This is a genomic window from Pseudomonas sp. 14P_5.3_Bac1 (assembly GCF_025466135.1).
GTDB lineage: Bacteria > Pseudomonadota > Gammaproteobacteria > Pseudomonadales > Pseudomonadaceae > Aquipseudomonas.
In genome coordinates this window covers 113,430-169,391 of the sequence record NZ_JANLOF010000007.1, presented here as the reverse complement: position 1 = coordinate 169,391, position 55,962 = coordinate 113,430, and the positions used below count along the sequence as shown (strand labels likewise).

The 55,962-nt window shown below is 60.4% G+C and carries 53 protein-coding genes and 2 pseudogenes (2 of these 55 running past the window's edge); 25 read left to right on the top strand and 30 right to left on the bottom strand.

Annotated elements, in window-relative coordinates; translation table 11 throughout:
* The 4 genes in view from NTD89_RS01870 to NTD89_RS01855 are tightly spaced (each overlapping or abutting the next) and all read left to right on the top strand, a layout consistent with a single transcriptional unit that may run on beyond the window.
* Positions 1-55: the end of a PepSY domain-containing protein gene (locus NTD89_RS01870; protein WP_145163346.1), read on the top strand. It extends 248 nt beyond the left edge of the window; 55 of the gene's 303 nt are visible here — the last part of the coding sequence; its start codon lies off the left edge, out of view; the stop codon is at positions 53-55.
* Complete coding sequence (locus NTD89_RS01865; protein ID WP_262206262.1) at positions 55-369, top strand: PepSY domain-containing protein; 315 nt, start codon at positions 55-57, stop codon at positions 367-369. Before NTD89_RS01870 ends, NTD89_RS01865 begins: the two co-directional genes overlap by 1 nt.
* Positions 369-1,037: a response regulator transcription factor gene (locus tag NTD89_RS01860; protein ID WP_106580083.1), complete on the top strand. Its 669-nt coding sequence runs from the start codon at positions 369-371 to the stop codon at positions 1,035-1,037. Before NTD89_RS01865 ends, NTD89_RS01860 begins: the two co-directional genes overlap by 1 nt.
* Positions 1,034-2,353 (top strand): sensor histidine kinase, encoded by a 1,320-nt coding sequence (locus NTD89_RS01855; protein WP_262206261.1) that lies wholly within the window; start codon positions 1,034-1,036, stop codon positions 2,351-2,353. Before NTD89_RS01860 ends, NTD89_RS01855 begins: the two co-directional genes overlap by 4 nt.
* A 148-nt stretch (positions 2,354-2,501) precedes the next feature.
* On the opposite strand, the gene NTD89_RS29445 is transcribed toward NTD89_RS01855, so the two are convergent.
* Both NTD89_RS29445 and NTD89_RS29440 read right to left on the bottom strand, forming a co-directional pair.
* The gene (locus tag NTD89_RS29445) at positions 2,502-3,257 is read right to left on the bottom strand and encodes a methyl-accepting chemotaxis protein (protein ID WP_370004744.1); all 756 of its coding nucleotides are present in this window, start codon (positions 3,255-3,257) and stop codon (positions 2,502-2,504) included.
* Positions 3,258-3,359: 102 nt separating this feature from the next.
* A pseudogene (locus NTD89_RS29440) lies at positions 3,360-3,506 on the bottom strand (HAMP domain-containing protein); the annotation flags it as partial.
* Positions 3,507-4,894: 1,388 nt separating this feature from the next.
* Between NTD89_RS29440 and NTD89_RS01845 the strand changes: the two are divergent.
* From NTD89_RS01845 to NTD89_RS29430, 3 genes and pseudogenes are all read left to right on the top strand, one after another.
* Positions 4,895-6,214 carry a Na+/H+ antiporter family protein gene (locus tag NTD89_RS01845; protein ID WP_164487975.1) on the top strand — a complete coding sequence of 440 codons (1,320 nt, stop codon included), beginning with the start codon at positions 4,895-4,897 and terminating at the stop codon, positions 6,212-6,214.
* Positions 6,215-6,316: 102 nt separating this feature from the next.
* A pseudogene (locus NTD89_RS29435) lies at positions 6,317-7,138 on the top strand (cache domain-containing protein); the annotation flags it as partial.
* 36 nt (positions 7,139-7,174) lie between these two features.
* The gene (locus tag NTD89_RS29430) at positions 7,175-7,996 is read left to right on the top strand and encodes a methyl-accepting chemotaxis protein (protein ID WP_406991760.1); all 822 of its coding nucleotides are present in this window, start codon (positions 7,175-7,177) and stop codon (positions 7,994-7,996) included.
* Between the two features lie 174 nt (positions 7,997-8,170).
* Here NTD89_RS29430 and yegQ read toward each other — a convergent pair whose 3' ends face one another.
* Entirely contained in the window at positions 8,171-9,484 is a 1,314-nt protein-coding gene (gene yegQ / locus NTD89_RS01835) for a tRNA 5-hydroxyuridine modification protein YegQ (protein ID WP_262206257.1), read from the bottom strand.
* A 351-nt stretch (positions 9,485-9,835) separates the two neighbouring features.
* On the opposite strand from yegQ, the gene NTD89_RS01830 reads away from it, so the two are divergent.
* Positions 9,836-10,903, top strand: a complete 1,068-nt coding sequence (locus NTD89_RS01830) for an AI-2E family transporter (RefSeq protein WP_145163361.1) — start codon at positions 9,836-9,838, stop codon at positions 10,901-10,903.
* A gap of 19 nt (positions 10,904-10,922) precedes the next feature.
* On the opposite strand, the gene NTD89_RS01825 is transcribed toward NTD89_RS01830, so the two are convergent.
* The 3 genes from NTD89_RS01825 to NTD89_RS01815 all read right to left on the bottom strand — a co-directional run bounded on the left by NTD89_RS01825 (position 10,923) and on the right by NTD89_RS01815 (position 11,979).
* Positions 10,923-11,105, bottom strand: coding sequence for a hypothetical protein (locus NTD89_RS01825; RefSeq protein ID WP_106580093.1), 183 nt, complete (start codon positions 11,103-11,105; stop codon positions 10,923-10,925).
* Between the two features lie 91 nt (positions 11,106-11,196).
* A complete protein-coding gene (locus tag NTD89_RS01820; RefSeq protein WP_145163363.1) occupies positions 11,197-11,391 on the bottom strand; it encodes a hypothetical protein in 195 nt (64 codons plus the stop codon).
* Between the two features lie 234 nt (positions 11,392-11,625).
* The gene (locus NTD89_RS01815) at positions 11,626-11,979 is read right to left on the bottom strand and encodes a hypothetical protein (protein ID WP_053255424.1); all 354 of its coding nucleotides are present in this window, start codon (positions 11,977-11,979) and stop codon (positions 11,626-11,628) included.
* Between the two features lie 156 nt (positions 11,980-12,135).
* Between NTD89_RS01815 and NTD89_RS01810 the strand changes: the two genes are divergently transcribed.
* Positions 12,136-12,954, top strand: a complete 819-nt coding sequence (locus NTD89_RS01810) for a shikimate 5-dehydrogenase (RefSeq protein WP_145163365.1) — start codon at positions 12,136-12,138, stop codon at positions 12,952-12,954.
* Positions 12,955-13,072: 118 nt separating this feature from the next.
* Here the strand turns inward: NTD89_RS01810 and NTD89_RS01805 are convergent, their stop codons facing one another.
* On the bottom strand, positions 13,073-13,723 hold the full coding sequence (locus tag NTD89_RS01805) for a YceH family protein (RefSeq protein ID WP_145163367.1): 651 nt from the start codon (positions 13,721-13,723) through the stop codon (positions 13,073-13,075).
* 125 nt (positions 13,724-13,848) lie between these two features.
* Between NTD89_RS01805 and NTD89_RS01800 the strand changes: the two genes are divergently transcribed.
* Positions 13,849-14,358 (top strand): DUF1993 family protein, encoded by a 510-nt coding sequence (locus NTD89_RS01800; RefSeq protein WP_053255427.1) that lies wholly within the window; start codon positions 13,849-13,851, stop codon positions 14,356-14,358.
* Positions 14,359-14,421: 63 nt separating this feature from the next.
* Here NTD89_RS01800 and sstT read toward each other — a convergent pair whose 3' ends face one another.
* Positions 14,422-15,642, bottom strand: coding sequence for a serine/threonine transporter SstT (gene sstT, locus NTD89_RS01795; protein ID WP_262206255.1), 1,221 nt, complete (start codon positions 15,640-15,642; stop codon positions 14,422-14,424).
* Between the two features lie 239 nt (positions 15,643-15,881).
* Between sstT and NTD89_RS01790 the strand changes: the two genes are divergently transcribed.
* Positions 15,882-17,039, top strand: a complete 1,158-nt coding sequence (locus NTD89_RS01790; RefSeq protein WP_262206253.1) for an MFS transporter — start codon at positions 15,882-15,884, stop codon at positions 17,037-17,039.
* 4 nt (positions 17,040-17,043) lie between these two features.
* On the opposite strand, the gene nhaR is transcribed toward NTD89_RS01790, so the two are convergent.
* Positions 17,044-17,946: a transcriptional activator NhaR gene (gene nhaR / locus NTD89_RS01785; RefSeq protein ID WP_262206252.1), complete on the bottom strand. Its 903-nt coding sequence runs from the start codon at positions 17,944-17,946 to the stop codon at positions 17,044-17,046.
* Between the two features lie 134 nt (positions 17,947-18,080).
* On the opposite strand from nhaR, the gene NTD89_RS01780 reads away from it, so the two are divergent.
* The 4 genes from NTD89_RS01780 (at position 18,081) to mnmH (ending at position 21,342) form a co-directional block, all read left to right on the top strand.
* Entirely contained in the window at positions 18,081-18,332 is a 252-nt protein-coding gene (locus NTD89_RS01780; protein WP_262206251.1) for a hypothetical protein, read from the top strand.
* A 27-nt stretch (positions 18,333-18,359) separates the two neighbouring features.
* Positions 18,360-19,109, top strand: a complete 750-nt coding sequence (locus NTD89_RS01775) for a TerC family protein (RefSeq protein WP_106580101.1) — start codon at positions 18,360-18,362, stop codon at positions 19,107-19,109.
* A 95-nt stretch (positions 19,110-19,204) separates the two neighbouring features.
* A complete protein-coding gene (gene selD / locus NTD89_RS01770) occupies positions 19,205-20,239 on the top strand; it encodes a selenide, water dikinase SelD (RefSeq protein WP_262206250.1) in 1,035 nt (344 codons plus the stop codon).
* Entirely contained in the window at positions 20,239-21,342 is a 1,104-nt protein-coding gene (gene mnmH, locus NTD89_RS01765) for a tRNA 2-selenouridine(34) synthase MnmH (protein ID WP_262206249.1), read from the top strand. Before selD ends, mnmH begins: the two co-directional genes overlap by 1 nt.
* A 129-nt stretch (positions 21,343-21,471) precedes the next feature.
* On the opposite strand, the gene NTD89_RS01760 is transcribed toward mnmH, so the two are convergent.
* Positions 21,472-22,527, bottom strand: coding sequence for a permease (locus NTD89_RS01760; protein WP_145163381.1), 1,056 nt, complete (start codon positions 22,525-22,527; stop codon positions 21,472-21,474).
* 58 nt (positions 22,528-22,585) lie between these two features.
* Positions 22,586-23,287: a histidine phosphatase family protein gene (locus tag NTD89_RS01755; RefSeq protein ID WP_145163383.1), complete on the bottom strand. Its 702-nt coding sequence runs from the start codon at positions 23,285-23,287 to the stop codon at positions 22,586-22,588.
* A gap of 251 nt (positions 23,288-23,538) precedes the next feature.
* Between NTD89_RS01755 and NTD89_RS01750 the strand changes: the two genes are divergently transcribed.
* The 3 genes from NTD89_RS01750 (at position 23,539) to hemB (ending at position 26,188) form a co-directional block, all read left to right on the top strand.
* Positions 23,539-24,237, top strand: coding sequence for a glutathione S-transferase N-terminal domain-containing protein (locus tag NTD89_RS01750; RefSeq protein ID WP_242200913.1), 699 nt, complete (start codon positions 23,539-23,541; stop codon positions 24,235-24,237).
* Between the two features lie 17 nt (positions 24,238-24,254).
* Positions 24,255-25,097, top strand: a complete 843-nt coding sequence (locus tag NTD89_RS01745) for a PhzF family phenazine biosynthesis protein (RefSeq protein WP_262206248.1) — start codon at positions 24,255-24,257, stop codon at positions 25,095-25,097.
* Positions 25,098-25,213: 116 nt separating this feature from the next.
* Entirely contained in the window at positions 25,214-26,188 is a 975-nt protein-coding gene (gene hemB / locus NTD89_RS01740) for a porphobilinogen synthase (RefSeq protein WP_262206247.1), read from the top strand.
* Between the two features lie 134 nt (positions 26,189-26,322).
* On the opposite strand, the gene NTD89_RS01735 is transcribed toward hemB, so the two are convergent.
* From NTD89_RS01735 to NTD89_RS01725, 3 genes are all read right to left on the bottom strand, one after another.
* Positions 26,323-26,637 (bottom strand): contact-dependent growth inhibition system immunity protein, encoded by a 315-nt coding sequence (locus NTD89_RS01735; protein ID WP_262206246.1) that lies wholly within the window; start codon positions 26,635-26,637, stop codon positions 26,323-26,325.
* Complete coding sequence (locus NTD89_RS01730) at positions 26,634-31,307, bottom strand: RHS repeat-associated core domain-containing protein (RefSeq protein ID WP_262206245.1); 4,674 nt, start codon at positions 31,305-31,307, stop codon at positions 26,634-26,636. The genes NTD89_RS01735 and NTD89_RS01730 overlap by 4 nt, the downstream gene beginning before the upstream one ends.
* A gap of 184 nt (positions 31,308-31,491) precedes the next feature.
* Positions 31,492-32,106, bottom strand: a complete 615-nt coding sequence (locus tag NTD89_RS01725) for a LysE family translocator (protein ID WP_262206243.1) — start codon at positions 32,104-32,106, stop codon at positions 31,492-31,494.
* Between the two features lie 146 nt (positions 32,107-32,252).
* Here NTD89_RS01725 and NTD89_RS01720 point away from each other — a divergent pair, with 146 nt between their 5' ends.
* Positions 32,253-33,338 (top strand): DUF1615 domain-containing protein, encoded by a 1,086-nt coding sequence (locus NTD89_RS01720; protein WP_145163397.1) that lies wholly within the window; start codon positions 32,253-32,255, stop codon positions 33,336-33,338.
* A 222-nt stretch (positions 33,339-33,560) separates the two neighbouring features.
* On the opposite strand, the gene NTD89_RS01715 is transcribed toward NTD89_RS01720, so the two are convergent.
* Genes NTD89_RS01715 through NTD89_RS01705 form a run of 3 tightly spaced genes read right to left on the bottom strand, consistent with a single transcriptional unit; the run spans position 33,561 to position 36,143 of the window.
* The gene (locus NTD89_RS01715) at positions 33,561-34,742 is read right to left on the bottom strand and encodes an acetyl-CoA C-acetyltransferase (RefSeq protein ID WP_262206242.1); all 1,182 of its coding nucleotides are present in this window, start codon (positions 34,740-34,742) and stop codon (positions 33,561-33,563) included.
* A gap of 11 nt (positions 34,743-34,753) precedes the next feature.
* Entirely contained in the window at positions 34,754-35,413 is a 660-nt protein-coding gene (locus NTD89_RS01710; protein ID WP_017135011.1) for a CoA transferase subunit B, read from the bottom strand.
* A 31-nt stretch (positions 35,414-35,444) separates the two neighbouring features.
* Positions 35,445-36,143 carry a CoA transferase subunit A gene (locus NTD89_RS01705; RefSeq protein WP_058425579.1) on the bottom strand — a complete coding sequence of 233 codons (699 nt, stop codon included), beginning with the start codon at positions 36,141-36,143 and terminating at the stop codon, positions 35,445-35,447.
* A gap of 188 nt (positions 36,144-36,331) precedes the next feature.
* Between NTD89_RS01705 and NTD89_RS01700 the strand changes: the two genes are divergently transcribed.
* Positions 36,332-37,234, top strand: coding sequence for a LysR family transcriptional regulator (locus NTD89_RS01700; protein WP_145163403.1), 903 nt, complete (start codon positions 36,332-36,334; stop codon positions 37,232-37,234).
* Between the two features lie 122 nt (positions 37,235-37,356).
* Here the strand turns inward: NTD89_RS01700 and NTD89_RS01695 are convergent, their stop codons facing one another.
* The 6 genes from NTD89_RS01695 to NTD89_RS01670 all read right to left on the bottom strand — a co-directional run bounded on the left by NTD89_RS01695 (position 37,357) and on the right by NTD89_RS01670 (position 45,272).
* Entirely contained in the window at positions 37,357-37,686 is a 330-nt protein-coding gene (locus tag NTD89_RS01695) for a hypothetical protein (RefSeq protein WP_106579931.1), read from the bottom strand.
* Between the two features lie 610 nt (positions 37,687-38,296).
* Complete coding sequence (locus NTD89_RS01690) at positions 38,297-39,145, bottom strand: NAD-dependent protein deacetylase (protein ID WP_262206240.1); 849 nt, start codon at positions 39,143-39,145, stop codon at positions 38,297-38,299.
* Between the two features lie 8 nt (positions 39,146-39,153).
* Positions 39,154-39,594, bottom strand: coding sequence for a CBS domain-containing protein (locus NTD89_RS01685; protein WP_262206239.1), 441 nt, complete (start codon positions 39,592-39,594; stop codon positions 39,154-39,156).
* Positions 39,595-39,726: 132 nt separating this feature from the next.
* Positions 39,727-41,676, bottom strand: a complete 1,950-nt coding sequence (locus NTD89_RS01680; protein ID WP_262206238.1) for a DNA topoisomerase III — start codon at positions 41,674-41,676, stop codon at positions 39,727-39,729.
* A gap of 224 nt (positions 41,677-41,900) precedes the next feature.
* Complete coding sequence (locus tag NTD89_RS01675) at positions 41,901-43,523, bottom strand: MFS transporter (protein ID WP_262206237.1); 1,623 nt, start codon at positions 43,521-43,523, stop codon at positions 41,901-41,903.
* 102 nt (positions 43,524-43,625) lie between these two features.
* Positions 43,626-45,272 (bottom strand): GMC family oxidoreductase, encoded by a 1,647-nt coding sequence (locus NTD89_RS01670; protein ID WP_262206236.1) that lies wholly within the window; start codon positions 45,270-45,272, stop codon positions 43,626-43,628.
* Between the two features lie 155 nt (positions 45,273-45,427).
* On the opposite strand from NTD89_RS01670, the gene NTD89_RS01665 reads away from it, so the two are divergent.
* Positions 45,428-46,321 (top strand): LysR family transcriptional regulator, encoded by an 894-nt coding sequence (locus NTD89_RS01665; RefSeq protein ID WP_145163415.1) that lies wholly within the window; start codon positions 45,428-45,430, stop codon positions 46,319-46,321.
* A gap of 179 nt (positions 46,322-46,500) precedes the next feature.
* On the opposite strand, the gene NTD89_RS01660 is transcribed toward NTD89_RS01665, so the two are convergent.
* The 4 genes from NTD89_RS01660 to NTD89_RS01645 form a co-directional block, all read right to left on the bottom strand.
* The gene (locus NTD89_RS01660; protein WP_262206235.1) at positions 46,501-48,360 is read right to left on the bottom strand and encodes a DUF3857 domain-containing transglutaminase family protein; all 1,860 of its coding nucleotides are present in this window, start codon (positions 48,358-48,360) and stop codon (positions 46,501-46,503) included.
* Positions 48,361-48,507: 147 nt separating this feature from the next.
* On the bottom strand, positions 48,508-49,608 hold the full coding sequence (locus NTD89_RS01655; protein ID WP_262206234.1) for a DNA alkylation repair protein: 1,101 nt from the start codon (positions 49,606-49,608) through the stop codon (positions 48,508-48,510).
* A 16-nt stretch (positions 49,609-49,624) separates the two neighbouring features.
* Positions 49,625-50,971, bottom strand: coding sequence for a glutamine synthetase family protein (locus NTD89_RS01650; RefSeq protein ID WP_262206233.1), 1,347 nt, complete (start codon positions 50,969-50,971; stop codon positions 49,625-49,627).
* 11 nt (positions 50,972-50,982) lie between these two features.
* Entirely contained in the window at positions 50,983-51,540 is a 558-nt protein-coding gene (locus NTD89_RS01645) for a helix-turn-helix domain-containing protein (protein WP_242200801.1), read from the bottom strand.
* Between NTD89_RS01645 and NTD89_RS01640 the strand changes: the two genes are divergently transcribed.
* From NTD89_RS01640 to NTD89_RS01630, 3 genes are all read left to right on the top strand, one after another.
* Positions 51,539-51,946, top strand: a complete 408-nt coding sequence (locus NTD89_RS01640) for a nuclear transport factor 2 family protein (RefSeq protein WP_262206232.1) — start codon at positions 51,539-51,541, stop codon at positions 51,944-51,946. The genes NTD89_RS01645 and NTD89_RS01640 overlap by 2 nt on opposite strands.
* Before the next feature lie 90 nt (positions 51,947-52,036).
* Complete coding sequence (locus tag NTD89_RS01635; RefSeq protein WP_106579940.1) at positions 52,037-52,345, top strand: RcnB family protein; 309 nt, start codon at positions 52,037-52,039, stop codon at positions 52,343-52,345.
* A 76-nt stretch (positions 52,346-52,421) separates the two neighbouring features.
* Positions 52,422-53,615 (top strand): MFS transporter, encoded by a 1,194-nt coding sequence (locus NTD89_RS01630; RefSeq protein WP_262206231.1) that lies wholly within the window; start codon positions 52,422-52,424, stop codon positions 53,613-53,615.
* On the opposite strand, the gene NTD89_RS01625 is transcribed toward NTD89_RS01630, so the two are convergent.
* The 3 genes from NTD89_RS01625 to NTD89_RS01615 all read right to left on the bottom strand — a co-directional run bounded on the left by NTD89_RS01625 (position 53,578) and on the right by NTD89_RS01615 (position 55,744).
* A complete protein-coding gene (locus NTD89_RS01625; RefSeq protein ID WP_145163427.1) occupies positions 53,578-53,850 on the bottom strand; it encodes a DUF1652 domain-containing protein in 273 nt (90 codons plus the stop codon). The two genes, NTD89_RS01630 and NTD89_RS01625, sit on opposite strands and share 38 nt — an antisense overlap.
* 14 nt (positions 53,851-53,864) lie before the next feature.
* A complete protein-coding gene (locus tag NTD89_RS01620; protein WP_242200796.1) occupies positions 53,865-54,116 on the bottom strand; it encodes a CsbD family protein in 252 nt (83 codons plus the stop codon).
* A 131-nt stretch (positions 54,117-54,247) separates the two neighbouring features.
* Positions 54,248-55,744, bottom strand: coding sequence for a PAS domain S-box protein (locus NTD89_RS01615; RefSeq protein ID WP_145163431.1), 1,497 nt, complete (start codon positions 55,742-55,744; stop codon positions 54,248-54,250).
* 172 nt (positions 55,745-55,916) lie between these two features.
* Between NTD89_RS01615 and NTD89_RS01610 the strand changes: the two genes are divergently transcribed.
* Positions 55,917-55,962: the beginning of a hypothetical protein gene (locus tag NTD89_RS01610; protein WP_106579945.1), read on the top strand. It continues 923 nt past the right edge of the window; only the first 46 of its 969 coding nucleotides appear in the window; it begins with the start codon at positions 55,917-55,919; its stop codon lies beyond the right edge, outside the window.

The following is a 55,962-nucleotide window of genomic DNA, read 5'->3' as shown; positions in this document are numbered from 1 at the left end:
AGTCGAATTGGACGCGCTCAGCGGGCACGTGCTCAAGAATCATCAGGAAACGTAATGAAGGTATATCGACGCGCCAGCGGTTTGATGGTGCTGGCGCTCCTGGCTTTTTGTTCCAGCCTGGCGGCCCGCGACCTCAACCAGGATGAAGCCTTGGCTCTGCGCCAGCAGGGCGTGATCCTGCCGCTGGAGCAACTGTTGCAACAGGCCATGTCGCGCTACCCCGGCTCTCGGTTGCTGGAAGCCGAGCTTGAAAAAAAACACGGCCAATATGCTTATGAGGTGGAGCTGGTGACCACCGAAGGCGTGGTGCGCGAGATCAAGCTGGATGCCACCACCGGCGTGCTGCTCAAAGATAAGGAAGACGACTGATGCGCCTGCTTCTGGTGGAAGACAACGTTCCCTTGGCCGATGAACTGCTGGCCGGCCTGCAGCGCCAGGGCTATGCCGTCGACTGGCTGGCCGATGGTCGCGATGCCGCCTATCAGGGCCGCAGCGAACCCTATGACCTGATCATTCTCGACCTGGGCTTGCCCGGCCTGCCGGGGTTGGACGTGTTGGCGCAATGGCGCGCAGCCGCCCTGGCCACGCCAGTGCTGGTTCTCACCGCGCGCGACTCCTGGGCCGAACGCATCGAAGGGCTCAAGGCCGGTGCCGACGATTACCTGAGCAAACCCTTTCACCCCGAAGAACTGCACTTGCGTGTCCAGGCGTTGTTGCGCCGCTCCCATGGCCACGCCAACCAGCCCACCTTGCAAGCCGCCGGGTTGCACCTGGATGAAGGCCGCCAGTGTGTACTGCGCGACGGCGAAGAAATCCAGCTGACCGCCGCCGAATTTCGCCTGCTGCGCTACTTCATGCTGCACCCGGAACAGATCCTGTCGAAAAGCCACTTGGCCGAGCATCTTTATGACGGCGAGACCGAGCGCGACTCCAACGTGCTGGAAGTTCACGTCAACCACCTGCGTCGCAAGCTGGGCCGTAGCGTGATTGAGACCCGGCGCGGCCAGGGTTACCGCTTTGGCGCCAGCCCTGCATGAGGTCGATTCAGCGGCGCCTGAGCCTGGGGCTGATCAGCGTGATGGTGATCGTCGGCGTGGTGTTGGCGCAAACCAGCCTGTGGTTGTTCGAGGCCGGCTTGCAGCGCTACCTGGAAGCGGGCTTGCGCAACGACAGCGAAAACCTGCTGGTGGCGCTGGTGCGCGGGCCGAACGGTGTGCAACTGGATGAACAACGTTTGTCGCCGGCCTATCAACGGCCGTTTTCCGGGCATTATTTCCGTATCGATTTTGCCGACATTCACTGGCGTTCCCGTTCGTTGTGGGACCAGGAGTTGCCCCGGCTGCCGGAAGCCGGGCTCAAGGGCAACCTGCAGCTGGGCCCGGAAGGCCAGCAACTGCTGGTGTTGCGCGCGGACTACAAGCGTTTTGGCCAGTCGATTTCCATCAGCGTGGCCCAGGACTACACGCCGGTGCGGGAAAGTTTCCGTCTGATGCGTCAGATCGGCCTGGTGATGGGCCTTGCGGCATTGCTGCTGGTGCTGGTCCTGCAACGGGTCACGGTGCGCCGCGCCTTGCGCCCGCTGGAAACCGCCCGCGAACAGATCGCTCAACTGCAACAAGGCCAGCGCTCACAACTCGACACTCAAGTGCCGCTGGAACTGGAACCACTGGTGGCGCAGATCAACCACCTGCTGGCTCACACCGAAGACAGCCTCAAGCGCTCGCGCAACGCGTTGGGCAACTTGGGACATGCGCTGAAAACACCGTTGGCCGTGCTTTTAAGCGTGGCTTCCAGTGAACAGCTCAAGGCCCATCCCCAACTGGGCAAGCTCTTGCGCGAACAGCTGGAGCAAGTGCAGCAACGCCTGAATCGCGAACTCAACCGCGCACGCCTTGCCGGTGAAACCTTGCCGGGTGCCTTGTTCGACTGCGAAAAGGAACTGCCGGGCCTGCTCGCCACATTGAACATGATCCACGGTGAACACCTGGACTTGAGTTACCACGTCACGCCCGGCCTGCAATTGCCCTGGGACCGCGAAGACCTGCTGGAACTGCTCGGCAACCTGCTGGACAACGCCTGCAAATGGGCGGATGCGGAAATACGCTTGAGCATCAGCGAAACGCCGCACAGCTATTTGCTGGCAGTGGAAGACGACGGCCCCGGCATTCCACAGAGCCAGCGCGATCAGGTGTTCAGCCGGGGCACGCGCCTGGATGAGCAGATCGACGGCCATGGTTTGGGGCTGGGGATTGTGCGCGATATCGTCGAGGTGTGGGGCGGGGTGTTGCAGTTGCAGGAGAGTGAGCTGGGTGGCTTGAAAGTGCTGATCGAATTGCCCAAACGCCAGGCCTGATACACCACAAAATATAAAAATGTGGGAGCGGGCTTGCTCGCGAAGGCGGTGTGTCAGCCGACAAATGCGGCAACTGACACACTGCATTCGCGGGCAAGCCCGCTCCCACATTTGGATCTCCACAAGGGTCAGGGTTTGTGCAGGTCAGTTACACCCGAAACTGATCCATCAACCCCTGCTGCTGATTCGCCAGGCTGTTCAATGCTTGGCTCACCCGCGCCGATTCATTTGCCTGCTCCGACAGCGACTCGGTCACGTCCCGGATCGTCGCCACGTTGCTGTTGATCTCCTCGGCCACCGCGCTTTGCTCTTCGGCGGCGCTGGCGATTTGCAGGTTCATGTCGCTGATCACCGTGACAGCCTCGCCAATCTGGCGCAGGGCGGTGACCGCCTGGCCGACCTGCTCGACACTGCCCTGGGCCTGGCGATAGCTGTTGCCCATGGAGCCGACCACATCGGTGGTGCCGTTTTGCAGCAGTTCGATCACCACGCGGGTTTCTTCCACCGATTCCTGGGTGCGCCGTGCCAGGTTGCGTACTTCGTCGGCGACCACGGCAAATCCACGGCCGGCCTCACCCGCACGGGCGGCTTCGATGGCGGCGTTGAGTGCCAGCAGGTTGGTTTGTTCGGCAATGCCTCGAATCACTTCCAGCACCGAACCGATTTTCTCGCTATTGGCCGCCAAGCCTTCGACCTGAGCCATGGCGGTGCTCATGTCCGCCGCCAGGTGCCCGATGTTGGTGGTGGTGCGGTCGATCACGGTCAAGCCTTCGCGGGTGGCCTGGTCGGCGTCGCGCGCGGCTTGTGCGGCTTGGGCGGCGCTGCGGGCCACGTCCTGGGCGGTGGCGCTCATTTCGTGGGAGGCGGTGGCCACCTGATCCACCTGGCGGTATTGCTGTTCCATGCCGGCGCTGGTCTCAGTGGCAATTGCGGCGGACTGGTCGGCCGTGCCGCGGGCGTCCTGCACTGAGCGTTTGACCTGGGCAATGATCGGTTGCAGTTTGTCGAGGAAGCGGTTGAACCAGCCGGCCAGTTGGCCCAGTTCATCCTGCTTGTCGTAGGCCAGGCGACGGGTCAGGTCGCCTTCGCCGCTGGCGATGTCTTCCAGCATGCGCGCCACGCCAAGGATCGGCCGGGTCACGCTGCGTGCCATCAGCCACACCAGAATCAAGCCGACCACGGCGGCGAGCAGGCCCAGGCTCAGTTCCAGCAGGGTGCCGCGGGTGTTGTCGGCATCCAGTTGCGCCTTGAGCGCTTCGGCGGGGCCCACCAGGACTTTTTCCGGCACATCCAGCAACACACCCCATGGCTTGCCGCCGGGAATCGGTGCGAACGGCGCCAATACCTTGAGTTGATGGTTGTTGCGCACGCTGCGGATTTGCGTGCTGGCCGCCAGCGCGTTGATCAATTGCGCGCCGCTGGCCGTGTCGACTTTATCCAGGCGCTGGCTGAGTTTGCTCGCATCCGGGCTGTAGCCTGCGAGCAAACCGGTGGGGCTGAGGATGCTGACTTGCGTCTGGCCGTCATACAGCTTCTGGCTGGCCTGCTGGCTCACGGCCTGCAGGCTGTTGAGGTTGATGTCCACCGACAGCGAGGCGATGACTTTGCCGTTGACCATCAGCGGAAACACGATGCTGGTCATCAGCACGTTTTGCCCGTCGATCACATAAAAGTACGGCTCGATCACGCAAGGTTTCAGGGTGGTGCGCGGGCAGGTGAACCAGGCGTTGGCTTTCTCGCCGCTGGGGCCGACGCTGGTGTCGGACATGTCGCTTTCGGGCAGTGACATGGAGGTCAATTTGCCTGGCGTCGGTTGAGACCAGTACAGGGCAAAACGGCCTTTGTCATTGCTGCCCAGTTCCGCCTGATTGGCGAACAGCTCATCCTTGCCGTCCAGCGCATTGGCTTCAAACACCAGCGACAACCCGAGCAGGTCCGGGTTGGCCTGCAGCGCGGCCTTGACCTGGCGGGTCAAGTCTTCGCGGGTGTCGAAGGCGTCGAGGAAGCGTTTTTCCGCCTGTTCGCGCAAAAACAGTACCTGACGGGCAAAACCATGGCCGTACTGGTAGGCGTCCATGAATTGCTGGCGAATGCCCAGCGCCTGCACTTCACCCTGGGCCTCGATGCGCGCCTGGGCGGACTCGTCGAGCATCTGCATGCTCGAGGCTTTGACCTGCTGCGAGCTGTGCTCCATGCGATACAGCGACAGACCCACCAGCAGGGTCACGATCCCCAGCAGGCACAGGCCGGCGAGCAGGGTGATTTTCCATTGAATGGACAGCTGTCTGAGGAACATCGAGGAGCATCCTTAACCTGAAAACACAGAGAGCCTCTGTATCGGCCGCTTTTGATGCTTCTTTATTATTTAAACGTTCAATTGAGCGCTGAAAACGACGCCGTTTTTTGACATGCGCGCCCGCCTGCTGCAAAGTGCGCGCCCTCTAATAAGACCTCTTCAAGCCTGCACGCTGGCAGCCAACCCCATGGCCGCCCGGGCGCGGGTATGCCTGTTTTTTATGTTTCTGTCTTGAGGTAATCATGATTAACGCAGTCATCGCCGCGGTCGGCACCATGCTGGTGCTCAGCTTGTCCCGCGTGCATGTGGTCATCGCCATCATCGTCGGCGCCCTGGTGGGTGGCTTGACCGGTGGCCTGGGCATCGAAGCCACGCTCAAGGCCTTCAATGGCGGCTTGGGCGGCGGGGCGACCGTGGCGTTGTCTTACGCCTTGCTCGGCGCTTTCGCGGTGGCGATTGCCAAGTCCGGCCTGGCCCATGCACTGGCAGACAAGGCGCTGATGCTGGTCGATCGTCAGGAAGCCACCGGCGGCAGCCACGTCAAATGGTTGCTGATCGGTCTGTTGTGGGTCGTGGCGATTGCTTCGCAGAACATCCTGCCGATCCACATCGCGTTTATTCCGCTGCTGGTGCCGCCGCTGTTGTACGTGCTGACCAAGCTGCAATTGGACCGCCGCCTGATCGCCTGTGTGATGACCTTCGGCCTGATCACGCCGTATATGTTCCTGCCGGTGGGTTTCGGCAACATCTTCCTCAACCAGATCCTGCTGGCCAACGTGGCCAAGAGCGGCGTCGACATCAGCCAGGTCAACGTCACCCACGCCATGGGCTTGCCAGCGCTGGGCATGGTGGTTGGCCTGCTGGTGGCAGTGTTTGTCAGCTATCGCAAAAAGCGCGTGTACGACCTGGAAAAAATCGAGCGCGTCGAGCAAGTGGCCGTGCAGTACAACCCGCTGACCCTGTTGGTGGCCGGGCTGGCGATTGCCTCGGCGTTCATCATTCAGCTGTGGCTGGACTCGATGATCATTGGCGCCCTGGCCGGGTTCCTGATCTTTTCGGTGTCGGGCATCGTGCGCTGGCGCGAAACCGACGACCTGTTCACCGAAGGCATGAAGATGATGGCCATGATCGGCTTCATCATGATCGCCTCCTCGGGGTTTGCCGAAGTGCTCAAGGCCACGGGTGACGTGCGTTCGCTGGTAGAAACCTCGGCGGCGTTCATCGGCCATAGCCGTGGGGTGGGCGCGTTGCTGATGTTGCTGGTGGGGCTGCTGGTGACCATGGGCATCGGCTCGTCGTTTTCCACGGTGCCGATCCTCGCCGCGATTTTTGTACCTTTGTGTGTGCAACTGGGCTTCAGCCCGTTGGCGATTGTGTGCATCGTCGGCACCGCAGGCGCACTGGGCGATGCGGGCTCGCCGGCTTCGGACTCGACCCTCGGCCCGACTTCCGGCCTGAACATCGACGGCCAGCACCACCATATCTGGGACACCGTGGTGCCGACGTTCCTGCACTACAACATCCCGTTGCTGGCATTCGGCTGGCTCGCTGCGATGACCCTTTGATGATTTGAAACACCTCCCGCGCCACGGGTATCCAGTGGCCTACAGATCCGTTGCAATTGGCCGATAGCCTCTCCAGGTCGCCACTAATAAGAGAGAAAAGCCATGCGTCTGAGTCTGAAGGCCAAAGTCCTGTCCCTCGCCGTCGTGCCGGTGTTGCTGTTTGCCGTGGTCATCAGCCTGACCACCGTGTGGATCCTTCAGGGCCAGGCACACAACGAGGTGGATGAAACCCGCCAGCGCCTGCTCAACGACGCCAAGGCCACTCTGCAAAGTTATGTCGAGGTGGCCATGACCACCATCAAACCGCTCTACGACGCCGCCGCCCCTGGCGACACCGCCGCGCGGGCCGAGGTGGTCAAGTTGCTGTCCAACACCCGCTACGGCAAGGACGGCTACTTCTTCGGCTACGACTCCGAGACCATCCGCCTGTTCAAGGGCAACAGCCCCGACGGCGTGGGCAAGAGCTTCAAGGACAACCGCGACCCCAACGGCGTCTACGTCAACCGCGACCTGGTCAAGGTCGGCAAGGACGGCACCCACTACCTGCAATACAGCTCGACCCAGCCGGGGCAGACCGAGTTGGTGCCCAAGCTTGGCTACACCGAATACCTGCCCAAATGGGACATGGTGATTGGCACCTCGGTCAACCTCGACGGCATCGAAGCCCAGGTGGCCGTGGTTGAGGCCAAGGTTGAGAAACGCATGGAAGGCGTGTTGCTGAGCATCCTCGGTGTGGCCGTGGTGGTGTTGCTGGTGATTGCCGCCGTGGGCATGGTGACCGCCAATACCATCCTGCGGCCGTTGAACTTGATGAAAGCCAACCTCGACGATATCGCGGCGGGCGAGGGCGACTTGACCCGCCGCCTGGCCATCACCAGCCAGGATGAACTGGGCGATCTGGCGGGTGCGTTCAACCGCTTTGTCGACAAGATCCACGGCCTGGTGCGCCAGATCACCGAGATGACCTCGCAACTCACCGGGTTGGTCGGGCAGGTGTCCGAGCAAGCCCAGCGCTCGGAAACCGCGATGGAGCGCCAGCGTCACGAAACGGACCAAGTGGCCACCGCCATTAATCAGATGTCCTCCGCCGCCCATGAAGTCGCACGCAGCGCTCAGGGCGCCGCCGTCGCCGCGCAACAGACCGACGCCGAGGGCCAGGCCGCCAAGCGCGTGGTGGACGGCAGCATCGCGCAGATTCATGCGCTGGTGAATGACATCCGCAGCAGTGGCGTGTCCCTCGACAGCTTGCAACAGGACGTGTCGTCGATTGTCAGCGTGCTGGGCGTGATCCGTTCGATCGCCGAACAGACCAACCTGCTGGCGCTCAACGCCGCCATCGAAGCCGCGCGGGCAGGCGAGGCCGGGCGTGGTTTTGCAGTGGTTGCCGATGAAGTGCGAGCGTTGGCCAGCCGCACTCAAACCAGCACCCAGGAAATCCAGGGCATGATCGACCGCCTGCAAAAAGGTACCGAAGCCGCCGTGGACGCGATGCGCCGTTCCAGCGATGCCGGCGACGGCACCTCGGCCCAGGCCAACCAGGCCGGCGCCTCACTGGACACCATGGCGCAGCTGATCGGCACCATCAACTCGATGAACGCGCAGATTGCCAGCGCCGCCGAAGAGCAAACTGCCGTGGCCGAAGAGATCAACCGCAGCGTGCATCAGATCGCCGTGGCGGTCGACAGTGTGGCCGATGAAACCCAACTGGGCGCCCAGACCTCTCGCAGCCTGGCGGATTTGGGCCAGCGCCTGGGGCAGTTGGTCGGTCAGTTCAGGATCTGATCTTTCATGGGTTTCACCTATGTTTAACTGACGTACATACGAATATACCTCTCACACGCGGGGCCGCCGCCACGGTGATCGATGGCGTGTGCCGGGACGTCAGCCAAGCGTTTAGGCGATGGTTATCCGATGTTCACCAAAGGCCGCTGGATGCGTATTCTGCGCGGCGACGCGTTAGAGGTCGCGCATCAGCAGGCCGAAACGCAGGTCCATTGCGGCCGGGAGCGGCACGTACACGGTGTGCCCGTCGCCCGGCGCGACCTCAATGGCTTCACCCTTGGCGTTGTGCAGCACGGCCAGGTCGAAGTGAAAATTCCCGGCGGGCGTCATCAATTCCAGATGATTGCCCACGGCAAAGCGGTTCTTCACCTTGACCTCGGCCAGCTCGCCACGGCGCTCGCCGGTCAACTCCCCGACAAACTGCTGACGTTCCGACACCGAGCTGCCGTGCTGGTAATTCTGGTACTCGTCATGCACGTGGCGGCGCAGGAAACCTTCGGTGTAGCCGCGCTGGGCGAGTGATTCCAAATTGGTCATCAGCTGCCGGTCAAAGGCGCGACCGGCCACCGCATCGTCGATGGCCTGGCGATACACCTGGGTGGTGCGTGCGCAGTAGAAGTGCGATTTGGTGCGGCCTTCAATCTTCAGCGAATGCACGCCCATGTGGGTCAGGCGCTCCACGTGCTGCACCGCGCGCAGGTCCTTGGCGTTCATGATGTACGTGCCGTGTTCATCCTCGAACGCGGGCATTTGCTCATCCGGGCGATTAGCTTCCTGCAGCAGGAACACTTGATCAGTGGGCGCGCCGATGCCCAGGGTTGGCTGACACGTTTGGACGATGTCGCCCGTGGCGTTTTCCACCGCCGGCGTGGCCTGGTACTTCCAGCGACACGCATTGGTGCAGGTGCCTTGGTTGGCGTCGCGCTTGTTCAGGTAGCCCGACAGCAGGCAGCGTCCGGAATAGGCCATGCACAGGGCGCCGTGCACGAACACTTCCAGCTCCATGGTCGGCACGTGTTGGCGGATTTCGTCGATCTCTTCCAGTGACAGCTCGCGCGACAGAATCACCCGGCTGATGCCTTGTTGCTGCCAGAACTCGACGCTGGCCCAGTTCACCGTGTTGGCCTGCACCGACAGATGAATGGGCATCTGCGGAAAATGGCGGCGTACCAGCATGATCAGCCCGGGGTCGGACATGATCAGCGCATCCGGGCCCATGCCGATCACGGGGGCGAGGTCCTTGAGGAAGGTTTTCAGCTTGGCGTTGTGCGGCGCGATGTTCACCACCACGTAGAAGCGTTTGCCCTGCGTGTGGGCCTCCTGGATGCCGAGCGCCAGGTTGGCGTGGTCGAATTCATTGTTGCGCACACGCAGGCTGTAACGCGGCTGGCCGGCGTAGACGGCGTCGGCGCCGTAAGCGAAGGCGTAGCGCATGTTTTTCAGGGTGCCGGCGGGGGCGAGCAGTTCGGGGGCGATGACAGATGGCATGGGTTCGCGTCGCAAAAGGTCGCGAGGGTAGTGGAGCTTGATCTGGGATTTATTGATCCAGATCGTCCTTTGTTGATTTTGTATCGTGGTGTATCGGCAGGTGGGTTTCGACATAGGCGCGATACGTCGGGGGATTCCAATGGTGCATCCCCACAGCCACTTCGGCGAAGGCCGCTAGGCCGCTCAGGAGCAGATGATTCAGACGCTGTTGAGCGAGGCAAAGGCGCAGGCTCCCGGGCAATGAGTGATGCGGTCTATGCTTGTGCGATAAACGATGGCACTCCCAGCATTCGCAGCGGACTAAGCAACAGGGCCTGCACGGGGCCTTGGCTTTTCTGACATGGACCGGACATGAATCAAACCAACCTGCAATTCAAAACCCTGCTGTTGCTGCTGGCCCTGGTGACCATCGCTTTTATCTGGATATTGCTGCCGTTCTACGGTGCGGTGTTCTGGGCGGTGATCCTCGGCATTATCTTTGCCCCGATGCAGCGGCGCCTGCAACAGCGGTTCAGCTGGAACCGCAACCTGACGTCCCTGGCGACGCTGACGGTGTGCCTGATCATTGCGATTTTGCCAGTGATCATTACCAGTGTGCTGCTGGTGCAAGAGGGCGCGACCCTGTACAAAAATATCGAAAGCGGCAAGTTGGACGTGGCCGGGTATATCGAGCAATTCAAGAACGTCCTGCCGCCATACTTCCAGCACCTGCTGGACCGTTTTGGCATGGGCAACCTCGAAGGCCTGCGCGAAAAGATCGTCAAGAGTGCGATGCAGGGCAGCCAGTTCTTTGCGACCCAGGCGTTCAGCTTTGGCCAGGGCACGTTTGATTTCCTGGTGAGCTTTTTCATCATGCTGTATCTGCTGTTTTTTCTGCTGCGCGACGGTCCGGAGCTGGTGCGCAAAGTGCGCACGGCGGTGCCGCTGGCCGAGCCGCAAAAGCGCCGTTTGCAGCTCAAGTTCAATCGCGTGGTGCGGGCCACGGTCAAAGGCAACGTGCTGGTGGCCGTGACCCAAGGTGCGCTGGGCGGTTTGATTTTCTGGTTTCTGGATATTCCCAGTGCGTTGCTCTGGGCGGTGTTGATGGCGTTTCTGTCGCTGCTGCCAGCCGTGGGCGCGGGGATTGTGTGGGGCCCGGTGGCCATCTACTTCCTGTTGAGCGGTTCGATCTGGCAGGGCGTGGTGCTGGCGGTGTTCGGCGTCTTCGTGATCGGCTTGGTGGACAATGTGCTGCGCCCGATCCTGGTGGGCAAGGACACCAAGATGCCGGATTACCTGATCCTGATCTCGACCCTGGGCGGGCTGTCGGTGTTTGGCCTGAACGGGTTTGTGATCGGGCCGCTGGTGGCGGCGTTGTTTATGTCGAGCTGGGCGCTGTTTGTCGAAAGCAAACCGCGGGTCAAGCTGCCGCTGCCTTAGCCGTTACAGACGGCGAGCTTCAGGCGTGCAGCCTGAAGCTCGACGCCTGTTGAAGCTGCTTTTCGGCGGCCGATAACGACGTGAGCGGGCCGCTGATGGGCTCGCCATCGCGCACCAGGTACCAGCAAGCCAGCAGCCCCAGCTTGCGAAGAGGGGCGGGAACGGCGCTGCCGATAACGGACATGATCTGAACAGTGGGCATAGAGACCTCCAATTGCTATGGAGGCCACCTTACGGCGCTGCGGGCCGAAGGAAAAATCAACCGGCTCGATAGTCGTCATCAACACAAGACGTCAATCCACCACTTGATCAAGCATGATCACCACTTCCTGCTCACTGAGCAGCCCCTTGTGCACCAGGTTTTCCGCCAACAACGCCAGGAACTTCGCGCTGCGATGGCCTTCTAGGTGCTTGAGCTCTGTGAGTGCGCTGTAGACCTTGCTGGACGTGCACAGGCCGGCGGTGCGGTGCGGGTTTTGCGTGGGCATGGTCAGTCGTCCTTAATTGTTATTGGCTGGACAGAATCAATAGTGAGAGGGCTTGGTGACACAAACATGACAGCGCAAGCCTGGTTCGAGCAAGTAGACATTAGCCATAATGATGTGCGATTACGCCTCGAGCATTGTCCTCACAGCGACCTTTGCAGGGTAAATCCGGACCTTTAAGGCAAAAAAAAGGCCCCGCGTGTAAGCGGGGCCTGATCCTGGGATGTCAATTGCGCGTTACCAGCCGCGGCCGTAATAGCCATGGGGAGGGCCGTAGTAACCGCGTGGTGGGCCGTAATAAACCGGCGCCGGGCGATAATAAACCTGCTGTTGCACATACACCGGTGGCGGCGGAGCGTAGTAGACCGGAGGAGGCGCGGCATACACCGGTTGCGGCTGAACGTAAACCGGTTGCTGCACATAGACCGGCTGGGATTGGCTGGCAACCACCGAGCCGACAACGGCTGCGCCGACTAAAGCACCCAATACGGCCGGGCCACCCCAACCACCACCGTGGGCGGAGGCTTGGCCTGCCATAGCGAGTGCGCCGATAAGCAAGGCGATTTTGGGGATTTTACGGATCATGGTCATTCCTCGGTTAGCCCCTGCGCTTGTGGTCTGCAATCAATAGACTCAAGGATTGTCGCGGGGATACTTTTAAGACAACGTATTTCTGAAAAACAGCACAGCCGATAGGTAAAGGTTGTGTAAGGTCTGTACCCAATTGCTTACTCAAAGGAGTTTTCCATGCAGATGCACCCCAACAAGGACACCCAACTGTGCATGTCATTGTCGGCGCGTCCCGGGAATTTTGGCTTGCGTTTCCATAACCATCTGTATGAACAGTTGGGTCTGAACTTCTACTATAAGGCCTTCAGCAGCCAGGATTTACCCGGCGCGATCGGCGGTATACGCGCACTGGGCGTTCGCGGTTGCGGCGTTTCCATGCCATTCAAGGAAGCCAGCCTTGCATTGGTTGATGAGCTCGACGACTCGGTCAAAGCCATTGCCTCCCTCAACACCATCGTCAACACCGACGGCCATCTCAAGGCCTACAACACCGACTACATCGCCGTCGAACAACTGCTGAAAAAGCACGCGGTACCGAAGGAATCCACCTTTGCCCTGCGCGGCAGCGGCGGAATGGCCAAGGCCGTGGCCAGTGCCCTTCGCGACGGTGGTTACGCCCATGGCGTGATTGTGGCGCGTAACGAAGCGGCCGGTCGGGCCCTGGCCCAAAGCCTGGGGTATGAATGGCAGGCAGAGCTGGGTGACTTGCGCCCGCAGATGTTGGTCAACGTGACACCGATCGGCATGACCGGTGGGGCAGAGGCGGATCAACTGGCGTTTGAGGCTGAAGCCGTGGATGCCGCCGACACCGTCTTCGATGTCGTGGCGATTCCCGCCGAAACGCCGCTGATCGTGCGCGGTCGGGCCAAAGGCAAGCGAGTGATTACCGGGCTCGAAGTGATCGCGATCCAGGCGTTGGAGCAATTTGTGCTGTACACCGGCGTGCGCCCCACTGATGAACAGTTTCAGGCCGCAGTGGCCTTCGCCCGAGCCTGAAAACCACTGGAGCTAATGTGGGAGCGGGCTTGCTCGCGAATACGGTGTGTCAGTCGACGAATGTGCCAACTGAACCACCGCCTTCGCGAGCAAGCCCGCTCCCACATTGTTGATCGAGTTATGCCTGTTCCAGTTGTGCCAGGCGTTCTTCAAGCGCTGCGATTCTGGATTCAAGCTCTTCGATACGATCCAGAGAAACCGCCCCCGTCGACCGCTCCACCGGAGTCCCCCGTGCCGCCAGAATCACCTCGATATCCGCCGGATCCCCCAGCGCATGGGTATAACGGTCTTCCCGCTGCCCGGCCTGACGCGGCACCAGCACCGCCAGCCCGCGCGCAATCAAACGCTCCAGCTGGTGTACGACTTGCTCGGCGTCTTCAAAGTCATGCATGCGCCCGCTGCGAGTCAGCAGTTCATTGACCGTCTGCGGCCCGCGCAGAAACAGCAGCCCGATCAGGATCACCTGGGCCGGCACCAGCTCCAGTGCCTTGTCCACGCGATGCTCCCAGCGGTCGGCACGGCTGCCCATCACCAGGCGGGTAAAACCCTGGCCTTCCAGCGCGCGCAGGCTTTGGCCGACCTGGCCCTGGCTGAGGTTCGTCACCGGTTCACGGCTGGTCTTCTGGTTGCACGCCAGCACCAGGGCGTTAAGGGTCAGCGGGTAGGTTTCCGGGTTGGTCGCCTGTTTTTCGATCAGGCAGCCTAGGATGCGGATTTCCGTGCTGTTCAGGCGCGGCTCAGGGGTCTCGGTGTCGTGCTCGGCGGTCATCGCGCTTTCCCTATGCAGTGAACCCACTAGCCTAATCCTGAAAAAATAAAAGACAAGCGGCACGCGCGGCTGGCATGTCTATAATCGCCGCTGGTTCCAAACCCTGCCATTACCGTGAGACTGTCATGACTATTTCCCTGTACGCCGCCTCCATCCCGGTCTTCAAGCAAATGCTCAACGCCCTGAGCGATGTGCTGAACAAGGCCGAAGCCCACGCCACCGCCAAGAACATCGAGCCAAACGCCTTGCTGCAAGCGCGCCTGTTTCCGGACATGTTCCAGCTGGTGCGCCAGGTCCAGATCGCTGTCGACTTCGCCAAAGGCGTTTCCGCGCGTCTGGCCGAGATCGAAGTGCCGAAGTACGAAGACAGCGAAGTGACCTTTGCCGACCTGCAAGCACTGATCGCCAAGGTGCTGGCATTTGTCGACACCATCAAGCCTGAGCAAATCGACGGCAAGGAAGGCATCGAGATCATCACCCGCCCAGGCACGCCGAAAGAGAAGCGCTTCAGCGGCCAGTCCTACCTGCTGACCTACGGCCTGCCGCAGTTCTTCTTCCACGTCACTACCGCTTACGCTCTGCTGCGTCACAACGGTGTGGAAGTGGGCAAGCGTGATTACATGGGCGCTTTCTAAGCCCATAAAAAAAGCCCGGGGTGGTTCTTGATCGAACGCCCCGGGCTTTTTCATGCCTGACGGTTAAGCCAATTGCTCATCCTTGCCCAGGCACGCCGCAGCAGTAAACAGCACATCGGTGGACGAGTTGAGTGCGGTTTCCGCCGAGTCCTGCAGCACGCCGATGATGAAACCGACGGCCACCACCTGCATGGCAACTTCGCTGGGAATACCAAACAGGCTGCACGCCAGTGGAATCAATAGCAGCGAGCCGCCGGCCACACCCGACGCACCACAGGCACAGATCGCCGCGACCACGCTGAGCAGCACGGCGGTCGGCAGGTCGACGGCAATGCCGAGGGTGTGAACCGCTGCGAGTGTCAGCACGGTGATAGTGATTGCCGCACCGGCCATATTGATGGTGGCGCCCAGCGGAATCGACACCGAGTAAGTGTCTTCATGCAAGCCCAGGCGTTTACTCAGCGCCAGGTTAACCGGAATATTCGCCGCCGAACTGCGCGTGAAGAAAGCGGTGATGCCGCTCTCACGCAGGCACATCAGCACCAGCGGGTAGGGGTTGCGGCGCAGTTTCCAGAACACGATGGCCGGGTTGACCACCAGCGCCACGAACGCCATGCAGCCGATCAGCACCATCAGCAGGTGGACGTAGCCGAGCAGGGCGCCGAAGCCGGAGGTGGCCAGGGTTGAGGCCACCAGGCCGAAGATGCCAAGCGGTGCGAAGCGAATCACCATGCGCACGATCAGCGTCACGCCGTTGGACAAATCCTCCAGCACGGTGCGGGTGGCCTCACCCGCGTGACGAATCGCGATGCCCATGCCGATGGCCCAGGCCAAAATGCCGATAAAGTTGGCGTTCATCAGTGCGCTGACCGGGTTATCCACCACACTGAGCAGCAGGCTTTGCAGCACCTCGCCGATGCCGCCGGGCGCACTGACGCTGGCATCGTGAGTGGCGAGCACCAGCATCGAGGGGAACAACGTGCTGGCAATCACTGCGACCACGGCGGCAGCGAACGTGCCCAGCAGGTACAGGAACAGGATCGGCTTGATATGGGTTTCCTGGCCGTGTTTATGACTGGCAATCGATGCCATCACCAACACGAAGACCAGAATCGGCGCCACGGCCTTGAGCGCGGCGACAAACACCTTGCCGATAAAACCGGTGGCCTTGGCCGCCTCTGGCGCGAACAACGCCAGAAGGATACCGGCGACCAGGCCGAGGATGATTTGCGTGACCAGGCTGACGCGAGCCAGTCGTTGCAGCAGGGAAGGGGCAGCAGTCATAAACACATGTCTCTATTTTTTTGAAGGCACAGCGGCGCACGCAGAACGGGCTGTAGGACGCGGGGCGCGGAGTCTAGCACGCTGTACAAAGTGTTCCGTGCGATGCGGCATTCGGTCACCCGCGGCTGCGGGCCTTGGCCAAATCCCGACATACTCTGTTAACATTCTCGCCTCTCACCTTTCCTATCCGTCAGCGAGCCCTTCGGGCTGTCGTTGATGTCGTCGTTTCTGGAGTTTTCATGCTGTTTCCCATCCTGCTGCTGTCGGCCGCCGGCTTTACCGTGCTGACCACAGAATTCATTATCGTCGGCCTGTTGCCGTCCATTGCCCGGGACTTGGATGTCAGTGTCTCCCAGGCCGGGCTGCTGGTGACCTTGTTTGCCTTTACCGTGGCGGCGTTTGGTCCGTTTCTTACGGCGTACTTCGCGCGCTTTGGGCGCAAGCGTCTGTTCATCAGCATTCTGATCATGTTTGGCGTGGCCAATACGGTGGCCGCGCTGGCGCCGAATATTTGGGTAATGGCAGTGGCACGGTTGATCCCCGCGTTGGGGCTGCCGGTGTTCTGGGCCCTGGCCAGTGAAACCGCAGTGGATATCGTCGGCCCGGAATACGCCGGGCGCGCCATCGAAAAGATTGGCTTTGGCATCGTCTGCGCCACCGTGTTCGGCATTCCAGTGGGCACGTTGATTTCGGACATGTTCGGCTGGCGCACCGCGTTCGCGATCCTCGCCGTGGTGGCGTTGGCCAAGGCTTTGCTGCTGTTTATCTACTTGCCGGTGACTAAGCCGAAAAACGATCAAGTCACCCTGCGCTCGCAGTTCAAGATCCTGCGCAACCCGGTGATGCAGGGCCATATTTTGTTGTCGATCCTGGTGTTCAGCGGCATGTTCACTGCTTACACCTACTTGGCCGATATCCTCGAGCGCCTGGCCGGGTTCGACGGCACCCTGGTGGGCTGGTGCCTGATGGGCTTTGGCGCGGTCGGCCTGCTCGGCAACTCCCTGGGCGGGCGCGCGGTGGATCGCCACCCATTGATCGCCTCCATGGTGTTCTGCGGGTTCATGATCGCCGGCATGGTGGCCTTGGTTCCGGCGATTCATTCAACGATTGGCCTGGCAGCGGCGATGGCCGTGTGGGGCGTGACCCAGGCGGCGATGTTCCTGGTCAGCCATGTGCGGTTGATGAAGGCCGCGCCCCATGCCCCGGCGTTTGCCGCGTCGTTGAATATTGCTGGCGCCAACCTTGGGATCGGCTTGGGCGCGATGGTCGGCGGGCATGTGATCGACACCCTCGGCCTTGGCAGCCTGGGTTTTGCGGCGTCCGGTTTTATCCTGGTGTCGATCTTGCTGGCGCTGTGGCTGATGACCGTCAAGCAGCCGCTCGCATCCAACGCCTGAACCCTCAGGGCAGGGCGGTAAACAGCTCGCGTCGCGCCCCTTCGGTAATCGCCACAATGCCGGGGTGCTTGATTTTACGTTCCACCGAGATCGCGTAAAACGACTCGGTGACCGCATCGGTCTGGCCGATCAGCGCCACGCCATACTGGCGCACCACCTCATCGGCAATCACGCTGGGGGCAATAAAAATGCCGCTGCCGGATTGCCCGAATGCCTGCATCAAGGCGCTGTCGTCGAACTCGCCGATGATCTTCGGTTGGATCTGCTGCTCGGCAAACCAGCGCTGCAAACGGCTGCGCACCACCGTCTCGGCTCCCGGAATCAACAGCGGCGCGCCCTGCAAGCTTTGTGGGAAGTCGCCGCCATACCTGTCAGCCAATGGCTGGGTGGCGAAAAAACTGATACCGCATTCGCCCAGCTTCTGGCTGTAGCCCTTGATGTCCAGGTGTGTGGGCATGGGGCTGTCGGAAATCACCAGGTCCAGGCGCTGGATCGCCAGGTCGGCTAGCAGGCGGTCGAGTTTGTCCTCGCGGCAGGTGATGCGGATTGGCTCGCTCAGCTCCATGGTCGGCGCGATCAGCCGGTACACGATGGATTTAGGCACCACGTCCGCGACTCCGACCCGGAACAGGATCTGCTGTTCGTTGGGCTCTGCGCGCAACAGCGCCTCCAGCTCATTACCGGTCTGGAACATCTGCTCGGCGTAGGGCAGGGCGCGGCGCCCGGCTTCAGTGAGTTCGAGCTGACGCCCGACGCGCTGAAACAGCGCGATACCGAAGGTTTGCTCAAGCAGACTGATCTGACCGCTGATGGTCTGCGGCGTGAGGTTCAATTGCTCACAGGCGCGCACGATGCTGCCGGTCTTGGCCACCACCCAGAAGTAATGCAGTTGTCGGTAATTGAGCATCACGGTCTACACTTCGTAAAAAACGAAGTATATGTCAAAAAAATACGAATTTTCCTGAACTGTTCGCCTGCATAGAATGCCTCGCTATCGAGGGCCCACCATTTGGACCCGCTGGTTCTAACGAGGAATACATGATGAAACTCAATTCCCTGGGCGCCGCATCGTTGCTTGCGCTTTCATTGGTAGTGGTCAGCGGTTGTGATCAGGTTGAAAAGAGCGCCCAGCAAGTGCTGGGCAAGGCCACCGAATCTGCCAAGCAAGCCATCGATGAAACCCACAAGGCTGCCGAACAGGCATTGAATGAAGCGACGCAAGGCTTGATCAGCCCGGAAAAAAACCAGGAACAGAACGAAAAAGAATCTGAATCGGGCAGCAAAGAAGCCTAATTTCCCGCACAACGTCAGGACTGACCTATGGATTACCTCTTACAACTGGCCGCCAGCCCCACCGCCTGGATCGCGCTGGCCACCTTGATCGTGATGGAAATCGTGCTGGGCATCGATAACCTGATCTTTATCTCGATTCTCACCAACAAATTACCCGAGAAGCATCGGGCCAAGGCACGCCGTATCGGTATCAGCATGGCGTTGGTACTGCGCTTGGGCCTGTTGAGTACCATCGCGTTTATCGTGCAGTTGACGGCGCCGGTGTTCGAAATCTTCGGCCAGGCGTTTTCGTGGAAGGACATGATCCTGATCGCCGGTGGCCTGTTCCTGGTGTGGAAGGCGACCACCGAAATCCATCACAGCATGGACCCGGAGCCGGAGGCGAAAGAAACCGTCAGCAATGCCGTGACCATTGGCTTTGCCGCGGCCATCGGCCAGATCCTGCTGCTCGACCTGGTGTTCTCCATCGACAGCATCATCACCGCCGTGGGCATGACCGAGCACTTGCCGATCATGATCATTGCGGTGGTGGTTTCGGTGATCGTGATGCTGGTGGCGGCTGAACCGCTGGCCAAGTTCATCAACGACAACCCGACTGTGGTCATGCTGGCCCTGGGCTTTTTGATCATGATCGGCATGACGCTGATCGCCGAAGGCTTCGGCGCCCATGTGCCAAAAGGCTACGTGTATGCGGCCATGGCGTTCTCGGCAGCGATTGAGTGCTTGAACATCGCACGACGTAATCGCCACCAGCGTTTGCTCGCCGCGAGGCAGTAACGCCAGAAACACACAAAGCCGGCTGAGCGCACAAGCGCCCAGCCGGCTTTTTGCTGTCTGATAGAATCCGCGCACTTGTTACCTTGAGGTCCACCATGAACGAGCCGATTCGCCTTACCCAGTACAGCCACGGCGCGGGTTGCGGCTGCAAGATTTCACCGCAGGTGCTGGAAGTGATCCTTGCCGGCAGCGGCGCGCAGAACCTCGACCCCAACCTGTGGGTCGGCAACGCCTCGCGCGACGACGCGGCGGTGTACGCCATCGACGACGAGCGCGGCGTGGTCTCCACCACTGATTTTTTCATGCCGATTGTCGATGACCCCTTCGACTTCGGCCGTATCGCCGCCACCAACGCGATCAGCGACATCTACGCCATGGGCGGCGACCCGTTGATGGCCATCGCCATTCTGGGTTGGCCGGTGAATGTACTGGCGCCGGAAGTTGCCCGCGAAGTCATCCGTGGCGGCCGTTCGGTGTGCGACGCCGCCGGTATTCCGTTGGCCGGCGGGCACTCCATCGATGCGCCGGAGCCGATCTTTGGCTTGGCCGTCACCGGCATCGTGCAAAAACGCCACATGAAGCGTAACGACACCGCCACTGCCGGCTGCAAGCTGTACCTGACCAAACCTCTGGGCATCGGTATCCTGACCACCGCCGAAAAGAAGGGCAAGCTGCGCGAAGCGGATATCGGCCTGGCCCGTGACTGGATGTGCACGCTCAACAAACCTGGCAGCCGGTTCGGCAAGTTGGCCGGCGTAACCGCGATGACCGATGTCACCGGTTTCGGTCTGTTGGGTCACCTGGTGGAAATGGCTGACGGCAGTGGTCTCACGGCGCGCATCGAATACCAAAAGGTCCCACGCCTGGCCGGGATCGAGGACTACCTCGATCAGGGCTGTATGCCCGGTGGCACCTTGCGCAACTTCGACAGTTATTCGAGCAAGCTCGGGCGCCTGCAGGAACTGCACAAGCGTGTGCTCTGTGACCCGCAAACCAGCGGCGGCTTGCTGATTGCCGTTAGCCCTGAAGGCGACGCCGAATTCCACACCGTGGCCGCCGAACTGGGCCTGAGCCTTGAGCCCATCGGCGAACTGGTTGAGCGACAGACCCACGCGGTAGAGGTGTTTTGATGGCAACTGACATCACCGACTACCGCGACATCTTCCTCAACGACCGGCCAATGATGGATACCCGCGCGCCGATCGAGTTCACCAAAGGCGCATTCCCCGGAGTGGTCAACCTGCCGCTGATGACCGACGACGAGCGCCAGCGGGTCGGTACCTGTTACAAACAGCAAGGCCAGCAAGCCGCTATCGTGCTGGGGCATGAACTGGTGTCCGGGGCGATCAAGGCCGAGCGTATTGAACAGTGGGCGCAGTTTGCCAAGGCCAACCCTGAGGGCTATTTGTACTGCTTTCGCGGTGGGCTGCGTTCGCAGATCGTGCAGCAATGGTTGAAGACCGAAGCCGGTATCGAGTACCCGCGAGTCGGCGGTGGCTACAAGGCCATGCGTACTTTCCTGCTGGAAACGCTGGAGCAGGCGACTGCGCAGTGTGATTTTGTGCTACTTGGCGGCATGACCGGCACCGGCAAGACCGAAGTGCTCGGCCAATTGCGCAACGCATTGGACCTGGAAGGCCACGCCAACCATCGCGGCTCCAGCTTTGGCAAGCGCGCCACCGCGCAGCCGTCCAACATCGACTTCGAAAACCGCTTGGCTGTGGACCTGCTGAAAAAGCGTGCAGGGGGTATCGAGCAATTCGTGGTCGAGGACGAAAGCCGCATGATCGGCAGTTGTGCGCTGCCGTTACCCTTGCACCAGAGCATGCAGACGTTTTCGATGGTGTGGTTGGAAGACACCGTTGAAGGCCGCGTAGAAAGAATCCTGCGTGATTATGTGGTCGACCTCTGCGCCGAATTCATTCAAGTATTTGGCGAAAACGGTCAGGCACTGTTCGCCGAGCGCCTGACCCAGAGCCTGGCCAATATCCATAAACGCCTGGGTGGCGAGCGCTTCCAGCGGCTGCAGGCGATCTTGCAGGATGCCCTGGCGGAACAGGCCCGCAGTGGTGCCGTGGACCTGCACCGGGTGTGGATCGAGGGTTTGCTGCGCGAGTATTACGACCCGATGTATGCCTTCCAGCGAGAACGCAAAGGCGCGCGGATCGAGTTTGCGGGCGAGCAGGGCGCCGTGGTGGAGTACTTGCGCGAGCGCAGTGGCAAGTCAGAATAATCAGCGGCGGTTAAGGGCCTCTTCGCGAGCAAGCCCGCTCCCACATTTGACCGTGTTTATCCTGTAGGAACGTGGTCGAGATGTGGGAGCGGGCTTGCTCGCGAAAGCGCCCTGAACCTCACCCGAACTCTACAGGATGACCGCCCCGATCAACCCGCACATCACGCCCACCACCATAGTCAGCACGGCCACCGTCACCAGCACTCGCGCATCGAAATCCTTGCGCAGCATCAACAGGGACGGCAGGCTCACGCTCGGCAGTGTCATCAGCAAGGCCACGGCCGGGCCGGTCCCCATGCCCAGGGTCATCATGGTTTGTACGATAGGGATTTCGGCGGCCGTAGGAATCACGAACAGCGTGCCGACGATTGCCAGTGGCACCAGCCACATCAGGCTGTTGGCCATGGCCCCATCGACATGGGGAAACAGCCAGACCCGCGCGGCGCCCAGTACCAGCACGGCAATGATGTAGATCGGGATCGTGCTCCAGAACAGCTGCCACAGGGTACGCAACCAACGGCTCAGGAACGGTTGCGATTCGCTCAGGCTGGCGTCGGCGACCGCGTTCAATGCGGCTTCGGGCACTTGATCGGGCCGGGCAATCCGCTGTGCCACCAACGACACCCCGACCACCAGCACAATCCCCGCCACCAGCCGCAATGCGGTAAAGCCCCAACCCAATACAAAGCCCATGAACACCAGCGTCGCCGGGTTCAACACCGGGTTAGCGATCCAGAACGCCAACGCCGCACCCACCGACACGTTTTGACGGCGCATGCCCGCCGCCACAGGCGCCGCGCAGCAACTGCACATCATCCCCGGCAGGGCGAACAGTCCACCACGCAGGGTCGAACCCAGCCCGGCGCGGCCAAACAGGCGCAGCAGCCAGTCACGGGGAATCAACACTTGCAGCAGCGAACCCAGAATTACCGCGAGCACGGCAGCTTTCCAGATCGCCAGGAAATACACCTGGGCGTAGGCCAGCGCGGCCGTCAGGGGCGCGGTTTGCTGGTCATTGAGAATCGAGGCGCCGATGCTGTGGTTATCCGCCGCGACGAATGCCTTGAGGTAGTAGGGCGACCACTTCACGTAGTAGAGGCCAATGCAGGCCACCAGCAGGAACAGCGCTGGTTTCCACCAGAACGACCAGCCCCGGTTGGGCTGGGTGGAGACGAGGTTGGGCATGGTGCTGATCCGCAGATGATTCAATAGCGACGCATCATACGCTTGTGCCGCGCCGGCTTCAGATATCTGCGCTGACCTGAGTTGCATCCGGGCATGTCTGCTGGCCGTTATCCAGGCCTTGCTTGTAGTTGCGGCTCAGCAGCGACGCCTTGCCGTTGTGCCAGGTCAACGTCAGTACATACAGCGTGTCGAAGTCACTGCCCGACCAGTCTTCGGTGATGGTGTGTTTTTCGCCCGAAGCCTCACTGGCCACTTTGTTGATCAGCTCCGGCAGGTAGCCGTGCGACCAGGCGGTGTAGATGATCGCGTTGTGATACTTGTCTTCCACCAATTCGTCGGCGAGGGCACTGGTGTCGTTGGCCGAGAACTTGATGTTCACTGGCAGGCCCAGCTTGATCGCGCTGGGGCTGATGGTCATCAGCGGCCGAATGTAGCTGTAGGAATTATCGTGCTCGCCTTCCTCGACATTACGCGTCGGGTTGGGCGCAAACACGAAGTTGGCTTTGCCGAATTTCTCCGGCAGCACGGTGGCCAGGTTCATCGCGCGGTTCAGGCCCTGGCAATTGAGCTGGCCCAGGCCGCCGACGGGTTTTTCGCCGTGGCGCAGGAATACCAGGGTTTGCACGCCATCCACCGGGCCGGCGCTGCTGATGCGCGACTCCAGGCTCAGGCCGATGGCGCCGCCTGCCAACAGCAGCGGCAGCATGATGTACGAATAACGTTTAAGGCGTTGCGCAAGGCACAGAGGCTTGATTGTCATTAGGTTCGAGTCTTCAGTGCATCGGATTAAGGCGGACAAGCCGGGACCCAGCGACGCATCCGGCGTCCTGCGGTTTTTGCGTGTCGTTGTAACAGGGTGTCTCCTTTCACCGTAATGGCGCACTTAAGAGTGCGTATCGGCATTTTGGTTCGCCTGCGCGCACGATAGCGTGGTTATGTTGCGCAATGATGACCCATGCAGGACGGCGTTGGGGTGGCTATCATGGGTGCTTTCCGCCTGGGGATTTCCCGATGAATGCACTCGCCGCTTTCCCGATCAACAGCAAATGGCCCGCCCAGCATCCGGAGCGTTTGCAGCTGTATTCGCTGCCCACGCCCAACGGCGTCAAAGTGTCGATCATGCTTGAAGAGCTGGGCCTGCCCTACGAGGCGCACAAGGTCAGTTTCGAGACCCAGGACCAGTTGTCCCCGGAATTTCTGTCCCTGAACCCCAATAACAAGATTCCCGCGATCATCGACCCCAATGGCCCGAGCGGTCAGCCGCTGGCGTTGTTCGAATCCGGTGCGATCCTGATTTATCTGGCGGAAAAAACCAGCCAGCTGCTTTCCGAAGACCCGGCCACCCGTTATGAAACCCTTCAATGGCTGATGTTCCAGATGGCCGGTATCGGCCCGATGTTCGGCCAGGTCGGGTTCTTCAACAAATTTGCCGGCAAGGCCTACGACGATAAACGTCCGCGTGATCGCTACGTCGCCGAGTCCCGGCGATTACTGGAAGTGCTGGAAAAACGCCTGCTGGGCCGCACCTGGATCATGGGTGACGAGTACAGCATCGCCGACATCGCCACCTTTCCGTGGATTCGCAACCTGATCGGCTTCTATGAGTCCGGCGATCTGGTCGGCATCGCCGACTTTCCTAATGTGCTGCGCGCGCTGGACGGCTTTGTCGCACGTCCGGCGGTAATTCGTGGCTTGAATGTACCTGCGTGACCCTAGAGCGTTGAAGTATGCCGATTTTTGATTTCAAGCAACTGGATGTGTTCAGCAGCGTTTCGCTCAAAGGCAACCCACTGGCGGTGGTGCTGGGCGCTGACAGCCTCACTGACCAGCAGATGGCCGATTTTGCTAACTGGACCAACCTGAGCGAGACCACGTTTTTGCTGACGCCGCGTGATCCTCGGGCTGACTATCGGGTAAGAATTTTCACCACGCTCACAGAGCTGCCGTTCGCCGGGCACCCGACGCTGGGCAGTTGCCATGCCTGGCTGCAGGCGGGCGGCGTACCGAAGGGCGACGAGATCATCCAGGAGTGCGAAATCGGCCTGGTGCGTGTCCGTCGTGAAGGCGGCGAGTTGGCGTTCATTGCGCCGCCGTTGTTGCGCACCGGCCCGGTGGATGCACCTCTGCTTGAGCGCGTGCGCCTGGGGTTGGGTCTGGCGCCCGAAGCCATCGTGAGCAGTCAATGGGTCGACAATGGCGCGGGCTGGCTGGCGGTGATGTTGGCCGATCGCGACCAAGTGCTTGCTTTGCAGCCGGACTACTCGCAATTGCGCGGTCTGGCGATTGGCGTCATCGCAGCTTGTGACCCGGCGCGCGACGCCGTGGACACGCACTTCGAAGTCCGCGGCTTTATCGCCGGTGACGGCGCTCAGGAAGACCCCGCCACTGGCAGCCTGAATGCCGGCATTGCCCAATGGTTGTTGAGCGAGGCGCTGGCGCCCGACTATTACGTGGTCAGCCAAGGCACGGTCATGGGGCGCGCCGGGCGTATACGCGTCGAGCGCCACGGCGATGAAATCTGGGTCGGCGGTGCGGTTGCGGTGTGCATCGAGGGGCGAGTACAGCTCTAGATCAATGAATTGTTACGGGCTGCGCAATACACTATTGGCCCCTTGGCGTTTGTGCTGCCGGGGCCAGGGGGCATAAGCTTTCGCCCCAACTATTTCTGCCGCTATTCAGGACAGCCATGACCAGCCAGTTCCCCCAAGCCCGTCCACGCCGCCTGCGCCGCTCTGCGGAGCTGCGTGGTTTGTTCCAGGAATCCGAATTCACCCTCAACGATTTGGTACTGCCGATTTTCGTCGAAGAAGAAATCGACGACTTTGTGCCGATCACCAGCATGCCGGGTGTGCAGCGTATTCCTGAAAAGAAACTGGCCGCTGAGATCGAGCGCTATGCCCGCGCCGGGATCAAGTCAGTCATGACCTTCGGCGTGTCCCACCACCTGGACGCCAACGGCAGCGACACCTGGAAAGAACGCGGCCTGGTCTCGCGCATGTCCTCGATCATCAAGGACGCTGTGCCGGAAATGATCGTGATGTCCGACACCTGCTTCTGCGAATACACCGACCACGGCCACTGCGGCGTGATGCACGGTGCCCACGTCGACAACGACGCGACCTTGGTCAACCTCGGTAAACAAGCCGTGGCCGCCGCCCGCGCCGGTGCTGACGTGATCGCACCGTCTGCCGCGATGGACGGCCAGGTCCAGGCAATTCGCCGCGCCCTGGACGACGCTGGCTTCACGCATATTCCGATCATGGCCTACTCCACCAAATTCGCCTCGGCCCTCTACGGCCCGTTCCGCGAAGCCGGCGGCAGCGCGCTCAAAGGCGACCGCAAAAGCTACCAGATGAACCCCATGAACCGCCGCGAAGCCGTGCGCGAATCGCTGCTCGATGAGCAGGAAGGTGCAGACGCGCTGATGGTCAAGCCAGCCGGTGCCTACCTCGACATCATCCGCGACATCCGCGGAGCCTCGCGTTTGCCGGTGGCGGCGTATCAGGTGAGTGGTGAGTACGCGATGATCAAGTTTGGTGCCCAGGCAGGGGCGATTGATGAGGCGCGGGTGGTGCGCGAGACGTTGGGGTCCATCAAGCGCGCGGGGGCGGATTTGATATTTACGTACTTTGCGATGGATTTGGCGTTGGCGGGGATTTGATTTGGGCTTGTGATCCTGTGGTGAGAGAGGTTGCTCGCCGCAGGTTTAGGCTGTTCTTCAGAGAAGCATCTTTCTCTGGTGGTGAGCTAGCTTGCTTCCGCTGGGCTGCGGAGCAGCCCAAAAACTACCATTTTTTATTTGACTGTTTTAAGTAAGTGTTCATCGAATTTGTTGACTATATGATTCAACCATAGCGGCCCGGATGCCCATTGGTTCGGATAGTAGTAGTAGCAGCTATATTCATACAATAATTTTTCTTGAAGACCTAATTCATTTTTATAAGAGCTTATCAGCTCTAAGATTTCCTGTTTTACTGTGATGATTACATCCCAAGATGAGTCCAGTAGAAATGACTCGATAACTTCATCAGCGGATGAGTGTTCCTCCGCCCAGTCCTGGTTGAAATAGGCTCCAAGAAACTGTTGGAGCTCTGTGAGTTGATCATTCATTTTTCTGGGTATCCGGTTAGCAATAAATAGCCATCTGGCATCTTTGGAGCGCGTTTTAAAACCAATGAAAACTTATAGACGGGTATGGATTTTTCAGTGCCTTTTAATATGCTAACTCCTACGGGTTGGCTTGAGCTGTCTTTAATTATGAGTTTGCTCTTGTTTCCGTTTATAAAATTTATTATTTTTTGTTGGTGGTTCGCCAAGCTTCTAGAAACTATAGCTTCAGCCTCCTCGAGAGTTTTGAACGTAGATGACGCTGGAATATTAGGTTCTGACTCGAATCTTGCCAGTAGCTGTTCATCTGTCCTTTCGACATGCTTTCTAATTAGGTGCCCCCCCGCCTTCTCGTGTGTCGTTAATATCCCAGCAGACGCAATTTTTTTCTGATTGCCCGTTGAATCGGGGCAGTCTCCAAGCTTGCAACTTAGTCCTAGTGGATCAACCCACCCCGTAGGGTTCGGCGCGTACCGGTACGCGTTGATCCCACCGGCCAGCTTCACCGGGTCTGGTGTCAGGTAGCGACCAATATCTGGATTGTAGTAGCGATGGCGGTTGTAGTGCAGTCCGCTTTCCGGGTCGAAGTATTGGCCCTGGAAACGTAGCGGATTGTCGACTTTGTTTACGTCGAGGCGGCTTATTTGGCCGTAGGCGCGGTAGTGCGCAGACCAGACGATTTCGCCGTCGAGGGCTGTGAGTTCCTGCGGGGTGCCGAGGTGGTCGAGTTGGTAGTGGAAGGGCTGGGTATGTTTTGGACCAAAGCCCTCCAGCAGGACCAGCGGACGGAAACTGTCCGGCTCGTAGATATAACTGCGATGCCTGTCCGCGTGATGCTCCGCAACTAGCTTGTCGCCTTGCCAGAAAAACTCCGTCGTTAGGTCGTCGACGGTTTTGCTGATGCGCCGACCAAACGGGTCGTAGCAGTAGCTCGCGGTTTGGCCGTTGGGTTGAGTGATACCAATCAACCGATGCTGGCAGTCGTAGCGGTACTCGGTAACGAGTTGATGACCCTTACCGCGCCTTTGTCGGATCAGATTGCCGAACGCGTCATAGTCGTAATGATGATCGCCCTGCATCACCAACCGATTCCCCGCCACGATGTCCGGACCGGGGCGGTCCTGCATCAGCAGGTTGCTGGCCGGGTCATGGCCAAAGCGCTCTTGCACGTCTTGCGAGTGATCGGCCCGGGTCAGACGGGCGAGGGGGTCGTAGTGGTAGTGGTGATCGCCTTTGCGCGTATCTAGCAGGCGGGTGAGGTTGCCGGATTTGTCGTAGTCGTAGTGGCGGCGGTAGAGGTCATGGTTTTCTTGAGTTACCGCGTGGGCGTGGAGGCGGTGTTGTTCGTCGTAGTGGTAGTGGCTGAGCAGTTGGCCTTGTTGGCGCTGGCGTTCGCGGCCGGTTTTGAACAGGTGGGACGTTAAGGTTTTGCCGTTCAGTTCGACAGTGGCGAGGTGGCCGCCTTTGTCGTGGTTGAAGGTGAGGCGGTTGTTATCTGGTAGGCGCAGGGTTTTCAGTTGGCTGCAGGCGTCGTAGCCGTAGCGCAATGTGCCCCAGCCTTGGTGTTCGGCAGTTAGACGGCTTTGGGCGTCGTATTCGTAGGCTAGCGCCCAGTGACCGTCGTCGACGCTGAGGAGGTTGCCTTGGCGGTCGTAGGCGTAATCGACCACTCCACCGTCTGGAAGAGTTTTTCGTACGAGGCGGCCGGAAAAGTCTCGCTCGTAGCGGGTAACGAGCTGACTGCCATCGTCGCCGTGTTCGGTCTTTTCCAGCAGGTTGCCGTTGAGGTCGTAAACGTACGCCGTACGCTGACCGTCAAAGCCGACTTCTTGCTGGATCAGCCCGTTGGGGTGGTAATCAAGCCGGTAGGTCTCGCCAACCTCGTTTTCTATCTCGGTCAGCAGCAGCCGGGCATTGTCGTAGCGGTATTTAACCTGGGTGCCATCGGCATTGAGGCGGCGGTTGACCAGGTGCAAACCGTCGGCATATTCGTAGCGGGTGACATGCCCCAATTCGTCACGTTCGGAGGTGATCTTTCCGTAGGGGTTGTAGCTGAATTCTCGCGTCGCTCCATCGGGCTTGGTGAGTTTCAACAAGCGCCCTGCGGCGTCCCATTGATACTGCGTCAGCGCGCCATGCTCATCCTCGCGCGCAACTTGCCGTCCAACATCGTCATAGCGATAACGCTTAACCCCACCATTTGGCAGCTGTTCCTCAACAAGCTGCCCACGCTCATTCCAAACCAGCCGATGACACCCGTTATCCGGATACCAAACCCCAATCAGTTGCCCATGTTTGTCGTAGGTGTAATCCGTAATGTGGCCGTCAGGATCTGTCTGACGCGTAACATCGCCTTGGTCATTACGCTCATACTTCCAAACCGCTTCACCCCGGCGTACGACCCGTACGAACCCGTTGTCATGCTCGTAGGAAGTCGGCTCATCCTCCCCAGGAAACATCGCCACCAAGCGTCCGGCTTCGTCGTACTGATACGCCGTCACCGCCCCCAGCGGATCCTGCTCAACCGTCAGCCGACCCTTGTCGTCGTAGGATTTGAAATGCTCCGCACCGTCCGGATCAATCCGCTGCACCAGCCGCGCCCGCTGATCGTGGACATACACTTCCTGACTGCCATCAGCGTTGTGAACCGTGACCTTGCCGTCGTCCTCCCACGCATAGCGCGTGTCCATCTGCGAAAAACTGGCCCAATGCCGAACACATCGCGCGGCCTTGCCAGACCGTTCCCACGCCCAAAAGAAACTCGCCCCACCCGCCAGTTGCCGCTCAAGAATGACGTGCTGATCGTCGTACCGATAAACCTCGCTTTCGCCTACGGCATTGGTCGCTGAAACCAGTCGTCCAGCGTCGTCATAGGCGTAGGAAACAACGTTCTGCTCCGTTACCCAAACATACGGCTCACGCCCTTTGGCGCGATGAACCTGATAGTCCACGGCCACAATGCGACCGAGCTCGTAGCGCAAAAACAGCGACCGACCCGCGCCGTTATCCAGCCGCTCAATTCGGCCCAAACGATCACGACAAATCCGCAGCCGGTTGTCATACGCATCACTGATTGCTGTCAGCTGACCATCGCGAAAGTGATAAAACCGTGATGCCTGAGCCAGCACCAACTCATCGGGCAGGGCGCCCAAATAGATCGCGGCCTCAGCCAAGCTATTGGTGATTGCCGGTCGGGCAGCAGTAGGCAAGGGCAGGGCAGTAGAGCGATTCTCATGATCCGTCCAAACCACCGAATCACCCGCAACCACCAACCGCTGCGCCAGCGCATGACTCCAGCCAAACCCCAACCCGCAATCCACTTCCACCGCACTGGTGCGGTACAACCGCGTCCACTCAAACGGCAAAATCCCGTCCAGCGCGCCATCAGTGAGGGTCAGCAATTCCTCCCCGGTGACCATGGACACCGGGCAGCCATTGGTGGCGGTTTTGTCGGCAGGCGCCGCCGCATCTCCCTGGGGATTCTTCGCAGCAACAGGCACATCATCGACGTGTTCCTGGCGCACCAACGCGGTCTGCTGTTTCTTGGTACGAACTGCCGGCACTGGGTTGGAAACCAACTGATCCCCAGCCTTCAACGGTGCAACCGGCACCGTCTTGATTGGGGTTGCGGCACTCCGTCCCAGCAACGGCTTAACCACCTTGGCATGCGGCTCCAACCGGGGCATCACCAGCTTTTTAGCCAGCAATTCCAACAACTCCGACGTCCGCTCAGACTTGATATGCCCCAGCACCTTCGTACCCAGGCGCACCGCCACACCCACGCCTGCTGTCGCCCAAATCAGCAGCAGGTTGATCAACACCTCGCCAGTGATTTCCCCCATCAATTCATGCATTTCTTTCGGCGGCAGCATGCGCATCCAGCTGACCATTGCCGACACGTAAATGAACAACAATGGCTCATCGCTGAGCACCAGCAGGCCGTCGGCGATTGCGTCGTTGCCGAGCTTCAGCAGCTCATCAAGTTCAGTTTGGGAGATGTATTGCAGCAACTTCTCGCTGCTGGGCTTGATGTCCGCCAGTAAATCAACCAGTTGAGTTATGTTGTCCCACAGGCTGTAAAGCGCTTTGCCCATGCCACTTAGAAACGCCGTTTCCACCATCCTGCGCTGGTCTTGCGCGATAGCGTCCGTAAAGTCTTTCCAACGTGCCTCAAGCGTGCTGTTCCATTCGTCGCGCAGGCGCGCTTCCAGTTCCGCGATCACCGACTGATAAGACGCATACAGCGCCTTGACGTGATCCTTGGAAACGTTGGGATAAAAACTGATTCGGTACTGCTGGTTGCGATCACACTCGGTGATTTCAAGAATGCCGCTGGGGCCGATGGTTTTGTGGATCGGCTCGCCCAGCGGGCCACCGTTGGGGTTGACGCGTTGCAGTATCACCGGCGTATCGCCGATGGGCACAAACTGCGTGCTTTGGAACATGTGCACCAGGGTCAACGTGCCGTTGGCCTGGCAGGTGGCGACGGTGCTGCTGGGAAAAATGGAGGGGGCTATGGGCGCGACAAGCGTCACTTCATCGCCAACCTTGAACACCTGCTCGACATCCAGCGCCGAAAAGCTCCAGAAGCTTAAAGCCCAGTCGTCAAAGGTGTTCAGGCAGCCCCGGAAATCACGTAAGACGCCTTCAACATCCGGCGCTTTGACGTCCATGGGCCTCAGGGCCAGCCGGCCAATAGCCGGGTTCAAGCGACAGCCCCGTCAATACGTGTTCCAACACAAAAAACCATCTGCAATCCCTCGCGCTGTGTGATCAGGCGAAGGACTTTGCCGAGGTTTTCAGGTGGTATCTGTAGAGCTTATCCGGGTGTTGCGTGGGATATTTCGGTAGTCCTTGTCAGCGCTGCGCAAATGCCAGGTTCAAGCCCAATCCTGCAAAGGCTGCCGCAAAACTTCGGCGCAGCCAGTTCTGCACGCGCGGCGATTCGATCACGGCGCGGCGAAAGCCATTGGCCAGCAAGCCATAGATGACGAAAACCGCAAACGTCATCGCCATGAATACCGCGCTCAGTACCAGCATTTGCACGGCGGGCGAGATGTTGCCTGGGGTAACGAACTGGGGCAGAAAGGCCAGGAAGAAAATCGTCAGTTTGGGGTTGAGGATGTTCAACAGGAAACCACGGATCATCAGGCTGCGCGCTGTGGTTGCAGTCGGTGCGTCATTCATCGCGAAGGCCGAGCGATCACGCCAGGTGGCGTAGGCCAGGTAGAGCAAGTAGGCAACGCCCGCATACCTGAGTACTTCGAACGCCAACGCGCTGGTGTGCAGCAGGGCGGAGAGGCCGAGCACCGATGCCAGCAAGTGGGGCAGGATGCCAGCGGTACAACCCAGCGCAGCAAATACGCTGGCGCGCTTGCCGGCGGTGAGGCCGGTGGAGACGGTAAAGATCACACCGGTGCCGGGGATCAGCACGACGATCAGGCAGGTGACGAGGAAGTTCACACTGAGCATGGCATTCAAACTCCTTGTAGGAATGGTCGATGACAGATCCTGTCACGTTAGTTTGTGATTGGCGAGTACGGCAGGTCGGCGAACCCCGGTTAGACTTACCTGTCGATATCCGCAATGCCCGGCCCGTCGTTACCCAAGGAAACCCCATGTATTCAAGCCGCCTGATCCTGTGCCTCACCACGTTGCTGGTGCTGGCCGGTTGCTCCACTTCACGCAGTCCGCAACAGCCGGAGCGTAGCGAGGCCGAGGTGAAAGCGCAGATCGTGCGCCTGCTGCCGGCGACGGTGCCGGACCGTGGTGGCTGGGCGCAAGACATCTACACCGCCTTCGACACTCAGAAAATCTACCCCAGCACCGAAAATATCTGTGCCGTGCTGGCAGTCACCGAGCAAGAGTCCACCTATCAGGTCGACCCGCCGGTGCCAAACATGGGCAAGATCGCCCAGGATGAAATCCTGCGCCGTGCCGGCAAGGTCCATGTGCCGGCCTTTGTGGTGCGCAGCGCACTGCAATTGCGCTCGCCTACCGGCAAGTCCTACGCCGAGCGTTTGAGTGCAGCACGCACGGAGAAGGACCTGAGTGGAATCTTTGACGATTTCATCAGCGTGGTGCCTCTGGGTAATACCTTATTTGGCGGTTTCAACCCGGTGCATACCGCAGGCCCCATGCAAGTCAGCATCGACTTTGCACAGAAACAGGCCCGGGGTTATCCCTACACAGTGGACGGCACGATTCGCCGTGAAGTCTTCACGCGGCGCGGCGGCATGTATTTCGGCATCGCCCACTTGCTGGGCTACCCGGTCAGTTATGACCAGCCGCTGTACCGCTTTGCTGACTTCAACGCCGGTTGGTACGCCAGCCGCAACGCCGCGTTCCAGGCCGCCGTCAGCCGCATTACTGGCACCGAGCTGGCGTTGGATGGCGACTTGATTCGCTATGGCTCATTGTTGCCGGGCACCACTGAGTTGGCGGTGCGCTCCCTGGGGGCCAAGTTGGACATGCGCAATCCGACCATCCGTAGCCAGTTGGAGAAGGGTGAGCAATTGGACTTTGAGGAGACCACTCTCTACAAACGCGTATACGCGCTGGCTGATAAAGCGGCCGGCAAGCCAATGCCACGGGCGATACTGCCGGGCATCGTGCTGAAAAGCCCGAAGATCACCCGCAACCTGACCACCGCGTGGTTCGCCAAGCGCGTGGATGATCGGTATCAGCGCTGCATGAAGCGCTGATTATTGTCGCTGGCGGGCGCGTCGTGGCGAGCGGCTTGTTGTGGCGATCGGGCTTTCTGTGGCGAGCGGGCTTGCCCCGCGTTGGGCTGCGAAGCAGCCCCCAGTCAAGCAGAACGCGGTGTGTCAGTCATCACTCGGTGCCTGGTTCTGGGGCCGCTTCGCAGCCCAACGCGGGGCAAGCCCGCTCGCCACAACGGGCCTTTTCTCATGTTGCTCTTTGAATCAGTTGCGCTCGAGGGCGAGGGCTACACCCTGGCCGCCACCGATGCACAGCGTCGCCAGGCCTTTCTTGGCGTCGCGCTTGATCATTTCATGCAGTAAGGTCACCAGCACGCGGCAACCCGAGGCACCGATCGGATGGCCGATGGCGATGGCACCGCCATTGACGTTGACCTTCTCGGCGTCCCACTCCAGCTCTTTGCCCACCGCCAAAGATTGCGCGGCGAAGGCTTCGTTGGCTTCGATCAAGTCAAGGTCGCCCAGGCTCCAGCCGGCTTTGTCCAGGCAGCGGCGAGTGGCTGACACCGGGCCGATGCCCATGATCGCAGGGTCGACGCCGGCGTTGGCGTAGCTGGCGATACGCGCCAACACAGGCAGGCCGAGGGCTTTGGCCTTATCTGCACTCATCAACAACACTGCAGCGGCGCCGTCGTTGAGGCTGGAAGCGTTGCCGGCAGTGACGCTGCCGTCTTTCTTGAATGCAGGTTTGAGTTTGGCCAGGGATTCGGCGGTGGTACCGGGGCGCGGTTGTTCATCCACGGCGAAGGCCACTGGGTCGCCTTTGCGCTGGGGAATCAGGATCGGCGTGATTTCATCGACAAACCGACCCGCTTCAATCGCGGCAGCGGCTTTCTGCTGGGAAGCGGCGGCGAACGCATCCTGGGCTTCACGGCTGATGCCGTACTTGTCCACCAGGTTCTCGGCGGTGATGCCCATGTGGTAGTCGTTGAACGCATCCCACAGGCCGTCGGTGATCATGCTGTCGATCATCTTGGCGTGACCCATGCGCAAGCCGGTGCGCGCAGCAGGCAATACGTACGGCGCCAGGCTCATGTTCTCCATGCCGCCGGCAATGATGACCTCGGCGTCGCCGCAACGAATCGCCTGGGCGCCCAGTTGCAGGGCCTTGAGGCCCGAGCCGCAGACCTTGTTCAGGGTCAGCGCTGGTACTGCGTGGGGCAGCCCGGCGAGGATCGACGCCTGACGCGCAGGGTTCTGGCCACTGCCGGCGGTGAGGACCTGGCCGAGGATCACTTCATCCACTTGAGCCGGGTCCAGGCCGGTCTGCTCCAGCAGGCGACGGATCACGGCGGCGCCCAGTTCCGGTGCCGGGATACTGGCCAGCGAACCTTGAAAGCTGCCCACGGCGGTGCGGGTGGCAGCAACAATCACGACGTCTTGCATGGAATCTGTCCTCACTGGAAGTGCATTTCTGGAACGTGGTCCGGGACGATCAGTTTACCGGCGGTCTTGCTCACAATCTCTTCAACGCTGACGCCAGGTGCGCGTTCCTTGAGGACAAAAGCGCCATTTTCGATCTCGAGGTAAGCCAGGTCCGTCAATACGCGCTTGATGCACTTGGCGCCGGTCAGCGGCAGGCTGCACTGGCTGAGCAACTTGGACTCACCGTCCTTGGACGCGTGGGTCATGATCACGATGATGTTTTCTGCGCCGGCCACCAGGTCCATGGCGCCGCCCATGCCTTTGACCAATTTGCCGGGAATCATCCACGAGGCGATGTTGCCTTGGACGTCCACTTCAAACGCACCAAGCACGGTAAGGTCGACGTGGCCGCCGCGAATCATCGCGAAGGACTCGGCAGAGGAGAAGATCGAGGCGCCGATGCGTGCCGTCACGGTCTGCTTGCCGGCGTTGATCATGTCGGCATCGATGGTTTCTTCGGTCGGAAAAGGGCCCATGCCGAGCAGGCCGTTTTCCGATTGCAGCATCACTTCCATGCCTTCGGGAATGTAGTTGGCCACCAGGGTCGGAATGCCGATGCCGAGGTTGACGTAGAAACCGTCCTGCATTTCGCGTGCGACGCGTTGAGCCATTTGTTCGCGGGTAAGAGCCATTGTTTGTCTCCTTATTATTTGGGCTGGCGGATTATTTGCGGACAGTGCGCTGTTCGATGCGCTTCTCGAAGGTGCCGCAGATGATCCGGTCGACGTAGATGCCTGGGGTGTGGATCTGCGCCGGGTCCAGCTCGCCCGGTTCGACGATTTCTTCAACTTCGACCACGGTGATCTTGCCGGCGGTGGCGGCCAGCGGGTTGAAGTTCTGGGCGGTATGGCGATAGATGACGTTGCCGAAATGGTCGGCTTTCCAGCCTTTGACGATGGCGAAGTCACCGGTGATGGACTCTTCCATCAGGTAGGGGCGGCCATTGAATTCGCGGGTTTCCTTGCCTTCGGCGACGGGGGTGCCGACGCCGGTGGCGGTGAAAAAGGCCGGGATGCCGGCACCGCCTGCGCGCATTTTTTCTGCCAGGGTGCCTTGGGGCGTCAATACCACTTCGATTTCGCCGCTGAGCAGTTGCTTCTCGAACAGGGCGTTTTCACCGACGTAGGAGGCGATCACTTTGCTGATCTGCTTTTGCTCCAGCAGCACGCCGAGGCCGAACCCGTCGACGCCGCAGTTATTGGAGACCACCGTCAAGTCGCGGGTGCCTTTGCGCTTGATCTCGGCGATGAGGTTTTCCGGAATGCCGCACAGACCAAAACCACCGGAGAGCACGGTCATGCCGTCTTCCAGGCCTGCCAGTGCTTCTTCATAGGACGCCACGCGTTTATCGAAACCTGCCATATGCACCTCTTTTATTGTGTGTGGGCCAGCCAATGACACGAGTGTTGCGCCGACGGATTGATTTGTTAAGTTGTTTTTTAAGGTTGATTGGTTTGAAAAACAGCATAATCGGCGTTAAGCCGCATACTTAAAGCATAGACATGCGGCAACCTCACTTGCAGCATTTGACTGGCAGCGTGGAGCTTCCTATGACCGTTAAACAGATGCGTGCCTTTCTCGCCGTGGCCCAGAGCCTGAGTTTCGCCGCTGCTTGCGAGCGCCTGCACCTCTCTCAATCGGCGCTGAGCCTGACCATCAAAGGGCTGGAGGAGGGTTTAGGTGGGCGCTTGTTCAGCCGCAATACGCGCAATGTCGCGCTGACGCCTGAAGGTGAGTCGTTGCTACCTCTGGCGCGTCGCTTGATCGCCGATTGGGACAACGCCGAGGACGAGCTGCGCCAGCGTTTCACCCTCCAGCGTGGCCGGGTCACCGTGGCGGCGATGCCGTCGTTTGCGGGCAACTTGCTGCCACCGATCCTGAAGATATTCCGTGCTCGTTACCCGCAGGTGAACGTGACGGTGCATGACCTGATCAACGAGCAGGTGCTGGAGATGGTGCGTGACCGTCAGGTGGAACTGGGCGTGGCGTTCGAGCCGTCCGAGGGTTCGTCGCTGGCGTTCACCCCGTTGTACCTGGACCGGTTTATTGCGGTAGTGCCCGGAGATTCACCGTTGGCCCAGCGAAGCGAAATCGACTGGCAAACCTTGTTGGAGCAGCCGTTCATTACCCTGCAGCGGCCTTCCACGGTACGGGTGATGCTCGAGGAGCATCTGGGCGCCTTGCAGATGAAATTGCCGGTGGCGCTGGAGAGCCATCAATTGGCGACGGTGGGCAAGATGGTTGCCAATGGCCTTGGCGTCAGCGCCGTACCCGCGTTGTGCGCGAAACAGATGGAAGAGGCGGGCGCCCATTGCATCACGTTGAGCGATCCGGTGATCGAGCGACCTATTGGTGTGTTGACCAAGCCGGGCCATGAATTGTCGGCAGCTGCGCAGGTCTTGTTCGATATCTTTCGCGATGAAGCCGCTAAAGGCCGATTCCCATCGTTTTGATTACGACGCAAAACAAATGTGGGCGCTGGCTCGTCGGCGATGGCTATTTAAAACTCAACATTAACGTTGAATATTAAACCGCTATTGCCGACGGGCCAGCGCCCACAGTGGTCGAGTATTACTTAGTAGTAGCGGTCGATTACTTTAACGTTCGAGCTGTCTTTGAAAGATGCCCAGGCATTGTTAAGTGTGTCGAATACCTGTTCGATAAAGTTTTGATCCGCAGCCGCCTTCTTGCCGACATAACCCTGGCCGCGGCGGTACATTTTCAGGCGCGCCGCCAGGTTACGGTTATTTTTATCGAACTCTTCCTCAAGGGTGTGGGGCGCCACGCAGTCGATATGGACTTGACCCGATTTTTCGACCCACAGGATATGGTCGTCGAGTGTGTCTTTCTGCGCTGCGAACATCTCAGCCAATTCATCGATAGTTGGTTGGTTGTTCAGATTCATAATGTAAGCCCCTTGACCAGTTGGCGATCTATCAGTTGATTCCGTTAAAACTGCTTAGTTGTCTCCGGCTCAGAAAGCCGGGCGTCAGTGACTGTCTGCCGAATACGGGCAGGGTCTTGAACCTGATGCATGTAGTTTTGCTGATGAGCGGCTACGCAATGGTTTCATAGCGAAGACAAGCAGCGTTTTAGCTTCTTGTACCGATCCTCGCGGGCCGGTCAGCTTCATCAATCTGCCTTGTGGGCAGTGCACATCCGGAAAAAACAGCTCGGCGGTCAGACGAGCTTGTTCAAAACACGTGTTACCAACGCTCCCGATCCGGGAGACGTCTCGATAATGCAAGGGTAAAAAGGTTACGTCAACGGTTATGTAGTGATTTTTTTCGAGCACTACATAAATCGTTGTAGGGACGGGGGAATGCGGAAAAACGTGACTTGGGCGTCATTTTTTGTGCGGTTGGTCGAAGGGGCGAGGTCATCAATTCAGTATGGGAACCTGTGGGAGCGGGCTTGCTCGCGAAGGCGATGGGTCAGCCGGAACGCTTTTGACTGACGCACCGTCTTCGCGAGCAAGCCCGCTCCCACACGCAGCCCTGTTCACATTGTTGGTGCTACTGGCTCAATCGCTCGACCAGCAACGGCAGCAACCGCTCGCAGGACGCCTCGATCTTCACCTGCAACAGCTCATCCCCGCGTGTCTTGCCCAGGTTGATGGCAATCACCGGCTTGCCTTGCTCCACCGTCGCCTTGCACAGGCGAAACGCCGAATAGGCCATCAGCGAAGAGCCCACCACCAGTAACCCCTCAGCCTGCTGTACCGCGGCCATTGCTTTGGCCGCCGTGGCCTGGGCGACGTTCTCACCAAAAAACACCACATCGGGCTTCAGCCGTTGGCCGTTGCAGTGCGGGCAGTGAGGGACTTGAAAGCGTTCTTCAAAGGCAGGATCGAGCAGCGTATCGCCGTCGGGCGCTTGCACGGCATCGACGCCGGCCAGGTAGGGGTTCTGATCTTCCATCACCCGCTGGATCACATCGCGCTCGCTGCGCTGCCGGCAATCCAGGCACAGCACTCGATGCAAACTGCCATGCAGCTCGATCACATCATGGCTACCGGCCTGGTCATGCAAGGTATCGACGTTCTGCGTAATCAGCCCGCTGATGCGTTCGCGTTGTTGCAGCGTGGCCAGCGCCAGGTGAGCCTTGTTCGGCTGCGCGACCCGCACCCGTGGCCAACCCAGCATCGCCCGCGCCCAGTAGCGGCGCCGCGCTTGCGGCGTGGCCAGGAATTCCTGGTACATCATCGGCGCCTTGCCCCGGCGCACGCCTTCGCTGTCGCGATAATCAGGAATGCCCGACGACGTGCTGATGCCCGCACCGGTCAGCACCACAAAGCGCCGTTCGGCCATCGCCCGGTGCAGGGTATCGAGGTGGTCTTCTTGATGTTCCAGCGTGTCGAGCATGGGGTCCCCTATTCGCCGCGGATGTACTGCTCCAGTTGTTTGATCAGATCAGCCTGCTCGGCAATGGCTTCCTTGACCAGGTCACCGATGGACAACAGGCCGATCAGCTTGCCATCTTCGACCACGGGCAAGTGGCGCAGGTGACCGTCCGTCATGATGTTCATGCACTTGTCGACGCTCTGGTGAGTATCGACGGTAATCACCGGCGAACTCATGATTTCACTCACGGCAGTGGTCGCAGAGGAGCGGCCCTTGAGGATCAGCTTACGTGCGTAATCCCGTTCACTGATCACCCCCACGACTTTGCCTTCGTCCACAACCGGCAAGGCGCCGACGTTTTTGGCAGCCATCTGGATCAATGCCTCCATCACCGTCTGGTGCGACTTGATGGTGTGGACCTCCTGGTTCTTCTGGTCCTTGACTTTGAGCACTTGTGCGACGGTTTTCATGGCGGCCACTCCGGTGTTGTTGTTAGGAAGTCAGCAGGTTCCTTACAGAATCCTAGACGGGCTACGGGGCTGCAAGGTCCAAAGCGGCGTTAAACCCGTCGAAAAACGTCATTCGCTGGATTTTTTCGTCTTTCACCCGGCATTTGTCGGCTTTTTCCCCCGCTTGGTACCGGCCGTTGTCTTGCGTGGCGCCGTCTTGCGCTTCTTTTTCCATGGCGTGGCGCCTCGGCCTGCCGGGCTGGCTGGGCCGGTGATGGTCATGCGCATACCATTGCAGCGCGCCACTTGCTTGCTCATCCACGCCGCCTGCTTGGCGACGAATTCTTCCAGGCTCATTTCACCGCTTTGCACCATGTCCAGCGCCTGTTCCCAGATCGCAGTGGTGCCTGGGTCGGCAATGGCTCGAGGTACGGCGTCGATGAGGCTGAATGCGGCCGGAGTGGCCGAGAGTGCCTTACCGTTTTTGACCAGGTAACCACGGTCCAGCAGCCCCTGGATAATTCCGGCGCGGGTGGCCTCGGTGCCGATGCCGGTGGTGTCCTTGAGTTTTTGCTTGAGCAGTGGGTCTTCCACCAGCTTGGCGACGTTTTTCATCGCCTTGATCAGGTCGCCTTCGGTGAAGGGTTTGGGCGGCTGGGTCCACAGGTCTTTGAGGTTGACCTTGGCCACCGCGTAGTCCTGGCCCTGCACCAGCGTCGGCAAGGCTTGCGGCGCGGGTGCCTCGCGCCCCTTTGCCGGGGCCAGTGCTTCGGGCAACGCGCGTTTCCAGCCTGGCTCGATGACAACCTTGCCGACTGCGCGCAACGCTTGGCCTGCGCAGTCGAAATCTGCCTGGGTGCGATCGTATTCATGGTTAGGCAGGAACTGCGCCAGGTAACGTGCGCGAATCAGGGTGTAGACCGCACGGTATTTACCAGTGAGCTGCCCCACATCCTTACCGGCCCCGGTGGGAATGATGCCGTGGTGCGCGCTGACCTTGGCGTCGTTCCAGGCCCGCGAACGGCGCTGGGGATCGATGTGCGGCATCAGCTCGTTTACTGCCGGGTCCGCACGCCCCAGCGCAGCTAAAATCTTCGGCGCGTCACCGTGCTGGCTCAACGGCAGGTAGCCGCAATCACTGCGTGGGTAGGTGATGACCTTGTGGGTTTCGTAGAGTGACTGGGCGATATCCAGGGTTTCCTGGGCACCGAGCCCCAGTTTTTTGGAACAGATTTCCTGCAGGGTACCCAGATCGAAGGGCAGGGGCGCCACCTCGCGCATGCGCTCGGTGCGCAACTTCACCAGCCGCGCAGTGGCGGCGTTGCGCATGGCATCGGCAGCGTCGCGGGCCAACTGCGGGTTAAGGCAGCGGCCCTGGTCGTCACACGCATCATCCGTGGCGCGCCATTGGGCGGTGAAGGTCATGCGCTCATGGCACAGATCGACATCAATGGCCCAATAAGCCACTGGCACAAAGTCGGCGATGCTGCGGTCGCGGTCCACCACCAGGCGCAAGGTTGGCGTTTGCACCCGGCCCACCGGCAACACGCCTTGATAGCCGGACTGGCGCCCGAGCAAGGTAAACAGACGGCTCATGTTCATGCCGATCAGCCAGTCGGCGCGCGAGCGACCCAGCGCCGAGTGATACAGGCTGAAGGTTTCGGCGCCCGGCTTGAGCGCGGCCAGGGCTTTGCGAATGGAGGCGTCATCCAGCGCCGACAGCCATAGCCGCTGGATCGGCCCGCGATAACGGCAATGCTCGACCAGCTCCCGGGCGATCATCTCGCCCTCACGGTCGGCGTCGGTGGCGATCACCAGGTCCTGGGCTTCTCCCAGCAAACGCTTGACCGCCTTGTACTGGCTGGCGGTCTTGGGCTTGACCTGCATCTTCCATTTTTCCGGGACGATCGGCAGATCGGCCAGCACCCAGCGCTTGTATTTGGCGTCGTAGGCATCGGGCGGGGCGGTTTCCAGCAGGTGGCCGATGCACCAGGTGACTGTGACCCCATTGCCCAGCCAGCAACCGTCGCCGCGCCGGCTGGCGCCGAGCACGGCCGCGATATCTTTGGCCTGGGAGGGTTTTTCACAGAGGTACAGCCGCATGGTCATCACATCAGATCGGGTTGATGCCTTGCAGGATGCTGAGTCAGAGGGATTTGAGCAACCATTATCTGTATGGATGTACAGCAAAGTGTGTGAGTGCCACAAATCAAAAGTGGGAGCGGGCTTGCTCGCGAAAGCGGTGGATCAGTCAACGAATGTGTCGACTGGCACACCGCCTTCGCGGGCAAGCCCGCTCCCACAAGGGGTCTTAGGCGTCTTGAAGATCAGTTGTTATTGATGTCCACGTTTCGGGTTTCTTTGAGGCAGAACAACCCCACGATCAGACTCACGCCAGTCACCACCACCGGGTACCACAGGCCATAGAAAATGTCGCCGGTGTACACCACCAGGGCAAATGACACAGTCGGCAGGAAGCCGCCAAACCAGCCGTTACCGATGTGATAGGGCAGCGACATCGAGGTGTAGCGGATACGCGTCGGGAACAGTTCCACCATCAACGCTGCCAATGGGCCGTAGCACATGGCGGCGATCAGGATCAGCACCACGATCAGCACCACCACCATGACCTTGTTGACCTGAGCCACATCCGCCGAAGACGGGTAGCCGGCGAGTGTCACCGCACCGCGCAGGGCCGCTTCGTCGAAACCGTCGATGCGCACGTCACCCACGCTTACCTGCACCGGGCTGCCGACCGGGGCCGCAGAACTGCTGTACGGCAAGCCTTGCTTGACCAGGAAGGTCTTGACCTTGTCGCACGGGCTGTCAAAGCGCGCCTTGCCCACCGGGTCGAACTGAAAGGTGCACGTGGCCGGGTCGGCCAGCACGGTAATCGGCGCCTGATGGCTGGCCTGGTCCATCGCCGGGTTGGTGTAATGCGCCAGGCCCTTGAAGATCGGGAAGTACAGTGCGGTAGCCAGCAGCAGACCGAGCATCAGCACCGGTTTGCGCCCGATTTTGTCCGACAGCCAGCCAAACAGAATAAAGAACGGCGCGCCGATCACCACGCTGATAATCAGCAGCATGTTGGCCAGCGCCGGGTCCATTTTCAGGAATTGGGTGAGGAAGAACAGCACATAGAACTGCGCCGCGTAGAACGTCACTGCTTGCCCGCCGTTGATGCTGAACAGCGCGATCAGCACCACCTTGAGGTTTTCCCATTTGCCGAACGACTCGCGGATCGGCGACTTGCTGGCCTTGCCTTCCTCTTTCATTTTCAAAAACGCCGGCGACTCGTGCAGGCTCATGCGGATCCAGGTGGAAATGCCCAGCAGCACGATGGAAAACAGGAACGGAATCCGCCAGCCCCACACTTCAAACTGGTCGCCGGTGAAGTAACGGCAAGCCAGCACCACCAGCAGCGACAGCAGCAGGCCGAGGGTGGCGGTGGATTGAATCCAGCTGGTGTGCAGGCCGCGTTTGCCGGCCGGCGCGTGCTCGGCCACATAGGTGGCTGCGCCGCCGTACTCACCGCCCAACGCCAGGCCTTGCAACATGCGCAGCACGATCAGGATGACCGGCGCGGCAATGCCGATGCTGGCGTAGGTCGGCAGCAGCCCGACACAAAATGTGGCCACCCCCATCAGGATGATGGTGACGAGAAAGGTGTACTTGCGCCCGATCATGTCACCCAGGCGACCAAACACCAGCGCGCCGAACGGCCGCACCACGAAGCCGGCCGCAAAGGCCATCAAGGCAAAGATGAACGCGGTGGTGTCATTGACGCCGGCAAAGAACTGTTTGCTGATCACGGCCGCCAGAGCGCCGTAGAGGAAGAAGTCATACCACTCGAACACCGTCCCCAGAGACGAGGCGAAGATGACTTTTCTTGATTCGCTGCCGGTGCTCGTACGAACGGCCGAGCCCAGGGGTTGAGCATGTTCTGACATCGGGTAACCCTCACAGTGATTATTTATTGTTGTTCCACTGTCGGCGCCAACCTCGGCGCCGGTTGTCTCTGTGCAGGCGCCGGCCAGCCGGACGCCTGCAGGTCACGCGGGTGTGGTCATTTCTCTTTCCGGGGCAAGATTCCTTGTGTTCGGCGAAAGGATCAACTGCGCAGCCTTCTCCGCAATCATCAGTGTAGGTGAGCAGGTGTTACCCGACGTGATGCGTGGCATCACTGAGGCATCGGCGATGCGCAAACCCGGCACGCCATGTACGCGCAGTTGGGCATCGACCACGGCGTCTTTGTCGCTGCCCATGCGGCAGGTGCCTACCGGATGGAAAATCGTCGTGCCGATACGCGCGGCGGCTTCGTGCAGTTCCGCTTCGGTCTGCAATGCATCGCCGGGCAAGTATTCCACCGGCTTGAACTGGCTCAAGGCTGGCGCGGCGACGATGCGGCGGGTCAGGCGAATCGCGTCGGCGGCCACGCGCAAATCCTGCGGATGGCTGAGGTAGTTGGGCCGAATCAACGGCGCATCTGCCGGGTTGGCCGAACGGATGTCGATACGGCCGCGGCTTTGCGGGCGCAGGTCGCAGACCGAAGCGGTAAACGCCGGGAACGCATGCAAGGGTTCGCCAAAACGCTCCAGTGACAGCGGCTGCACATGGTATTCAAGGTTGGCCGAGGTCTGTTCCGGGCCGGAGCGGGCAAACGCGCCGAGCTGGCTGGGCGCCATCGACAGCGGGCCGCTGCGGTCATACAGGTAGCGCAGGCCCATGCCCATTTTGCCCAACAGGGTGCCCGCGATCTGGTTCAGGGTGCGCGCGTTTTCCAGTTTGTAGATCAGGCGCAGTTGCAGGTGATCCTGCAGGTTGCCGCCCACGCCGGGCAGTTCATGTACCACGTCGATGCCCAATGGTTTGAGCACATTGGAAGGGCCGATCCCCGAGCGTTGCAGGATGCCCGGCGAGCCCACGGAGCCTGCGCACAGCACGATTTCCTTGCGCGCTTTCCAGCTCATCTGCTGGCCGTTCTGACGCCCTAGCACCTGGGAGGCTCGGCCGTTTTCCAGCACCACGCGGTCCACTTCGACCTCGGTCAGCACGGTGAGATTGGGCCGCTGGCGGATCGGCTTGAGAAACGCCTTGGCCGCATTCCAGCGCACGCCGGCCTTCTGATTGACCTGGAAGTAGCCGCAGCCCTCGTTATCGCCCCGGTTGAAATCGCTGATCGGCGCGATGCCGCTTTGCGCCGCAGCATCGCGAAAGGCATCCAGGATCGGCCAGTGCAGGCGCTGTTGCTCAACGCGCCACTCACCGCCGTCGCTGTGAAATTCCGAACCGCCGGCGAAGTGGTTTTCGCTTTGCTTGAACAGTGGCAGCACATCTTTCCAGGCCCAGCCCGGGTTGCCCTCGGCGGCCCAGCCGTCGTAATCCTGGGCCTGACCGCGCATGTAGATCATGCCGTTGATCGACGAGCAGCCGCCCAGCACCTTGCCGCGCGGGTAACTCAACGCACGGCCTTGCAGGCCTTCCTGGGCTTCGGTCTTGAAGCACCAGTCGGTGCGCGGGTTACCGATGCAGAACAGGTAGCCGACGGGAATATGGATCCAGGGGTAATTGTCGCGGCCGCCAGCTTCGAGCAGCAGCACGCGGTGGGCGGGGTTGGCGGACAGTCGATTGGCCAGCAGGCAGCCTGCGGGGCCGGCGCCTACTACCACGTAATCGTATTCAGCAGCTGCAATGGGCATCTGAGGTCTCGCTTGTTTTTCTTATTGGCTCCATCCTAGTTGTTAGTTTTCGTCTTAAAAATGTTAGTTTTTACCCAGCTGCTGTGCGTTTTTAAACAGTGCCTATAGCCACTGCGATGAGCGCAGCTGCTGACTGTCCACGCAAGGGAGGCGATATGTTCGACTGGAATGACCTGCGGTTTTTTCTCGAATTACAACGCAGCGGCCGCTTGCTCACCGCCGCCCAGCGCCTGAAAACCACGCACGCCACTGTCGCCCGGCATATCGAGGCCATCGAAAAGAGCCTGGGGACTGCGCTTTTTGTGCAGCACGCGCAGGGCTACGAGCTGACGCCGTCCGGTGAAGCCTTGCTCAAACACGCCGAGGCCATGGAAAACGTCGCGTTGCTGGCCGAAGACGAACTCACCCATTCCGCTGCGCCCCTGGGCAAGATCCGCCTCGGCGTGGCCGAAGGGTTGGGCGTGATGTTTCTTGCCAGCCGCATGGGTGGGCTGTTTGACCGCTACCCAGGTTTGGAAGTCGAACTGGTGGCCGTGCCGCGCTTCGTCAGCATTCTCAACCGGGAAGCGGAAATCAGCATTCACCTCGAACGCCCCAGCGTCGACCAGCTTGTCACGCGCAAACTCACCGACTACCGCCTCGCGCTGTACGCCAGCCGCGCGTATCTGGACCGCAACCCGCCGATTGAAAAGCGCGAAGACCTCGCCGTGCATGCATGGATCGATTACGTCGATGACCTGCTGTTCAGCCAGGAACTCAAATTTCTCAGCAGCTTCTGTCGCAACCCCAAAGTGGTGTTCCACAGCACCAGCGTGATCGCCCAGCACCAGGCGGCGCGCTCGGGGTTGGGCATCGCTGTGTTGCCGTGCTTTATGGCGGCGGGTGACCCGGACCTGGTGGCGCTGCTGCCGGCGGAGGGCATTCAGCGCAGCTACTGGATCAGCTCGCGCCGGGAGCTGCACAAGTCAGTGCGGCTGCGGGTGTTGTGGGATTACGTGGTGGAGTTGTGCGCAAGGGAGCAGGGGTTGCTGCTCGGCGAATCCAGCTGAAGAAACCGGATCAGCCTGCAACACGGCATCCCTCAGATGGCATGAAATCCAAATGTGGGCGCTGGCTTGCCTGCGATGCAGACGCCTCGGTAGATCAGGCATAACCAGTTGCTGCCATCGCAGGCAAGCCAGCTCCCACACAAGCCAGCTCCCACATTGGATTTGCGTTGACGCTGCCTTCAGAGCTTCACCACCTGATGCACCTGCTCGGCACACGCCCGCGCCTCGTCAATCATTTTGCCAAACGCTTCGCTGGCGACCTCGGCGTGAGTCAGCCAACGCGTTTTCTGGCTCAGGCGATAGTGATACCTCAGCCCGTCGTCCGTACGCTTGCCGTCCAGGTCCAGGTCGTACCAAGGCGAGCGCACCTGGCAGCCGGGGATGGCTTTTTCCATCTTGCCGCCGGTCAGCGTGAAGCTGTAGTCGTAGGTCTGCGGGTTGCCCAGGTACAGGTCGGCCTGTTGATGGTGACGGCGGTAGTTGATGAAGCCATCCCAGCGCCCTTTGAGTGACTCATCGGTATAGACGTAGTCATTCGCGAGTTTTTCCAGGGCATGCTGGTCGTTCAGCGTGGCGCGGACGGTGTAGCCGTCGTGCACCACAAAGGTCGTGGGTTGGCGGGTGATCTGGCAGTCGCTGATCTCGTTGCCAAAATGCGCGCAGAGGTTCTGGTCGGTGGCGGTGGTGCCTTGTTGGCGGTCAGCCACGCTCATTTGCATCAGCGGCAGGCGGCCGAAGGTGATGGTCGCCTGGGTGGCACCATTGCCCTGTTTGTCAAAGTGGACCTGTTTGTCCAGACGCAGGGTGGTTTCGGGGCGCTCCAGCGGGATCTGTTCTTCGCGCACCTGGCCCTGAGCGTTATTGACCAGCACCCAGCGGTCCTGGATGTCGGGCAAGGTCTGGCCTGGGGCAAACACCGGGTTGGTCGGGTCGAGCCACCAGACCTGGCCGTCTACTTCGGCGCGCACGATCGCGTGGTTCGGTGCGTTGGTGCCGGGGATCAACAAGGCGTACGCCACGTCGCCGCGGCTGACCCAGGCGGTTTCAGCCTTGATGCCGCTGGCCTTGAGCATCGCCGTCAGCAGGATCGCGAGGTCTTTGCAATCGCCATAACCGTGCTGCTCGATTTCCGCCAGGTTGAACGGCACGTAGCCACGCTCTGTCGCGCGCCAGTCGCCCAGGTAGCGGTAGTGATCGTTGATGTGCTGCATCAGCGCGGCGACCTGTTCCGCCGGCGCCAGGCCGCTGGCCGCGGCCACAGCGGCGGCGGCTTGCGCAGGCAGCCTGGCGGCAAGTATCTGGTTGTAGCGCTGGGCGAAATCACCGAAGTACGCCTGGCGGTCCACAGTGCTGCCCACTTCCAGGCGCGGAATGCGCTGTAGCGCAGCGCTGGACGATTCGTTGATGTAGTTGAGGTAGGTCGGGGCTTTTTGCACCACGTCCAACGTCTTGCCATTGGCCGACGGGGTTACGGTGAAACCGTCGAACAGCTCACTGCGCCACTGGATCGGCCGTTCGGCGGTAAAGCGCGCCTTGACGTGGTCGCGACGGAACGCGCTGGGGCCGAAGGTGAGGGCATAGTGAAACTGACTCACCAGCGGCTTGGCGGCGCGATGTTCGCGCACGGTGTAGCGAATCTGTGTGCCCACGCGCAGGTTCGGGAAGGCCAGGGAGGTCTGCTTGTCGCGGCTGAAACCCTGGTCCGGGTTGGGCGCGGTGCGGGTGTCGATTTGTGCGGCGTCCAGTGCGACCGGCTTGGCGCCAGGCTGGGTGGACTGGGCGCTGATGACCTCGAAGGTGTCGCCTTCGGAGTAATCGAAGTCAATGCGCGAGAGCATTTCGCGGCCGTTGGGTGTGAGGATCGTGTAGTGCTGGGTGGTGGTGCAGTCGGTGCTGGCGTCGCGGTTGAAGTGGCAATGCAGCTCGGTGTCACTGGCCAGCGGGGCTTCGGCCATGGGTTGCAGGGCGGCGTTAACAGAATGGGTAACCAGCCCCAGGCTGATGACAATCAAAGAGCGGTGAAACGGAAAACGGTGCATTGGCGCCTCGGGTGACACATTGAAACAACTGCCCAACGGGCAGTGAGAAGGCGCCGGATGATAATGGATCGCAACAACAAAAACCAGGATTGTTCGACAATTTATCTGGCTGAAAGGCCCGTGCTAGAGCCTTTTGCTTGATTTGAGTCAAGGCTTTCGCAGTTCAAACTCCGCGCTGCCGAGCTGCTCGCCGTTGACCAGCACACGCACCCGATGCGTGCCCGGGTAGTGCTTGCGCGTGGTCAGTTCACGAATAGGGTGTTCGCGCCGAATGCTGTGGTGTTCGCCCGCGCCCAAGGTGAATGCCTTGAGCTTGAACACCTTGGCCGCACTGTGGCCGGCGCTTTTTACGTAGTCGATGGCGTAATCCACCACCAGTTTTTGTGGGGCGGCCGCAGTGGATTCGAGGCTGAATGACAGCGTGATCCGTTCCCCCAGGTTGATCACGGCTGGCGTGACGGCCAGGTGATGCATCTTTACCTCGGCCTTGGCCCCGGCGCCGATGATCGTCAGTGCGCGGGTGTTGCCTTGCTTGATCAGGTTGCGTAAGGCGTGGCGGGCGATCCAGGCGGTGTGCGGGTTGTCCAGGTTCCAGCCTTCGATCAGGCCGAGTACCCATTCCGGATGGTCCTTGGTGATGTCGTTGAGGTGGTTGGCCACCGACTTGCGCACGTACAGGCTGCTGTCGGCGTTGAGGTTGTCGAGGATCGGCGCGCACAGTTCGGGGTTGGCCTGCACCTCGGCCAGGCGAAAAGACCACGGCAGGCGAGGGCGCGAGCCTTCGCTGGCCAGGCGGCGCACGTGTTCGTTGGCATCCAGCGACCATTGCTGCATGACCGCCAGGGTGCGCTGGAAGTCGTTCAGCAAGAAAGGGCGGATGGCAAATTCGGCAGAGCCAAAAGTGGTGAAGTATTTCAGCGCGGCCATGGACCGCCTGAAGTCACCCTGGCCGTAAGTTGCCACGTAGTGCGGCAGGCACAGGCAGACAAACGCGCTGTTCAGGCGCGGAGCAAGGGCGTAAAGCAGCTTGAGCGTTTGCGCGTAATCCAGCGCGATCACGGCGTGCAGGCTTTCGCTGACCCGCGCCATGCGCTGCATCACCGACAACTCGGCAAGCCCGGCACTGGCGTGCTTGAGAAAACCCTTGGCGTCGAACGCCGGGTACACCGCCGACATCTCGCGGGCGATGTGCTGCAGGCGTTCGGCGTTGAAGATTTCCTTGAGGGCTGGCGCGCTTTGCTCGGGCATCGGTGGTTCCTGGGGGTTAGAGAAACCAGCGGTATTCCCGCGCGTTGATCTCGTGTTGAAAAGCCAGATGGTCCTGGCGTTTGTTCTCGCAATACACGTCGACAAATTCTGCGCCGAGCTTATCGCGCACCACCGGCTGATGTTGCATGGCGCGCACGGCGTCGAGCATCTCAAGGGGAAATTCGGTGCCGCTGAGGCGGTCTTCGTTCAAGGGCGCGATGGGTTCCTGCCTGGCTTCAAGGCCATGCTCAAGCCCTGCCAGGATCGCCGCCAGAACCAGATACGGGTTGGCATCCGCACTGGCCAGGCGGTGCTCGATGCGCAGGTTGCGCGGGTCTGACTCGGGAATGCGCACGCACGCATCGCGGTCTTCAAAGCCCCAGCTGGCACGGGTCGCTGCGTTGACGGTGCCACCCAGGCGGCGGAAGGCGTTGTGGTTGGGCGAGAAGATCGGCATGCAGTGCGGCAGCAATTCCAGGCACCCGGCCACGGCATGGCGCAGCGGTTGTTGCTGGTGCGCGGCGAGCAGATTATTGCCCGCCGCGTCGTAGAGGCTGACATGCACATGCATGCCGCTGCCGGGAAATTGCAGGTAAGGCTTGGCCATGAAGCTGGCACGGTAACCGTGCTTGAGCGCCACGCCACGCGTGCTGCGGCAGAACAGGGCGGCCCAGTCGGCGGCGCGCAGGCCGTCATCGAGGTGGCCGAAATTGATTTCGAACTGGCCCGGGCCGATTTCGGCGGTGATCACCGTGATGTCGATGCCCTGGTCCTTGGCGGTTTGCGCCATGTCGTCGAGCACCTCGCTGAAGCGCGACAGCCGCTCGATATGCAAGTTGGGCTGGTCATCGGCGTCCTCGCTCAGCGGGTCGCGGGCGAATTGCGGCAGGCCGTTGTCGAGTTTTTTGTCGAACAGGTAGAACTCCAATTCGAAGGCCACCACCGGATGAATGCCCTTGTGCTGCAGGCGTTCGAGCACCTTGGCCAGCACTTCGCGCGGTTCGAACTCGATCGGCGCCTCGGTGCCGTCCGAGGTGATCAGCATCTGCCCCAGCGGCTGCGACTCCCAACTCACCGGCTTGAGCGTGCCTGGCACCAGACGGCGGTTGGCGTCCGGATCGCCGTCGTGAAAGCAATAATCACCAATCTTGAACAGCCCGCCCTGCGCACCGAGCAGCACGGCGTTTTGCGGCAGCTTCAGCGGGCTGCCGGCGGCGACCTTTTCCAGCATGTCCACCGGGTAGCGCTTGCCGTAGAAATGCCCCGGAATGTCCAGGGCGATCAGGTCGACGTAACGCACCTCGGGGTGGTTCTGGCGAAAGCTCCGTACTTCGGCCAGCAACGTGGAAGACTGGTTTTTCACAGGTGTTGCTCCTAGTTGTAAACCCACAGCACGCGGGCGGGCAGGTCAGTCAGGTTGGCGTAACGGCAATGGGCGAAACTGGCCAGGTGGAAGCTGTCGCCAGCGCCAAGGGTGACCGAGTCCGGCTCGCCTTCCACCCACAGCGTCAACTCGCCCTCCAGCACAAAACCGGCCTGCTCGGCGCGGTCGCTCATGGTGTGTTCACCGCTGTTGGCACCGGGCGCGAGCAGGCTGTCGAGCATCGAAAAGGCGCCGTTCATGCTCGGCGAGACCAGAATGTCGGTGATGCCGTTGGCGTAATACACCGTGCGCCGCTCGTTGGGGCGCGTGACCCAGTCCACCGCCTTGGGTTTGGGCAGGCTGTAGAAGTAGGTGGTGGGCACATCGAGGGCGTGGCTGATGGCGGTCAAGTCCGCCACGGTGGGGCGCGACAGGCCGCGCTCGACCTGTGACAGGAAACCCACCGAGCGCTCGATTTTTTGCGCAAGTTGCGCCAGGGTGAGTTTCTTGTGTTTGCGCAGGTCGTGGATCAGCGCGGCCAGGGTGGCGAGTTCTTGTTGTTGGGTCATGAAATTTATGTCGAGAAATTTCATGAAAAATTACAGGATTAATTTCATGGGGGCAAGGCTGATGGATCTTGAAGCGCATCTGTTTTCGTTAGAGCAGGCGCTGCAGCAGAGCACTACACGCAGCGATGCCGCGCAGCTTGAACGTTTGCTGGCGGATGACTTTGTCGAATTTGGCGCCAGTGGCAATGTCTGGGGCAGTAAGGCCGAAGTGATTGCCGGGTTGCAGGATGAGGCTTTCAGTGCGCGCCGCATGACGGAGTTTGCGGTGAAAGCACTCAGTGACGGGGTGGCGCTGGTGACTTATCGCGGTTACCGCGAAGGCGTCGGGGAGTCGTTGCGCAGTTCAGTGTGGCGGCAGGAAGAAGGGCAGTGGCGGATGGTGTTCCATCAAGGCACGCCGGTGTAACCCCTCGCTACAAGGATTGAAGGCGGGCTGAATGATTCCGCGCGCCCGCGGTCCGAACCTGGGTACGCATCATTCATTGAAGGAGCACCCATGAAGTCCAAAACCCTAGCTGCTTGCCTGTTGCTGACCGCGGGCCTGTCCACCGCCAGCTTTGTCGTGCAGGCCGGTGATACCCCGCAGGAAACGGTGAAGCCTTCGAGCATCAACGCACGCGATTTGAAAGAAGGCGACCGCGCCCCGGACATGCTGATGCGCAAGGAGTCGGCGGTCAGCGACTGGAAGAAACGCGGCCTCAAGCAACCCGAAGAAGACAGCCAATGGGCCCGCGTGGGTGACAAGTTCGTGCTGCTCAAAACCACCAACGGCACGATTCTCGAGATCACGCCCGTCAAGAAATGACCGGTCTTTTTTGCCTGCTCTTGCGTTAAGGTAACCGACCCTACAGGTCGCGTTACCTCAAACGGATGAGAGCAGGATGCTTGCCACCATAAGAAACTACCCGCGCACCGTTAACCTGTTGCTGTCCGCCACGTTACTGCTGACGTTGGCCAAGGCCATTACCTTTCCCTACCTGGTGATTTACCTCACCCGTCACTTCGGCCTCGACATCACTCATGTCGGGTTGGTGATCGGCAGTTCGCTGATTGTCGGCTCATTGCTCAGCGTGTATGGCGGCTTTCTGGTGGACCGCGTGAACAGCTACAGGCTGCTGTTGGGCTTGAGCGCGCTGTTTGTGCTGGGGTTTATCGGCACCGTCGTGGCTCAGGGCATCTGGCTGTTCTACAGCTGCCTGATCCTGATCAACCTGGCCTATGCCGTCATCGACATCGCCATCAAGGCCGGCTTCGCCAGCTTGCTGCCCGAAGACGCGCGCAGCGAAGTGTTTTCCATCAAGTACACCCTGACCAATATCGGCTATGCCGTCGGCCCGTTTTTTGGCGCAATGGTGGCCAAGGTGGATATCAGCTTGCCTTTCGTCCTCTCGGCGCTGCTGGGCCTGGGGTTTTTCCTGCTGTACTGGCGCTGGGGTGATCGCAGCCTGGCCAGCGTCGATGCCACGCACAAACCGCTGGCGTTTCTCGCCGTCGGCCGCGTGCTGCTCAGCGACCATCGCCTGGTGTGTTTCACCTTGGGTGGCGTGCTCAGTGCAGTGGTGTTCGGTCAGTTCACGGCGTATCTGTCGCAGTACCTGGTGACAACCACCACCGCGCAATATACCTACACCGTGATCAGCGCCGTGCTCACCACCAACGCCGTCCTGGTGATTGCCTTGCAGTATGTGATTGGCCGGCGCATCTCGCACCGACACCTGAGCCAGTGGCTGATCGCTGGCCTGGGCATGTTTATGCTGGGTGTGATTGGGTTTGCCTTGGCCACCAGCGTGCTGTGGTGGGTGCTGGCGATGGCGGTATTTACCGTGGGGGAGATCATCGTGTTTCCGGCCGAGTACATGTTTATCGACCGAATTGCCCCTGACCACCTGCGCGGCATGTATTACGGGGCGCAGAACCTGTCCAACCTGGGGGCCGCGCTGGGGCCGGTGTTGTGTGGGCTGGTGTTGGCCAGCCTACCGGCCCACTACATGTTTTACATGCTGGGGGCGTTTACCGTCGGTGGCGGGGTGTTCTATTTCATGGGTGCGTCGCTAAAGGCAAATCATCCAACGTAAGCTTGCCGACGTTGTTGCTTTGCAATTCGTAGCGCAACTCTTCCACCATCTTTTCCACTTCCTGCGGGGTCTGCAGCCGGTTGGTGCTGATCCCGGTCACCACCAGGTCGACCCGGCCGGTTTGGGCGTCGAACACCTTGAGGGTCAATGAAGCGTCCCGGCACAAGGTGAACTCGCAGGTCAGCGGCGACAGGCCTTCTTCGATGCAATTACGCAATTGAGAAAGGGTGAACATCTTGCTCAGGCTCCTCAACGACGGCGCAGCAACAGGCCTACCAGCAGGCCTGCACCGGCGACAACGGCGACGGTAGCCAGCGGTTTATTGCGGGCGAAATCACTGACTGTATCCAGCGCGTCGCCATAGGTCTGCTGCAGTTGCCCGGCGGCCTGGCGCGCAACGCCTTCGGCTTGCAAGTGCTCATCACCGGTCAGGTCGCCAAGAAAACCCTGGGCCTTGCCTGCAACTTTCTCGACGGCGCCTTTGACTTGTTCGCTTTTCATAGTGCATTCCTTCAAGAGATCAAACCAATACGGCACGGGACTCATAGCCCTGTGCCCACCCTTCAAGGTTAAGCACCTCGTTATGCGCAAATAAGGCGAATTTGCACCGGTCGTACTAGTGCATTTGCACTTTATTTTTTGCTTTTTACCCGTAATTCCCCGGCAAACAGCCCGCGTTCACGGGCCCAGACGATCGCCGCACTGCGGCTATGCACCCCAAGCTTGGAGTACACCGTGGCCACATGGTTACGCACGGTGTTCGGCGCCAGTTTCAGGCGCGAGGCAATCTCCTTGTCGGCCAGGCCTTCGCAGATCAAACCCAGCACATCGCGTTCACGGGCCGTCAGGTCGGTGAAGGCCACGTTCGGCAAATTGGGGCTGTTGACGCTCTTGGCGTTGGCCAGTTTCTCGATCAGCGTCTGGCTGAACCAGGAGGCGTCCTGCATCACTTCCTCGATGGCCGCCACCAACTCCAGCTCTGAGCGTTTGCGTTCGGTGATGTTCATCATCACCAGCAAATAGCACGGCACATCCTGGATCAGCACGGTGTCGGCGGAGACCACACAATCGATCACCTCGCTGCCTTTTTTGCGCACCTTGAGGTCCAGGCCGTCGAGGTTGCCGGCTTTTTCCAGCGTCGCAAACAGTTGCGCGCCTGCCTGGGGACTGTCGATGAAGTGAATCTCGTCGATGGTCTTGCCGATCAGCTCTTCACTGGTGTAGCCCGTGATGTTCATGAACGCTTCGTTGATATCCACCACCTGCCGGTTGGCGGCGCTGCACACCAGGGTCGGCACCGGCGTCAGACGGAACGATTTGGCAAAGCGCTCCTCGCTCTGGCGCAGGGCAATTTCCGCCTTGCGCCTTGGCTCCAGGTCGGTGAAGGAAAACAGCATGCAGTCTTCCTCGTTCATGTCCAGCGGCTGGCCCGCGACGATCACCAGCTTGCTGCCGCCTTCGGGCAGGCGCAGCTCGGCCTGCATCTGCGGGATGGTTGCACCTTCGCCCAGGCGCTGGACGGCCAGGTCCTTGCGCTCGGCCTGCTCCAGCACGTCCAGTTCATACACCGAGCGACCGATGACCTGATCGCGGCTGTAGCCGGTCATTTCCAGAAAACCCTGGTTGACCTTGATATAGCGCAGGTCGCTCAAGCGGCAGATCACGGCGGGCGCCGGGTTGGCGTTGAAGGTTTTTTCGAAGCGCTGCTCGGCGCTGGCCCACTCGGTGGCGTCGCTGAGGATCAGCACCAGCAGCTCGGGTTCGCCCTGAGTGTCGGTCAGCACCAGGCTGCGCAAGCGGTGCACCCAGCTGCGGTTTTCGTCGGCGGCGGGGGTGACTTCTACCACCACATCGCTGAACTCTTCACCGGCGGCCACGCGGCTGAGCGGGTAGCTCTCCAGCGGCAGCGGATGGTTGTTGCGATAGCGCAGCGCGAACCGCTTGGCGTATTGCGCAGTATTGACCCCCAACGCCTCGACCTCGCTGACCCCGTGCATGGTCAACGCCGCTTCGTTGGCCCAGAGGATGGTCTGGTCAACCTCGGCCAGGATCACGCCGTCGGACAGTCCAGAGATGATCTGCTGCAATTGGCGGCGGTTGGTTTCTTTGGCAAGAACGTCCTGGGTCATGGTCTCTCCGGGGTATGGGCGCATGGCAATTACGACACTTGGGCTCGAGGATAGTGCAGAGAAATTGCCCGGCGCGGGGTGCGAATGCACCAGAAGGCCTGGTGCATTTGCGCGAGGACGGCCGTCCCTGCGCTCGCCAGACTAAAACGGTCAACCACTCAAAGGATTAATCATGACCACTGTCTATGAAACCAATCGTTCACCGTTTCGCGTGTCCT

Coding starts and splice junctions, on each gene's coding strand:
- NTD89_RS01865 (WP_262206262.1), top strand. CDS start 55: ATGAAGGTATATCGACGCGCCAGCGGTTTGATGGTGCTGGCGCTCCTG.
- NTD89_RS01860 (WP_106580083.1), top strand. CDS start 369: ATGCGCCTGCTTCTGGTGGAAGACAACGTTCCCTTGGCCGATGAACTG.
- NTD89_RS01855 (WP_262206261.1), top strand. CDS start 1,034: ATGAGGTCGATTCAGCGGCGCCTGAGCCTGGGGCTGATCAGCGTGATG.
- NTD89_RS29445 (WP_370004744.1), bottom strand. CDS start 3,257: ATGGAACAGCAATACCGCCAGGTGGATCAGGTGGCCACCGCCTCCCAC.
- NTD89_RS29430 (WP_406991760.1), top strand. CDS start 7,175: ATGACCTCGCAACTCACCGGGTTGGTCGGGCAGGTGTCCGAGCAAGCC.
- yegQ (WP_262206257.1), bottom strand. CDS start 9,484: ATGCCATCTGTCATCGCCCCCGAACTGCTCGCCCCCGCCGGCACCCTG.
- NTD89_RS01830 (WP_145163361.1), top strand. CDS start 9,836: ATGAATCAAACCAACCTGCAATTCAAAACCCTGCTGTTGCTGCTGGCC.
- NTD89_RS01825 (WP_106580093.1), bottom strand. CDS start 11,105: ATGCCCACTGTTCAGATCATGTCCGTTATCGGCAGCGCCGTTCCCGCC.
- NTD89_RS01820 (WP_145163363.1), bottom strand. CDS start 11,391: ATGCCCACGCAAAACCCGCACCGCACCGCCGGCCTGTGCACGTCCAGC.
- NTD89_RS01815 (WP_053255424.1), bottom strand. CDS start 11,979: ATGACCATGATCCGTAAAATCCCCAAAATCGCCTTGCTTATCGGCGCA.
- NTD89_RS01810 (WP_145163365.1), top strand. CDS start 12,136: ATGCAGATGCACCCCAACAAGGACACCCAACTGTGCATGTCATTGTCG.
- NTD89_RS01805 (WP_145163367.1), bottom strand. CDS start 13,723: ATGACCGCCGAGCACGACACCGAGACCCCTGAGCCGCGCCTGAACAGC.
- NTD89_RS01800 (WP_053255427.1), top strand. CDS start 13,849: ATGACTATTTCCCTGTACGCCGCCTCCATCCCGGTCTTCAAGCAAATG.
- sstT (WP_262206255.1), bottom strand. CDS start 15,642: ATGACTGCTGCCCCTTCCCTGCTGCAACGACTGGCTCGCGTCAGCCTG.
- NTD89_RS01790 (WP_262206253.1), top strand. CDS start 15,882: ATGCTGTTTCCCATCCTGCTGCTGTCGGCCGCCGGCTTTACCGTGCTG.
- nhaR (WP_262206252.1), bottom strand. CDS start 17,946: ATGCTCAATTACCGACAACTGCATTACTTCTGGGTGGTGGCCAAGACC.
- NTD89_RS01780 (WP_262206251.1), top strand. CDS start 18,081: ATGAAACTCAATTCCCTGGGCGCCGCATCGTTGCTTGCGCTTTCATTG.
- NTD89_RS01775 (WP_106580101.1), top strand. CDS start 18,360: ATGGATTACCTCTTACAACTGGCCGCCAGCCCCACCGCCTGGATCGCG.
- selD (WP_262206250.1), top strand. CDS start 19,205: ATGAACGAGCCGATTCGCCTTACCCAGTACAGCCACGGCGCGGGTTGC.
- mnmH (WP_262206249.1), top strand. CDS start 20,239: ATGGCAACTGACATCACCGACTACCGCGACATCTTCCTCAACGACCGG.
- NTD89_RS01760 (WP_145163381.1), bottom strand. CDS start 22,527: ATGCCCAACCTCGTCTCCACCCAGCCCAACCGGGGCTGGTCGTTCTGG.
- NTD89_RS01755 (WP_145163383.1), bottom strand. CDS start 23,287: ATGACAATCAAGCCTCTGTGCCTTGCGCAACGCCTTAAACGTTATTCG.
- NTD89_RS01750 (WP_242200913.1), top strand. CDS start 23,539: ATGAATGCACTCGCCGCTTTCCCGATCAACAGCAAATGGCCCGCCCAG.
- NTD89_RS01745 (WP_262206248.1), top strand. CDS start 24,255: ATGCCGATTTTTGATTTCAAGCAACTGGATGTGTTCAGCAGCGTTTCG.
- hemB (WP_262206247.1), top strand. CDS start 25,214: ATGACCAGCCAGTTCCCCCAAGCCCGTCCACGCCGCCTGCGCCGCTCT.
- NTD89_RS01735 (WP_262206246.1), bottom strand. CDS start 26,637: ATGAATGATCAACTCACAGAGCTCCAACAGTTTCTTGGAGCCTATTTC.
- NTD89_RS01730 (WP_262206245.1), bottom strand. CDS start 31,307: ATGGACGTCAAAGCGCCGGATGTTGAAGGCGTCTTACGTGATTTCCGG.
- NTD89_RS01725 (WP_262206243.1), bottom strand. CDS start 32,106: ATGCTCAGTGTGAACTTCCTCGTCACCTGCCTGATCGTCGTGCTGATC.
- NTD89_RS01720 (WP_145163397.1), top strand. CDS start 32,253: ATGTATTCAAGCCGCCTGATCCTGTGCCTCACCACGTTGCTGGTGCTG.
- NTD89_RS01715 (WP_262206242.1), bottom strand. CDS start 34,742: ATGCAAGACGTCGTGATTGTTGCTGCCACCCGCACCGCCGTGGGCAGC.
- NTD89_RS01710 (WP_017135011.1), bottom strand. CDS start 35,413: ATGGCTCTTACCCGCGAACAAATGGCTCAACGCGTCGCACGCGAAATG.
- NTD89_RS01705 (WP_058425579.1), bottom strand. CDS start 36,143: ATGGCAGGTTTCGATAAACGCGTGGCGTCCTATGAAGAAGCACTGGCA.
- NTD89_RS01700 (WP_145163403.1), top strand. CDS start 36,332: ATGACCGTTAAACAGATGCGTGCCTTTCTCGCCGTGGCCCAGAGCCTG.
- NTD89_RS01695 (WP_106579931.1), bottom strand. CDS start 37,686: ATGAATCTGAACAACCAACCAACTATCGATGAATTGGCTGAGATGTTC.
- NTD89_RS01690 (WP_262206240.1), bottom strand. CDS start 39,145: ATGCTCGACACGCTGGAACATCAAGAAGACCACCTCGATACCCTGCAC.
- NTD89_RS01685 (WP_262206239.1), bottom strand. CDS start 39,594: ATGAAAACCGTCGCACAAGTGCTCAAAGTCAAGGACCAGAAGAACCAG.
- NTD89_RS01680 (WP_262206238.1), bottom strand. CDS start 41,676: ATGCGGCTGTACCTCTGTGAAAAACCCTCCCAGGCCAAAGATATCGCG.
- NTD89_RS01675 (WP_262206237.1), bottom strand. CDS start 43,523: ATGTCAGAACATGCTCAACCCCTGGGCTCGGCCGTTCGTACGAGCACC.
- NTD89_RS01670 (WP_262206236.1), bottom strand. CDS start 45,272: ATGCCCATTGCAGCTGCTGAATACGATTACGTGGTAGTAGGCGCCGGC.
- NTD89_RS01665 (WP_145163415.1), top strand. CDS start 45,428: ATGTTCGACTGGAATGACCTGCGGTTTTTTCTCGAATTACAACGCAGC.
- NTD89_RS01660 (WP_262206235.1), bottom strand. CDS start 48,360: ATGCACCGTTTTCCGTTTCACCGCTCTTTGATTGTCATCAGCCTGGGG.
- NTD89_RS01655 (WP_262206234.1), bottom strand. CDS start 49,608: ATGCCCGAGCAAAGCGCGCCAGCCCTCAAGGAAATCTTCAACGCCGAA.
- NTD89_RS01640 (WP_262206232.1), top strand. CDS start 51,539: ATGAAATTTATGTCGAGAAATTTCATGAAAAATTACAGGATTAATTTC.
- NTD89_RS01645 (WP_242200801.1), bottom strand. CDS start 51,540: ATGACCCAACAACAAGAACTCGCCACCCTGGCCGCGCTGATCCACGAC.
- NTD89_RS01635 (WP_106579940.1), top strand. CDS start 52,037: ATGAAGTCCAAAACCCTAGCTGCTTGCCTGTTGCTGACCGCGGGCCTG.
- NTD89_RS01630 (WP_262206231.1), top strand. CDS start 52,422: ATGCTTGCCACCATAAGAAACTACCCGCGCACCGTTAACCTGTTGCTG.
- NTD89_RS01625 (WP_145163427.1), bottom strand. CDS start 53,850: ATGTTCACCCTTTCTCAATTGCGTAATTGCATCGAAGAAGGCCTGTCG.
- NTD89_RS01620 (WP_242200796.1), bottom strand. CDS start 54,116: ATGAAAAGCGAACAAGTCAAAGGCGCCGTCGAGAAAGTTGCAGGCAAG.
- NTD89_RS01615 (WP_145163431.1), bottom strand. CDS start 55,744: ATGACCCAGGACGTTCTTGCCAAAGAAACCAACCGCCGCCAATTGCAG.